Raw genomic sequence first — 55,839 nt, 5'->3', positions numbered from 1 at the left:
TTGGTACACCAATGTATAGTTACCAGCAGGCGTACCCGGAGCCACAATCACATCAGTACCAGAAAGTGTTATTCCAGCATTCGAAGCCGAAACGGTTGTTAAGGCTACTTGCGAAGCCAAAACAGCGACTCCATTTAAGGTATCATTTATTAAAACATTGGAGAAAGCTGTTCCTCCGTTGGCGCCATTTATAGCAGTTCCGGCATTATCATTAGCGACAATAGCAGGCGCAGTAACGGTAACGCTAACGGTGGCAGTATCACAATTGTTTGGATTTATAATTTCACAGATTTGGTATACCAAAGTGTAACTTCCCGCAGGCGTACCCGGAGCCACAATCACATCAGTACCAGAAAGTGTTATTCCAGCATTCGAAGCCGACACAAAAGTCGTATTCACTTGCGAAGCCAAAACAGCGACTCCATTTAAGGTATCATTTATTAAAACATTGGAGAAAGCTGTTCCTCCGTTGGCACCATTTACAGCAGTTCCAGTATCATCATTAGCGACAATAGCAGGCGCAGTAACGGTAACGCTAACGGTAGCAGTATCACAATTGTTTGGATTTATAATTTCACAGATTTGGTATACCAAAGTGTAACTTCCCGCAGGCGTACCCGGAGCCACAATCACATTAGTACCAGAAAGCGTTATTCCAGCATTCGAAGCCGACACAAAAGTCGTATTCACTTGCGAAGCCAAAACAGCGACTCCATTTAAGGTATCATTTATTAAAACATTGGAGAAAGCTGTTCCTCCGTTGGCACCATTTACAGCAGTTCCGGCATTATCATTAGCGACAATAGCAGGCGCAGTAACGGTAACGCTAACGGTGGCAGTATCACAATTGTTTGGATTTATAATTTCACAGATTTGGTATACCAAAGTGTAACTTCCCGCAGGCGTACCCGGAGCCACAATCACATCAGTACCAGAAAGTGTTATTCCAGCATTCGAAGCCGAAACGGTTGTTAAGGCTACTTGCGAAGCCAAAACAGCGACTCCATTTAAGGTATCATTTATTAAAACATTGGAGAAAGCTGTTCCTCCGTTGGCACCATTTACAGCAGTTCCAGCATCATCATTAGCGACAATAGCAGCGCATTGCAAAGTTCCGCCACTAGTACTTGCTGTGTTGATAAATGCTCCGTATACATTAATATCATTTATTACACTCGCAAGTGACCCTACACTAATTCTGATTTCGTCAAAAGATTGAGTACTCTGAAAACCCACATTATAGATTCCAGGACCAGAGTCATACGGAGGTATCGTCAAAGATAGATTTAACAATAGTGATGCACTTTTAGACTCTCTAAATACACCGTCTAAATAAGTAGAAATAGTTAACGAATTGAACAAATCTAACTGGATCAAACTATTCAAATCTTTTATTGTAAATCCTGCATAACTACCCGCAGGATAAGTAGACAACTGATCTAAAACAGCTATAGAAGCTGGAGCAATTACTCCTGCGGTAACTAAAACCGAAGCAAAATCAGTAGTGTTTGCTGTTAATACATTATTTGTATTGTTAACTGCGCAGGCCACACAAGCCAATCCATCAACACCGGTTTTTCCACTATCAATGATTACAGGAAAAATTGGATTCGTCAATGCGTATGTTTTATTGCATTCTAAGATTACCGGACACAATTTTTGGAAAATAGCACTGTAAACATTCACAACTCCCAGACTCACTGTTGCTGTATTAGTAATAGTAATACGAGCTTCATCAAAAGATTTAGTTGTAACAAAACCAATTGTCTGTAAACTACTTCCCACCAAAAGATTGGTTCCTACCGTAACTAAAGCAGCATTTCCAACTTTAGTTTCCTGAAGAACTCCATTAAGATACGTTCTTATAGTGACTGCGTCGAGTGCATTTACATTCAACAATGAAGGATTCTCTATTGTAAAACCTACAAAAGAACCTATAGGATAATCTTTTACCTGATCTTTTACAGAAATACTACCGCTGTTTCCAACACTTATCGTTAAATTTATTTGAGCAAAATTTGAAGTATTCTGATCTATCAAATTGTCTGCATTGTTTATTGAACAAAGTGCACAAACTAAACCATCAATACCTGTATTTATACCATTAATATAAACTGGATAAGTAGGAGCTAACATCGCTGTTTGTGTATTACAAACCAAATCAGGCCCAGCACAGAAATTTTCAAAAACAGCACTATAAACTCTTGTTGAACCTAAATTCAGAGACAAAGTCTGGTTAATGGAAAGCTGAACTTCATCAAATGATTTTGTTGAAACAAAACCCACTTTATACCGACCAGGATTGTTTAATAAAGAGCCATTGACTACCAAATTATTACCCAAAAAAGATTCTTGCTGAACTCCATTAAGGTATGTAATTATTGAAATATTCCCTAAGGCAGAAACATTCAGCAAATTAGAGTTTTCTATTTCAAAGCCAGCATAAGTACCCGCGGAATAATCCGTTAGTTGATCTTTTACAGCAATACTTCCCGAAGCAGCGACACCAGCTGTTAAAGTTATTGTAGCATAATCATTTGTATTAGCGCTAATGACATTCGAAGCATCGTAAATAGTACCTAAACTTATGCCTGAAATGCCAGTATGTGACGGTTCTAAACTTACTGGATAAGCTGGAAGATTCATTGCCGATGCGGTATTACAACTTAAAGCCGGACCTGTACAATAGTTTTGGATTACCGGGTAATAAACATCAATAGTATTTAACAAACTAGCCAAACCTTCTACAGAAATTTCAATCGCATCAAAATCTTGAGTTGTATTAAAACCTACTACATAATTATTTCCTGAACCGTTAAGCAATCCTACACCCAAAAGAGAAGAACCCGAAGCTATTTCTTTTAATGTACCGTTCAGATATGTTCTAATTGTAATTGAGCCCAGTAAATTTAAGCTCAATAAATTACCAGTATCAATCCTGTACCCTACATAAGTACCAGCAGAATAATCCGTATCTGTGTCTGTCACTCTATAATTTGCTGAACCTGCTGCACCAATAGTTACAAATGCAGTTGCAAAATTATTCAAGTCTGTATCTATTAACCTAGAAGCATTAGGAACCGCACAAAGCACACACACACCGTTGATACTTGCTGTTGCTAATAGGTTACCGTAAGTGCTATCAATAAAAGGAAGTGGAGTATCTGAATTACATTGAGCTGAGACAATATTTGTTGTTATAGTCTGGCTTACTGAATCACTGCGATTCCCACAGTTGTCGGATGCATCCCAAGTTCTGGTTGTACTGTATAATCCAGGTCGACTGCCAGGTGTTTGAGTGGTAGAAAGTATATTAACTGTGGTTATTCCACAAGTATCAGTTGCAGTTGGCGGACTAAAAACAGGTGTTGTCGGAGAATTAATTGTAATATTTTGACCGGCAGCACTTATTATTGGGGCTACTAAATCTTTTATTGTATATGTATAAGACCAGTTGCGGGTATATGGAGTTTCACTTGGATTACATGTTGTATAATCTACATAAGACCACGTGTAAGTTTTTGTAGTATTACAAATTGAAGATGAATTAGGCTCTTTAATAGTTAGACCTGTAAATATGATATCATTACCGCAATTGTTTTTAAAAGTAGGAGTTGAAGGTAGAATAGCTTCTGCTGCACAACTTACTATTGAACCACCATTCATAAAAGCGGAAACAAAATTAGATCTACCACAGGCATCTGTAACTTTTAGTTGGAGTGCTACGTTCCCAATTACAGAAGGAGCGATGTAGGTTGTTGGGTTTGTTGAAGTGCTTGAAAAAGTCCCACCTCCAATAGCGGACCATTCATAGGTAACCGCCCCCTTATTTCCAGTCACAGTTGCTATTAATGGATACGTTTGACTAGGAGTTAATGCAGTTGGAAAAGAGCTGTTAAGGTTTACATTAATTTGTTGTTTAATTCCAGCCAATAGTACAAAGTTAAAAAATGATCTTTGAGCCGCAATCATAGATTCAGTAGTTCCACTGTTATATTCATGAGCCGCTTGATACATTACCATACCCTTGGTAGCATCACCATAAGTTGGTCCATAAGCTAGAAGAGCAGCCGGATTTTCAGGGAAAGTGTAATTTCTACCAGAGTCCGTATAATTGTTTTGATAAATGGCTACTTTAGTAGTACTTCTCCATAAAGATTCTGCTTTTGGAAGATAGATTCGTTCTGATCCATTTTGTAGTGAAGCATCCATTTTCCCAATAAACTGCATCACCGGATCAGCATTAGCGGATGGATTATAAGTTCCAACAACGATTGGCTTATTGTGATTTCCCCATGGCTCTAGACCTTTTTCCGTAAGAAAATTAAATGGAGTTGTATTCCCCGCACTCACTATGTCTAATGCGCTTACTGCATGACAGCCTACCCAAAGATAGCCGCCATTATGCATATAATTTCTTAGTGCGATAACATACGCCGAAGACCAATTCTGTGGATCAGCATGTGGCAGTACGTAAATATCACCACAACTTGTAAGTTGAGTTGGGTTACTTTGTGTTACATAAGAACTTGATGGAATTCCGGCATTAAGATAATATGGAGTTATTAGGCTACCATTTTCGGTGTCTAGTAGTGCCCTTGGCCAGCTAGTAAGTTTATTAAATATGGGTGCAGTGAAGGGTGCTGCAATCGGGCCATCAATAACAACCCCATTTGATCTCCAAGTGGCAATAAGGGTTCCTAAAATAGCGGCATCCTCAGCAGCAATTATAAAAGTTCCCCCTTTATAGGCTTTAGATCCAATTGAAAAATCAGCACCATCTTTAACTTTTGAGGAGTTTATTGACCAGTATACTGGTACATTTTTATCGCGAATCAAAGTGTAAACTAAGCCATAAGGCTTTAAACCTTTGGCAACTGTAGTGTTTTGCCCCATATCAATAATATAAGAGCCTGCATCGAATGTTTTGTTGGGATTAGTTTGAGAATGTATAGGACTTTCAGACATAAAGAAAGCCAATAAAAAAAGAGTAATTTTAGTTTTCATACAATCAAATTTTAATTAATTGAGGAGTATTATTTTGAATTTTAAAAATCAAATTCAAGTCTTAAAGCATAATAATGTTGAAAAACAAAATGATATTAGTAGCCGGCTTGGTCTTCAAAAACAATGTTTTCAAATTTCCAGGAAGCAATTCCACTATCTTTAGACTCTAAACAATTCCAACAAACTATTTGTGCTGTTTTGTCATCTAGAGGTATCATAATGTTAGCCGTAAAAAGATCCCCATTTTTGAAAGTAATAACATAAGTAAGTTTTACATCTTTTTCATTTTCATTCTTAATTTCAAAATATCCAGAATCGCCATTTTCATTTTCACAAGTTCTAAGAAATAGTAAGGATTCCGTTTTGCTTTGACCAAAAGAAATCCAATCTGAACATTTGTTCGAGCTTAAATTTGATGAAATGAACACGATAGTAATTGTATAAAGTAAAATTATTTTCATTTTTTGTTTTTTAAATTCCTAATTTTTGTTTTATCCTTCAGAACTTTTAAATAACATACATTCTGTTTTTGAATGATGTTTTGCTGGCAATTATTTGTATTGTATTTAAATGAAATTTTTCTAGTCCTTTGTTCTGTTAATACACTGAATAGTATTTACAAAGTCAATCTGACTATTCATTAATGAAGATGAATGATATATTTAGAGTGAAGGACTTTTCAAAAAAATTTGATAAATCTGAGAAGATATTTTTTGTGGTAAAGTATTTTTTTTCATGTAGGTATGAGTGATTATATTCAGGTTTTTTTAAACAGGGCAATGTTTAAAAGAGCTAAATTATAGGTAATACAGCAGGTTTGTTTCTTTTTTCTATAAACTACTTAAAAAGTCGATGAAAGGTAAAATTTTTAAAAAAAAAGATAAAAAACGGAAAAGAAAGTTAATTTTTTATAATATAGGGATATAATTATTTGCCATAAAAAGAGGTTTTGTAATTTTTGTTTATAATTTAACCATCTATTTACTAATAGACTGATTTAAGGTGACTTATTTTTTAGACTGTTTACTAAAAACATTTTCACCAACTAAAAAGCACCTTGTAATGATTCTTTTTGATACTAATAACATAGTTTTTAATAAAAAAAATTAAATAATAAACTTAGTTTTTGTAAATTGTATCTGATTATTTAATTTCTTATGTTTAGAGACCCCAAAATTATTTTACATTATGAAAAATTTAATTATAGTACGTCATGCAAAATCAAGTTGGGAGGTATCGTTACACGATAAGGATCGTGCTTTAACAAAGAGAGGCATACAAGATGCGCATCTTGTTTCTTCGGATATTAGCCATTTTATACCCAAAACATATCTAATCTGGACGAGTACAGCCAAAAGAGCAACAGACACTGCGTTAATTTTTGCTCAAAATTTAGCATATCCTATTGACTGTATCATTTACAAAGACGACCTTTATACCTTTGATGAAAAAAAGCTTGAGAAAGCTATTAAATCCTGCAGTAACAGTTTTGAAAATATTATTCTTTTTGGACATAACGGGGCAGTTACAAATTTCGTGAATAAATTTGGGGATGTTTTCGTTGAAAACATTCCTACAACCGGATTTGTATCCTTAGAATTTGATACTGAAAATTGGAAAAAAATAAAAAAAGGTAAAATAAAAAAAATTATATTCCCCAAAGATTTAAGATGAATAAAGTAGTAGCACATAAATATATTGATAGAGAAAAAAGTTGGTTGGCATTCAATGCCAGAGTGCTTCAGGAAGCTGGAGATAATTCAGTTCCGTTACTAGACAGATTGCGGTTTTTAGGTATTTTTTCCAATAATTTAGATGAGTTTTTTAGAGTTCGTTTTGCCGCCATCAGACGATTAAGTTTAACAGGGATAACCGGAGAAAAATATCTTGGGGGTATTTCAGCACAACAATTAGTCAAAGATATCACTGAAATTGTTATCCAGCAGCAATCCGAAAGTTTGCGAATTTTGAGTGTAATTGAATCGGAACTCGAGAAAAAAAATATATTTATCATTACGGAAAATGATATCTCCACACAACAAGAAATTTTTTTGAAGGACTTTTTTATCCAAAAATTAAGTCCTGAATTAGTCACTATTATATTAAATGATTTAGCAGAATTTCCATTGCTAAAAGATACATCCGGATACCTGGCAGTGAAGTTGGTGATGAATCACACCTCAGAGATTCGCTATGCCGTTATCGAAATTCCTAAAACAATTAACCGTTTTGTGGTTTTGCCCTCTGATAATGAAAAACAATATGTAATTCTTATTGATGACGTGATTAGACATAATTTAAGCAGCATCTTTAATATTTTTGATTATAAAAGTGTTTCGGCACACATGATCAAAATTACCAGAGATGCACAATTGGATATCGATAGTGACTTAAGTAAAAGCATGATCGAAAAGATATCCTTGAGTGTAAAAGACCGAAGAATTGGAGAACCAGTTCGCTTTATTTACGACCAATTGATTGAAAAAGATACCTTACAGTTTTTTCTTGATGAAATGAAAATTGAATCAACAGATAGTATTATTCCAGGAGGGAGATATCATAACAGAAGGGATTATATGAATTTTCCTAATCTTGGGCGATTTGATTTATTGTACAAAACGAATGATCCTTTACCCATTCCTGGGCTAAGTCTCGAAGGAAGTATCTTAGAAAAAATTAGCCAAAGAGATTATTTATTAAATGCTCCTTATCAGTCTTTCTCCTATCTCACACGATTTTTGCGTGAAGCGGCATTAGACCCAAAAGTGACTTCCATTAAAATCACATTGTATCGTTTAGCTAAAAATTCTCAAATTATTAGCTCTCTGATTAATGCTGCTAAAAATGGAAAAAAAGTAACGGTTCAAATCGAATTACAAGCTCGTTTCGATGAAGCTTCAAATATTTCCTATGCTGAACAAATGCAATTAGAAGGTATTGAACTTATTTTTGGAATAAAAGGGCTAAAAGTCCACAGTAAAATATGTGTCATCGAAAGAAATGAAAATGATAAGATAAAACGATATGGTTTTATTTCAACAGGAAATTTCAACGAATCTACCGCCAAAGTCTATACTGATGTGACTCTTTTTACGAGTCACCAACAAATTTTGAAAGATATCATGAAGATCTTTGAGTTTTTTGACATTAACTACAGGGTGAATCGTTACAAACATCTGATTGTTTCGCCTCACTATACAAGAACTCGATTTGTAAAATTAATAGACCGTGAAATTACACATGCATTAGCCGGAAGGAAAACACATATGAAACTAAAAATGAATAGTTTGTCTGATTTTGCAATGATAGATAAGTTATATGAAGCCAGCAGGGCAGGAGTGAAAATTCAACTTGAAGTGAGAGGAATTTGTTCCTTAATACCCGGTATTGCTGGAATGAGCAATAACATAGAGGCCATAAGCATTGTGGATAATTATTTAGAACATTCTAGAGTTTATATTTTTGGAAATGCTGGTCAAACCGAAGTTTATATTTCATCCGCGGATTTCATGACTAGAAACTTAGATGACCGTGTCGAAGTAACCTGTCCCATTTATGATCAGGAAATAAAAAATGAATTAATCGATAATTTTGATATCGGATGGAAAGGCAATGTAAAAGCTCGTTTTCATTCCTATAAATTAGATAATAAATACAGAGGACGAAATCATAATCCTGTTTTTAGGGCACAACTAGAGACCTATAAATATTACCAAAATAAGTTAGAACTAGCATCCAAAAAGTAAGTAGTATCATCCCGGTAATCATTTGTTTGATACATTAAATTGAATAATGATTTTTTATAAGGAATAACGAATCCAAGCAAAATGATTAAAATAAAAAAATATGCAGCAATCGATATTGGATCTAATGCCATGCGCTTGCTAATTACAAATATAGTAGAACAAGAAGGCAAAGAGCCACAGTTTAACAAAAGTTCCTTGGTTCGTGTTCCTATTCGTCTTGGGCAAGATGCTTTTACCGTTGGTGAAATTTCAGAAGAAAATATTGAAAGAATGTGTGATGCCATGAAAGCTTTTAATCTTTTGATGAAAGTTCACAAAGTAGAATCCTATAAGGCTTTTGCTACTTCAGCCATGCGCGAAGCCTATAACGGTAAAGAAGTTGTGGCAATAATAAAGAAAAAAGCCGATATAAAAATTGAAATTATTGATGGTAAAAAAGAAGCAGCCATAATTGCTTCTACTGATTTACATCATTTATTAAAGACGGATCAAACCTATCTTTTTGTAGATGTTGGTGGCGGAAGTACGGAGTTTACATTGTTTTCGAATGGAAAAATGAAAAATTCAAGATCCTTCAAAGCCGGAACCGTACGTTTATTAAATGACATGGTTTGCGATGTAGTCTGGGATGAAATAGAAAAATGGATTAAAACAAATACGCAGGAATACGATGAAGTTACCTTAATAGGTTCTGGCGGAAATATTAATAAGCTTTTTAAAATGTCCGGAAAAATACAAGAAAAGCCCTTGTCGTACATTTATATGAATTCACAATACGCTTTCCTGAATTCCCTTAGTTACGAGCAAAGAATATCTGAGTTGGGATTAAATCCGGATCGTGCCGATGTAATTATTCCTGCAACCAGAATCTATCTGAATGCTATGAAATGGAGTGGTGCCAGAAATATTTATGTTCCTAAAATTGGACTTTCAGATGGTATTGTAAAAGCCATGTACTACAATAAAATTTAAGTTTCCAATTTAAATTATGTGTATTATGCATCTAAATCTAATCCAAATGTTGTTCGTAACAGATCAATATTTGGATTTATTTCATGAAGTCTGTTGTAACGGTCTTGGTCATTAAAATTTTTTCTGCTTTGAATACTTTCATTTACAATCACTTCAATTGTAATGTCGTGATTGTGTAAATGCCCTTTTAAATATCCCAAAAGTCCATTTAATTCTTTTTCAAAATCAAGTTTTGATCCTTCATTGGGCAACTCAATTGTGATGGCAGTTCCACTTAATACCGGATCATTAATAAGCAGGAGTGATTCCATAATTCGAAACCCTTTCTCTCCTAAGCGTTGTGCATATTTATTCCAATACAGCAACATTTCAGTCTCGCTAAAAGTTTCTGTAGGCAAATTAAGAACTTCTTTTATTATTCCTTTATTGCTTTCTTCTAAAGCTTTTTTTGCCCGAATACTGGATAACGAAAAAGCTGAAATCTTAGGCTCGTTTCCTGATGGGTTATGGGTTATGGGTTTTGGGTTTTGGGTTTCAGGTTGAACAACTTCAAGTTTAAACTCTTCAGCTGAGTTCTGAGAAACAGTTTCGGATTTGGAAACTGGAACTTGATTTTTGACATTGCCATTTTCATTGCTATTGCCATTGTTTTTTTGAATTTCTACTATAGCGTAATCATTCTTCCTGTAATAAGTAGGTGGAATTATAAATTGGTCAACTTTTTTTTTTCTCCATCAAAAGTGATAGAGGCCAGTTGCATAAGGCAAAGCTCAACAAGAAGTCGTTGATTTTGACTCAGTTTGTACTTTAAATCACAATCATTTGCTATTTCGATTCCTTTCAAGAGAAAATCTTGACTGCAATTTTGTGATTGCACGCCATACATTTGTTGTGCTTGTTCTCCAACTTCTAATAAAGATAAAGTTGCAGGTGTTTTAGAAACCAGTAAATCTCTAAAATGAGAGGCTAATCCGGATACAAAATGGTGTGCATCAAATCCTTTGGCAAGAATTTCGTTGAAAGCGATTAATAATTCCGGAATTTTGTTTTCCAAAATCAAATCTGTTACATTAATATAGGTTTCGTAATCCAACACATTCAAGTTTTCCGTAACGGCCTGACGTGTCAACTCTTTTCCACAAAAAGAAACTACTCGGTCAAAAATAGACAACGCATCTCGCATGGCACCATCAGCTTTTTGAGCAATGATATGCAAAGCGTCATCTTCAAAATTTACGCCTTGACTGGCAGCCACTTCAGCAAGATGTTCTTTGGCATCCTTTACGGTAATTCTTTTGAAATCAAATATCTGACAACGAGAAAGTATCGTTGGAATAATTTTATGTTTTTCGGTCGTTGCTAAAATAAAGATGGCGTGTTTTGGCGGTTCTTCCAATGTTTTCAAGAAAGCATTAAAAGCTGCGGAAGACAACATGTGAACCTCATCAATAATATACACTTTGTATTGTCCCGTTTGTGGCGGGATCCGAACTTGGTCAATCAAATTCCTGATGTCATCGACAGAATTATTGGATGCAGCATCCAATTCAAAAACATTAAAAGCGAAATCTTCATTTGGATCATCGTATCCGGGCTGATTTATTTTTCGAGCCAAAATACGAGCGCATGTCGTTTTGCCAACGCCACGAGGCCCTGTGAATAATAGGGCAGAAGCCAAGTGATTGCTTTCTATGGCATTCAATAAAGTATTGGTAATGGCTTTTTGTCCTACAACATCTTTAAATGTTTGAGGACGATATTTACGGGCCGATACTACAAATTGTTCCATAGAATTTTATTCGAAAGCAAATATAGGTTTTAATTTAAAGACGGAAAAATTTAAGTATTGAAAGATTTTATAATTTTTCAAATGGTTTTTATTTCCCAAATTCTCTAGCCCAGATAGAAGAGAAAATCAGATTTTTAAGTGTTTTTTTTTAACGGTATTATGTGTTACCTAAAGTTTGGATTGTCCACCGGTTTCGATGCATAATTTTTCTAAAACAACTGCGGCGTCATTATTTGAATTTGCCGAAAAACCAGCTACAAAAACTCCTTTTTTACCAGAATCAGAGCTGATTCCATATACTACTGATTCTTCGTCAGGATCAGTATCCCCTTCGTAGCGGTAGACGTGATTTACTTCAAATTTATGTGGATTAGATTTAATATCATCTTGATGAATATTAAAATCATAGGTAAAACCTTTTTCTTTTAGATCTTCTAAGGCTTCTATTACGGTGGTATAATGGTACATTGGTTTCATGATTAATGAAAGATTTATTATTATTTATAAAGGTAACTAATTTATTATTAAGTCATTGCGAAAAGGATGTTAAAGTAAATAATCTAAAATGGCGATACATGAAAAAATATTGTAATTTTGCACCGCAGACCGCCTTATCGCTGTTTTGAGCAATCAAAAGAGAGGAAAGTCCGGACACCAAAGGGAAGCATAGCGGGTAACACCCGTCGGTTCAAGTAATTGGATTAGGACAAGTGCAACAGAAAGTATGTACAGGTAATGCTGTAGTGAAACCAGGTAAACTCTATGCGGTGAAATATCAAGTATATCAGCATTTAAGGGCTTCCCGTCCGTTGTTGAAGGGTAGATAGCTTGAGTCCCGCAGTAATGTGGGATCTAGATAAATGATAAGGCTCCGACCCGATAGCTATCGGGATTCGGAGACAGAATCCGGCTTATAGGTCTGCATTTTTTTTGTTAAAAGATTTAATAAAATTTAGGATTGTAAAATCTAAAAGGAAACCATTAAGATATTAGTTTCATTAAGTTCCACGGCTTAATTTTCTAAATTCCTTAATGGTTTACTTTTTTAAATAGTGCTTATGATAACACGAATTGGAATTTTAGGATTAGGTGGAGTAGGCGGTTATTTCGGAGGATTATTAGCCAAAGCTTATTCTGAGTCGGATGCAATCGAAATTGTCTTTATTGCTCGTGGCGAAACCCAAAAAGCAATAGCCCAAAAAGGTTTGAAAATTATTTTAGAGGAGAGTGAAACCATTGTTTTTCCTAGTTTAGTTTCTAACGATCCAGAAGAAATTGGGGAGCTGGATTACCTTATTTGCGCCACTAAAACCTATGATATCGAAAAAAGTTTTGAATCTATAAAAAACTGTATCACTCCAGATACGATAATTCTTCCTTTATATAATGGCGTTGATGCCACGGCACGCATACAAATACTATTTCCTGAAAATAATGTATTACAGGGTTGTGTGTATATTGTTTCGATGATTGTTGCTCCCGGTGCGATCAAAAAAATTGGTGCTTATGAAAAATTATTCTTTGGTTCAAAAAATGCTCCGGTTTCTAAATTAAAGGAATTACAATCTATCTTCGAAAAGGCAAATATCGAAAGTTATCTTGTTGAAAATATAGAAGAAACGATTTGGGAAAAGTTTATTTTTATTTCAGCTCTGGCTTCAGCAACTTCATATTTGAACCAAAACATTGGAGGAATTTTAAATAATCCTGAAAATAAGGCAGTTTATAGCTCATTATTAAACGAGATTTCTGCTGTTGCTTTAGCTAAAGGATTAGCGATGCCAATTGACATTGTTGCTCAAACTATTGCTAAATTAGAGAAGTCCCCACAAGACAATACATCATCAATGCATAGAGATCTATTAGCAGGTAATAAAACGGAAGTGAGTTCCTTGACAGAATATGTAGTTAATGAAGGTTTGAAATTCGGGGTTGATACTCCAATATATAAGCAAATATTGGAGCAATTGTCTTAAAATTGTTTCCGGAATTATTCTTCGTCACTATCGTTTTGGTCTGATTCGTTTTCAGAATCTTCCTCGCCAGAGCCAATTTCGAAGAAACTAAAAATGGAACCACCATAACTTTTTTTAAATGAAAAGTGAATCATGTGGTCCAGTTTGGTATATTTAGAATGTTCAATTACCATCATTCCCTCTTCATTGAGCAGTTCTTTTTCAAAAATCAATGAAACAATTTTTTCAAAAGTATTCTGGTCTAATGCATAAGGTGGATCTGCAAAAATGATATCGTACGAAGTTTTACACCGTTCTAAATAGGTAAAAACATCACTTTTTGTAGCAGCTATATTAAAATCATATTCGGTTGCCACTTGTTTGATGAATTTTACACAACCAAAATCCGCATCGACAGAGGTAATTGGGGTGCTGCCACGAGAGGCAAACTCGAAACTGATATTCCCGGTTCCGGAGAATAAATCTAATATTTTTAGTCCTTCAAAACTGAAATGGTTGTTCAAAACATTGAATAATGCTTCTTTAGACATATCGGTAGTGGGACGAACTGGGAGTCCTTTTGGCGGAAAAATGCGTCTTCCTTTGTATTTTCCTGAAATGATTCTCATGAGTTGAAAAGTATAAAATGATTTCTGTTTTCGGCCTCAGAAAAATAATTGTTCCATCGCAAATCTTCCACATCAATTAGGGAAACATTGCGAATGTATTGGTAAGCTATTTTGAAAAAAGCACTCTCGGTTTCAATTTTCCCTATCATTTCCAGTTGAAAGTTCTCTGGATTTAAATTCAATTGTTCGGCTGTAAATAAGATGTAATACATAAAATCTTCAGGTGTGCTGTATTCAAAAGAATTGAAAAGCAATAATTTTTGGTTTTGAACCACAATGATTTCAAAATGACCTGAATTGAAATGAATAAACATCTTTTTTTGGTCAATGTTTTTGGAGGCAACCAAAAGTTTCGAAACTAAAATACTATTGGCGTGTTTATAATCAAAAGAGCCAAACTGATCAATAAAAAAATTATTGATATTCACGTACGGAATATAGACGGCATTCATTTGATTATTTGGTATTTCATCAAACGCAAAAAAATCAGTTTCAAAAACCTTTGTATTGTATTGTAAGTAACTTCCTAGAAAGTTTTCGTCAAAAAGTGCTGTAGGTACAAACGTAGAAAGATTGTTGTTGTGGATCACCAGAACGGCGTCATAGGTATCCTTTAATTCTGGATAATTCTGAAAGGCATTGGCAAACAAATCTTCAATTTTGGTAGTGGTGTCAAATGGATCAAAATGTATCTCATTGAATGAAATAACAGTGTTGTTCAGCATATCAAATGTACAAAAAGAAAGTCCCTTCAATGAAACTTGAATGGAAAGTTTTTTATAATTTTTTTCGACTATGTTCATAATAAGATTACTTTTTCTAAACAACGCAAACTTACAAATTTTAAAATCAATAACAATATCAATTGCAATGTCAATAGCCAAAATCAATAGTAATAATTGAAAATTGAAATTGCTATTGACATTGAAATTGAAAAAACATTCTCTACCTTGCATGTAAATTATACCAAATGAATTCCTCCTCTTTTTATAGTCTTTTACAAAAAAAATTTCCTTTTCAACCGACACACAAACAGGATATTTTTTTTCAAAAAATAGCTATTTTTTTAACGGACACGCATAACGATACCATTTTTGTTTTAAAAGGATATGCGGGAACCGGAAAAACTACCGTAATATCTACGATTGTAAATAGTTTAGTAGAAATCAATAAAAAGTATGTTTTATTAGCGCCAACAGGGCGTGCGGCGAAAGTGATTGCTAATTATTCCGATAAACCGGCTTTTACAATTCATAAAAAAATCTATTTTCCTAAGAAATCTTCCGGAGGTGGCGTTTCATTTACCTTGCAACAAAACAAACACACCAACACGATTTTTATTGTTGATGAAGCTTCGATGATATCGGACACCAATTCCGATTCTAAGCTTTATGAAAATGGTTCTCTACTGGATGATTTGATTTCCTATGTGTATTCAGGAACTAATTGCAAGATGATTCTTCTGGGAGATTCGGCTCAATTACCGCCGGTAAATTTAGATATCAGTCCCGCATTAGACATTCAAACATTAAGTATTAACTACGATAAAGAAGTCGAATATATTGAGTTGGACGAAGTGATGCGTCAGGAAGAAAATTCGGGAATTTTGCACAATGCGACGGAACTTCGAGAACTATTGAAGGATTCTTTTATAACTGAATTCAAATTTGATGTCAAAAAATTCAAAGATATAGTGCGCCTAACTGATGGCTATGATATTCAGGACGCCATCAATTCTGCCTACAGTAATTATAGCATTGAAGATACTGCTTTTATTGTTCGTTCCAATAAAAGAGCGAATCAATATAATGAACAAATCCGAACCAAAATCCTCGATAAAGAAAGCGAACTTTCTACAGGTGATTTCCTGATGGTGGTGAAAAATAATTATTTCTGGTTAAAAGACTCTGATGAAGCGGGTTTTATTGCTAATGGTGATATTATCGAAGTCTTGGAAATTTTCAATATCAAAGAATTGTATGGTTTTAAGTTTGCCAAAGTAAAAATCAGAATGATTGATTATCCCAATCAGATTCCGTTTGAAACAGTATTGTTATTAGATACCATAAAAAGCGAATCGCCATCATTAACCTATGAAGAGTCCAACCGATTGTATCAGGAAGTGCTGAAGGATTACGAAGGTCAAACAAAATTCAATCAGTTCCAAAAAGTAAAAGCTAACGAATATTTCAACGGCTTACAAGTAAAATTCTCGTATGCCATAACCTGTCATAAATCACAAGGCGGGCAATGGAATACGGTTTTTATAGAACAACCGTATTTGCCGGACGGCATCAATAGAGATTATATTCGGTGGTTGTATACCGCAATGACCCGAGCCAAAAATAAATTATATTTGATCGGATTTAAAGATGAGAATTTTGTGGAGTAAATCTAAAAAAAACCGCAAATTCGCAAATTTTTCTATTTAATTTTTAATATATAATTTGCGAATTTGCGGTAAAAAAATAGCTATGAACTCATTAAACGACTTACATAAAATTTCAGGCTCTTTTTTGAATACAAGTTATTGGGGATTCTTCTCGTATGACGCCGGTAAAGATTATGTAGATCTACTTATTTTGTTTTTTCGAGTACAAATTCCAAAGTATCTACAAAAGCACCATCGATACCATTATCGATTTCAAAATTCTGGTAGGAGGGACTTGCCTTCATCTGTAAATTTTCCAATTGAAGTGAATCCATTTTCGCAACATATTGTCCCGATTTTAAACCCAAATAACTAAAATAACCATCGGGTTCCGAAAGAATACTGGCGATTAATGTATCGTGTAAATCATAGATAGCGACTTTTAAGCCTCCAGTTCCCAGAAGTTGCTCATTTTCTTTTCGATACACCATTCCGGAAACTTCTCCCACAACCACAACCGGAATTTCAATTATTTTTAATTGATTGGGATTTAGTATACAATTTAAAGTTTTGTTATTTATGCGCCAAGCAATAGAATTAACTTTGGCGGTATTAAGTTCCACATAATTATTAATATAAGGTTCTAATCCGGTTATAATGGTGGTTCCATTGGGATTAACGAGCTGACGGTCACCGCCCATTACTATGATCTGGACTCCTTTTACCAGTGGTTCTTTGTCCTCTTTTTTTCCATTTCCATTGATGTCTAAAAACGGAACAAATTTTACACTCGCTCTGCCCACACTTATTTGGTTATTAAAACGTACAAAATTAGCTTGGGGTTCAAAGATTAAGCTTCCGCTGGCAGATTGTGAAAAAGAAGCACTATTTTTATAAAAAACACTTGAAAATCCAGTATTGATATGATCGAAATTATGTGTAAAACTAATTTGAAAACTACTGTTTTGATTCTTAAAATTATAATCTAAAGAGGCTTGAATATAGCCTTTTTTAAAAATTGGCTTTCTCAATTGTGTTTGCAATGTCGTCATGGCATTGGCATCATATCCATAGCGCAATTGGGGAACAAGGACAAATCTTTTAGGAAGTTGGAATGAGGTAGAAATATTGCTGTATACCGATGGTTTTTGGTTTTTGGTAAAAAAGGCATTGGTGGTAAAATTAAAATTAAATCCAAATGAATTTCCCGAGAGTAAAAATTCAGAAGTGGTAAATTTAGTGGTACTAAATAGGTTTTCTTGAATGGTAAATCGGGAAGTTCCCGAAAAAAAAGAACTGCGATGTGGCATGGAAATACTTGCTTTCCGCATTTCGGAATAATTGAATCGAACGGCTTGTTGGTTCTTATCGTATTTACTATAATCAAAGTCAAAACGAAGGTTTTTGGGTGTCGTATAATTCAAATTGAGATCATACAGCACTTTTGAATAATAGCTTGCCGTAAGAAATAATTGAGACGAGAGTCGAAGGGAAGAATTCAAAAACGGAATAATTTTATTAGATTCTAAAGAGGAAATATATTCTATTCCACCTCCCAAAGTGACGTGATTAGAAAGTCCATAATTTACTTTTGCACTGGTAAAAATACTGCCTTTGCTATCCTCAATAATCCCGGAACTGATCGTGTATTCTACCTCCTTTTTTGGAAGGAAAAGAGCAGGAACTACAAATTGATTGCTAAATAACTGCTCTTCGCCCCAAGGTCCATAATATCGGAGTGTAACTTCGGTACGACCGTACATTAAAGGAACGTTGAACGAAAAGAAACCGTTGGCATCTGCCTGAAGATAATCAATTAATACATTGTTGATGTAGAGTTCCACCGTCCAATTGGCCTGGGTATGATCGCTCAAGATATACGTGCCAAAAGATTTTCGGATTTGGGTAGAGGCATTCGTGATCTGAGCTCCGATAATGGGAAACAAAATTGTCGCTTTGGAAGGAGCTGAAATTTTTCCTAAAGTGAACTGCTTAATATATTTGTTTTCATTGTTCACATAGCGCCATCGATAAAACTGGTTTTTGGCCACTATGGGTTGGTTGCTGGTGTAATTTAGCAAAGTGGTCAATTCACCTCCAGCTACAATGCCGCCTAAATTGAGGAGTAATCGTTCTGAATGACTTCCTTCAGATTGTTGTATGGTATTAACAGCCCAATTAGCTGTTCCAAAATGAAGTAGTGGTTTGTCACGTACGATAGTTGTGTCCGCTTTAAATTCCATTTTCATTTTGTTGATGTTATCGCGCATTTCTAGCAATCGGGCTTCTCTAATGGCGGGAAGTTCGAGTTTTGAGACCATTTCAACGGATAAACTCCTAAAGCTAAAATTATTTTCGAGCCCAAATATTTGATTGAAATAAGAAGCGTTTAAAAATAAATTTGTTTTGGTACGAATAAAATCGCTTGGTTTCAGGGTGTAAACTTCCTCTTTGTAGCTAATGGTGTTGGTGTTTTGGTCAATTTTGAAGGTGTTATTTTGATTAATAAAAAAACCTTCAATAGTAGTAAAATTAGAATTGGGTATATTTCGTATTTTAATATAATCCAAAACTTCGGATACCGAAAGATAGACTTTAGATCCGCATATTACCGAGGAAATTTCGGTGGCACCAATGTATTTTACCTGAAGCAGCACTAAAACTTCATCGCAATCTTCCTCTTGTGCAGTAGCAGAAAAGGCTATCATGGAGAAAAGGAATAGAGATATGATGTTGTACAATTTAGTCATAAAGAACGAAGAGTAGCAAGTACTTTTGCTAAAGGGAATTATTTTTTTAGAGAACTGCCTGAGTTGCGTCTATGAATATTAATTAGAATTTGTTTGATCAGTAGTGTTTTGAATTCGGATTTTTTCTAAACTAGCTGTCAAAGTTCTTGTGAAGATGTCAAGTTCAGTAACAGAATCTTTTAAATAGATACTTAAACTTTCTAACTCTTCTTTTGATATAGCTTTAGAATCAATATGATTTGTCAAACCTTGCATTCTAGAAATAGGACTTCGAACTTGATGGGAAACTTGAAAAAGCATTTCAGTAATGGATTTTAGGTATTTCTGTTTTTCTGTATCTTTTTGTAACAAGATTTCTTTGTATCGTAGAATAATAAAGCACGATATCCAGATAGAAAGAATGGATAAGAATTTGTTAGTAAAAACACTATAATACATTTCGATATGGTAGTAATCAATGGTATCAATAAGTGTTAAAATAGTGCATATTATGGCAAGCCTTATTATTTTATCTTTGTCTAAAGTATATGAAATAACTAAAGGAATTATATACAAAACAGCTATTGCTACTCCTAGAGGTACTTTTAAGTCTAATATGAATATAATTAGAACGATACTTGTTATAAGAATTTTTGGCATTATTAATTTTCTGTTCTATTAAATAATATATAAATCAAAAGGTTTATCTGTAATATAATTCTTTTGCGATTGCACTTATCTCATTATCATGCTTTGTTTTAGAAAAAAACGATGTCTTTCACGGCGTAATTTATCTGAAAATATTTTGATGTTTTGGTATGGTATTTTTTATCGTAATGTTTTTCAAAAAACAAACAAAATTAACAAACAGATGATTCTTATTTATTACTATTAATTTCCGTTTCAAGTGAATATTCTTCGTTGTCTGACAAATTAAGGAAGGCTTCAGCATAAGTAGTTTCTTGATTTGGGGTAGAATAGATCACCTGTAATTTTCCCTTGCTGTAATCAATACCTGGAATAGTATTGAGTTTAATTTTGGTTTTGCGCAAATTTCCAGGAGCATATACTGCAAAGCCTTTTATTAGTCCCACATTAGTACTAATTCCCTCAGGATAAATATAATTGACATTCAGTTCCCCATAAGCAGATTGATTGCCTGTGCGGTGAATATCCAAGTATAAATCCTGTGATGGCAGCAATGCCAAATTAGATAAGGTCACCGCGGTAGTTGGCGCTCCTATGGTTATAATATTTGCTATTGAAATTCCGTAAACAGCAGTTATTTTAACGTCTAAACTTTTTGGTAAGAGCGTATCGCTTACGTGTGTTCTATTTTCCAAAATTTTTATTTTAGGAACTCCCCTAAGATAAAGATGAGATCGGTATTCTCCGTCTTTTAATTCGCCAGTCTTGATAAGCTGTATTTTTACTACCTGCGATTCATTGGGCGCCAAAGTTATGGTGCGGGGATAATAACGAAGATATGGAGAGGCGAAATTTTGATTTTCTTCTGGTTCTTCTATCGTATTAAATTTACCGTCTTCATCCATTTGAATCTGATTATAGGACAATCTATAGGTAGCGGTATCCTTGCCTGTATTGGATAGATTAAGAGTTTGAACTCTACTTTGAATTCCGTCAAAAACAATGCGTTTTGGGAATACCATTAAATCGCCTTGGGCCAGTAAAGGAAATGAAAAATTTAATAAAAGGAATATAATAAGAATACTTTTTTTAGTCATAGGAAGTTTTTATTTATTTATTGCTAATGCTTCCATTTTCAGGATTTAGAACAAGCGTTAAATTTAAAAAAAGGTGCTTATTTCTAAGCACCTTTTTTTAAATTTAGTTATAATTCACTATCACGGTAAAAGGAGTAATACTCTGGTATAAACCTACAACTTGATTAGCTCCAACATTTAGCGTAGCTCCAACAGTGAAGTCTTGAGTACCACTAGCCAAAGCACCAATTCCACTAGCAAGTGAGCTTACAAAAGTAGTAACTTCCATAGTTTTAAGTGTTCCAGCTACTGCAGTTGTAAGTGTAAGAGATGTTGGCAATGTAACTGTATAAGCATAAGCTCCTTGACCTGTCACGGTAAATTTAGCAGCAGTTGGATCTCCCTTAGCTGAAGTCAATTTAACTCCACCAGTTGAACTTTGAATACCTGCAACAGATAAAACTAATGTACCAGAAGCATTACTTGCAAAAGAACCAAAAGCCAATGGGATGGAATTAGAAATTGCGATTGGTGCAACAATAGTTGTACTTGACGCAGAAGTTGCAGATGCTGGTTGCGTACCTTGTGCCAAAACGCTTGAACTAAACACAGCAGTCAGTGCCATAATAGATAGAATTGAAGTAATTTTCTTCATAATAAAATAATTTGGGGTTAAAATTAAGAAGCAAGTGCAGGTTTTGCCCTGGTCCTTAATCAGTTTAAATAATTTGTTTTGTATTAGCAAAAGTGCCAATTCCGAAGCAAATGTATTTAGTCCGTTAATATATGTAAAACGAGAAGTAATAAATGATGGCTACTAGGCCATAAGTGAAAAGGAATCGAAGTAAGAATTATTTGATAAAAATTTAATAAAATCTTGGTTTTTATTGAATTTATGCTTTTTAAAGGCTTTAAAAAAACATTAAAAAGTTAAAATTAACTAAAAGGACTTGAATTTTTAATAATTAAAGTTCTTATAAAAATGTATTATTGCTACAGTTATGCGTTCATTTATTGTATTTTCTTAAAAGGTTTAAAAAGATAATTTATAAACGAATGGAACTAGTTTCGAAAATTAAAAAAGAGTGTCTTTGCGGTTTAAAACAAGTTGTTTTTAAACGTTTCAAAATTAGCATCATTTGAGTATAATTCGATCCAGAAATTCTTGTGTAATAGGTTTTTGCTGAAAGGAAACTACATTTGGGTCCCTGCAAACACGAATAATATCATGATTATCAATCGTGTTTGAAACAATAAATACTTTAACCTTATTTTTTAAAGTAAGCGGAAATTTATCATAAGCTTCCAGAAATTCAAAACCCGAAAAATGGGGCATATATAAATCTATAAAAATTATCTCAGGCAGCTGACCATGTCTTTCTTGATTTTCTTCTAAATATGTCAGTGCTTCCCTTGCAAGTGAAAACTCGACAACCTTTTTTCCAAAATTATTATGGAGAATTATTCTAGAATTAATGTAGCGTTCAATTGGATTATCATCAATTAATAGCACTTTTTCGAATTTTGCTTTCAACTCGGTTTTCATGGTTTTAGTATTTAAGTGCAGTCATACAGGAAATATTTATTAGTTTACAACGAAAAAGAACTCCTATCATTTTGTGTAATTGTTATTCTTTAAGTTTAATAAATTTATTAAAATCATCTTGTCGTCTTTTGGCAACAGCCAAAAGTACACCATTAGGAAATTCGCAGAAATACCCCTCTTTTTTAGAAATTTTTACTATGTGACGCAGATTAATAATATACGAGTGATGAATTCTAAAAAAATAGTTGGGATCGAGAATTGTACTGTATTCTCCTAAATTTTTACTCGATACGATTTTTTTACCATTTTGTAGAAAAAAAGTAGTGCACCTTCCTTCGGCCTTACAGTAAATTATTTCCGACATAGGAATGAGTTCAATTTTATCCAAGGAGGAAACCGCAACATAGTCGTTTGGCTGATTTAATGAGTTTAATAGCTCAAGTGCCTTGATTACCTGATTTTGATAGGATCGCTCCATTTTAATTCTTTTAATAGCTTTGTATACAGCTAAAAGAAGAGAATTAAAATCGACAGGTTTTAAAATAAAATCAATCGCATTTTGTTTAAATGCGATTACAGCATTTTGTTTATCGGCAGAAATGAATACCAGTTTAGGAATACTCTGTTCTAATTCATTGAGCATATCAAAAAAAGTATCATCTGTAAAGGAAATATCTAAAAATACGAGATCTGGTTTTTGTAATTGTATACTATTGATTCCTTCAATTATAGAGCTCGTTTCGTTTACTATTTTAAGAATTATAAAGTTTTCTTTTTCAAATTTTTTAATAATTTGTAAAGTGTCTTTTTCTTTCGTAATAATTACGGCATTAATAGGTATCATAGGTGTGGACTTAAGGGGTAATTGATCTTTAAAACCGATGAATACCATTAGATATTAATCTATAGTATTCATTTTTAGAATGTTATAAAAAAAATAAAATAATATTTTTGTGTATCGAAAATAAAACAATAAACAGCAATAGCACTCAGCAGTTCTTTAAATAAAAACAAAAGTAATAATCGTTACGTTTCCTGTATTAAGTGTTGTTAAACAGTGTGTTTTTGCTAAAAAGGGTATCTTTTAGTTAATTTAATTTGGTGTTTCCACTAACACAATGGAATTTCCTATTTTTTATTGTAAAAGGATTGAGAATTTACAATCAAATAGTAGTCTTTTGATACTTTTAATGGTAATTTTAGAATTATATATTTTATTGATTTTAAGAAAGTTAGTGTTTATTTTTGATAAAAAAAAATTTTAAAGTATATATTTTCCTTAGAGTCCTAACAGTAGAGTAAGTTAGTTATGATCTGAGATTATTTTATTTTATCTAACCGTGTAAGAGCGCTACACCATCCTTCTCAAAAAATAAACAATTTGAATGAAAAACGGATTTTGAATTTGGCTTTTTATTGAAGTGTTTTGTTTGGTTCAAAACTAAAAATATAATGATGAATAAGCCGATAAACATATTTTAAAAATATATATGTTTATCTGACACCTAAAGTATCTTTTTCACTAACATATTTTACGCTTTTTCATTTTAAAAAATCTATGTATAACCCGGGAATCCGTGCCAGTTTTCTTTTAATAGGAGTAATTACAGAAAGACATAAAATTAAATATGGTTGTCCGTTACTTGTACCAAACTACATTTTACAAATGAAACTTAGCTCTTTTGTCATTTGACCAAAGGGAGAAATCACATAACGAGAGCAACTGATATGATTTCTCCTCCGTCGAAATGACAAAATAAAACGCAATGGTATTAGTAACGGATAGTCATAAAATTAAAAAAATATTTTTGCATTGTGGTAGCTAAAGATAATTAAACAAGACCGCTCAACTTAATAATGCAATGCAATTTAGCACTAAATTATTTTTCCTTACTTGTAGCAGCTTTATCGGTCAAGAACAATAATTCGCCATCCGATGGTTTAATTAATTGCATAGGATATTTTTCGGGATTATACGCTCCATATAAAACTTCGTTTAAGGCATAGGCTTTATTTTCTCCAAAAGTCACTACTACAATCTGTTTCGCTCTATTAATAAGAGGTGCAGTTAGAGTTATTCGAAACATAGTTTGAGACTCAAGATAATAAGCTGCTACCCACTTATCCTGTTCTTGCAATACGGCTTGCCCTGGAAAAAGAGAAGCAGTATGGCCATCATCGCCCATTCCTAATAAAATAAGGTCAAATTGTCCGTCCTCGCCTGTTATATTTTTAATAGATTTTTCATATTCCAACGCGTAATCCTCAGGAGTAACACCTTCTCTATACATTGAAAATATATTGTTTTTTGGTATATTTACAAGACTTAGTAGCGTATCGTTAGCCATTTTTGCATTGCTAAGTACATCATCAAGCGGTACCCAGCGTTCGTCACCCCAAAAAATAAAAATCTTTTCCCAATCTATTTTTGTCTTGTAGGAAGCTGTTGCCAAAAGGGCATAGATAGCTACAGGTGAGGAACCGCCGGTAAGCGCTACGACAAAGCGACCGCGTTTCTGTATTGCTTTTTCTGCAGCAGCTACAAATATATTGGCAGCCTGGCTTGTTATGTCTTCCTTAGTATTAAAAATTCTTACCATCAGCTGCTACTTCTACTTGTTTTGTTTGTACTGCTTTCTTATCTTTTTCTGCCTTGTCCGCTTTCTCTGCTTTCTTTCGTAGCTTTTCTTCTTCGGCATCTAGTGTATTTGATGCCCAAGAATGCCCCTGACGAGCAAGTAATTCATTTGCCGCTTCAGGACCCCAGCTTCCAGCTTCGTATTTGTGTAGACTTGAAAATTTATCGTTTTCCCAAGCATCCTGAATGGATGTTACCACATCCCAGGCTTCTTCGACCTGATCGGAGCGCATGAATAAAGTTGGATCTCCCTGTAAAGCATCTAATAAAAGGGTTTCATAGGCTTCAGTTGCTTGGGTAGAGCATGAAAAATAATCAAAAACCATTTCAGCTGGTTTTAACGAAAGAGACAAGCCTTGTTTTTTAGTCATAAACTGCAGCCTAATATCCATTGCGGGCTGAATGTTTATGATTAATCGGTTTGGCATCATTCCTTCTTTTCCAAAAGAAAAAGTAGAATGGGGTACCGGTTTGAATTGTATAACGATAGAGGATTGTTTTTCCTTCATTCTTTTACCTGTTCGAACGTAAAAGGGAACACCTTGCCAACGCCAGTTATCCAGATAAAATTTCATTGCTACAAATGTTTCTGTGATGGAATTATCCTTCACCCCTTTTTCTTGCAGGTATCCAGCTATCGGTTTTCCTTTTATCGAAGCTTTTTCGTACTGGCCTCTCACTGTGTAGTGTTCTACTTCATCAGGAGTTATACGGCGTATTGCTTTTAAAACGTCAGCTTTACGGTTTCTGACCTCATCAGCTTGTAACGAAGTGGGGGCTTCCATGGCAACCATCGTTAAAATTTGCATCAGGTGATTTTGTATCATATCCCTTAATGCTCCGGCACCTTCATAAAAACCACCGCGGTCTTCAACACCCACTTCTTCGGCAACCGTAATCTGTACCGAATCAATAAAGTTACGGTTCCAGAGCGGCTCAAACATTGAATTTCCAAAGCGGAAAGCTAGGATGTTCTGTACAGTTTCCTTGCCTAAATAGTGGTCTATGCGGTAGATTTGTTCCTCTTCAAAGGTTTTTGCCAATAGCTTATTTAAGAGCTCGGCAGAACTTTTATCATAACCAAACGGTTTTTCAATAATAATACGATCCTGTTCCGGATTTGCGGCAAGATCTAATTTCTTAATATTATTAGATATGGTTTCAATGAAAGAAGGTGCTATTGAGAGGTAAAAAAGTCGGTTGGCACGTACCCCAAAAGACGCATCTATGGCGTCTAACTTTTGTTTCATCAACACGTATGATTCTTCTTTGTCGATATCATTTTGCAAATAAGAAATATGAGAAGCAAATTGTTCGAACTCTTTTTCGGAGGCTATTTTATTTCTCGAAAACTCATTTAGGTTTTCACTGACATGGTTTCGGTAATGCGCATCACTGTTTTCGGCCCTTCCTAAGGCAATGATCTCAAACTTTTCCGGCATACGACCATCAAGATAAAGATTATAAAAAGCGGGGAAAAGCTTTCTTTTAGCTAAGTCACCGGTAGCTCCAAAAACAAGAATGATGGTTGGGTTTATAGTATTGAGATTATCCATTATGTTCCATTTAAAATTTAGTCATTCCACTCGGTGTGAAATATACCGTTAGTATCAGTACGCTCATAAGTATGAGCCCCGAAGTAGTCGCGTAATGCCTGTATCAGATTAGTAGGAAGGTTTTCTGATCGATAAGCATCAAAATACGCTAAGGAGTTCATTAGACCGGCAATAGGTATCCCTTTTTGAACGGCAAATTGAACGGTATTCCTTATGCTGGATTGATTCTCATTTAAGGTCTTTGCTATGCTATCATCGAGCAGTATGTTTTTCAGTTCACTATTTTTGGCGTAAGCCTTTCGGAAATCTTCCAATACTACCGAACGAATAATACATCCACCACGCCAAATTTTAGCGATTGTCTCCAAGTTCAATTCGTAATTATATTCTTTTGAAGCTTTTGTTAGCAAGGCTAATCCTTGGGCATAAGTAATTAATATGGAAAAATATAAAGCCCCTTTAAGTGTTTCTATGGCTGCAGGCAAGTCAGTATTGGTTTGTTCTGCATTCCAAATTAATTTTGAGGAAGCCTCAATTCTTTCCGGTTTATTTTTAGACATTTCCCTCATTGCAACGGCAGCATCTACGGTTGAAAGGGGAACTTCTAAGTCCATGGCATTTTGAGAAGTCCATTTTCCTGTTCCTTTGGATTTAGCCCAGTCGGAGATTAGATTTATTAATATCTGGCCGTCGGTATCTTTTTTCTTCAGGATGTGTCCTGTTATTTCAATCAGGTAGGATTCGAGTTCGGTGTTATTCCATTCTTCAAATACTTTTTGAATTGTAGTGTCGTCTAGTTCGTATCCGCGTTTCATAAGATCGTATGCCTCTGAAATAAGCTGCATAATCCCATATTCAATTCCGTTATGCGCCATTTTCACGTAGTTTCCTGCAGATCCGTTGCCTAAGTATTCTACGCAAGGTTCTCCATTTACTTTAGCAGCAATGGATTCAAAAATAGGACGTAGCCTTTCATAGGCTTCTTTATTACCTCCGGGCATAAGGCTAGGGCCAAAACGGGCTCCTTTTTCGCCTCCTGAGATTCCCATTCCAAAGAAGTGGATTCCCTTGGCCGATAATTCTGTATATCTACGGTCAGTATCAGTAAAATATGTATTTCCGCCGTCGATAAGAATATCTCCTTTATCTAGGTGGGGCAGTAGGTTTTGAATGACAGCATCAACAGGTTTTCCTGCTGGTACTAATATCAGGATAGCTCTTGGCTGTCTGATAAGTGCAACAAAATCTTCGACGGCTGTTGTGGCTTTAATTCGGTGTTGGGAATTCGCTTCTTCTGTGAGAGAAAGAACTTTATCATCATCTAAGTCTAAGCCAGCTACAGCATGACCTTGGTCGGCCATATTTAAAAGTAGATTACGCCCCATAACTCCTAGGCCCACTATACCAAAATCGAATGTATTCATAATTAGTATGTAAATTTATTATTAGAAAAAAAAAGGCTGGACTTTATTTATAAAGTCCAGCCAAAATTAGTCAATTATTAGGCTACAGTAACACTATTTATAGCTTCTTTTAATGCTTTTGCAGCAGCAGCTGGATCTTCAGCACCATAAATGGCACCACCAGCAACAGCTACATCTGCACCAGCAGCTACAACATCTTTTATTGTATCAATGTTTACACCACCTGCTACAGAGAATGGAACTTTTGCTAGTCTACCTTCACTGATAAGTGTTTGTACAGAATATCCTGCTAATGTTTGTTCGTCAAGACCAGCGTGTAGTTCAACAAACGCAACTCCAAAAGCAGTTACTTCTTTTGCTCTTTGTACTCTATCTTTAACTCCAATAGTATCAACTACTACTTTTTTACCATATTTTGCTGCAGCTTCTACCGCGCCTTTTACAGTTGCATCATCTACAGCACCCATAACGGTTACTAGATCTGCTCCAGCTTTAAATGCAATCTCAGCTTCTAGAAAACCGGTATCTGCAATTTTCATGTCTGCAAAAATTAATTTGTCAGGGAAAGCAGTTTTCATTGCTGTTACCACACTAAGTCCTTCCGATTTAATAAGCGGAGTACCTAATTCTATAATATCTACGTAAGGTGCTACTTTGTGTGCTAGTTCTAATGCTGCTTCTGTAGTAAGTAAATCAATTGCGACTTGTAATTTTGTCATGTCTAAAATGTTTAAAAAAATTAATAATATTAAAAAAATCGTTATTCCAGGTTGGCGTGTTTGGGCCATAGGTCTTCTTTGGTCAACTTTGATTCTTGCCAAAGCGACATAAAAACGCTCTCCAGGATAAATAATATAAACTGTTCAAAAAGGCTGCCTGCATACTGCTCGGAGACCGAAGCCCCAAAGTCAGTTTTTGTTGCCGCTTTTATGAATATGATATGGTCTGCCACTTCTGCTAATTTACTTTCTGCATCGGCAGTCAGCGCAATAACTGTTGCTTTTTGAGCCTTCGCTTTCACCGCTGATGAGAGTACTGAAGAAGTAGTGCCAGATCCTGATGCTAGCAGTAACAAATCACCTTCAAGAATGGCGGGTGTATTCGTTTCTCCTACTATAAATACGGTATAGCCTAAATGCATAAATCTCATGGCTGCCATTTTTAATGCAAGTCCACTTCGCCCAGCTGCCATTACAAAAATTCGTTTGGCTGCTTTAATTTCGTTAACCAAAACCGTTATCTCTTTTGGATTAATCTCATTTGCTAATTTTAGGTTTTCCTCCAAAATAACATGCAGATTTTTGTTTGTCAAAGTGTTACTATTCATTTTGTTTTATTTTTAAATAAGCGATACGCTCCTACTATCATTCAAATTAGTACACCAATGAAATTGGGTAATTTTGATCGATTTTTTTTCGAGTGTGTGAGGTATTGCGTGATTGAAATTACAGGATGCCTTTATAATTTTAATTTTTTCTATTCAGAATTAAATGGAATAATAAAGCTGTAATCGATTTTTTGCAACAGTAATTAATCTCTATTTTGAATAGTATTAATTACTGATGCAAAGATAGATCAGAAGGAAAGGAGGGATGTTATATATACAAGACTATGCGGTATAAATTTGCGCCAGGCCATTCTGAAGGTCCGTTGGCGTTTCCTTTAGCTTAGCTCTTACAAATTTATTAAGAGCTGATGGAGAGCTAAACCCAAGGTCAAATGCGATTTCTTTGTGAGAGCGATCCGTAAACAGTAATTGTCTTTTAATTTCGGTAAGGATCCGGTTGTGGATTGCATTTATTGCGGTTTCGCCAGAATATTTTTTATTTAGTGCATTTAACTTTTTAGTGCTGATAGCCAGTTTTAAGGCATAGTATTGTACAGTGCGCTCCATTTTATATTGATGGTTCAAAAGTTTTTTAAAGGCTATATAGGTATTCTGGTCAGGACCTTGAGTGTCCTGATGTAAAACAGGATGTTGGCCATGGATTGATTCAATGAGTCCCAAAAGGAAGATTTTGATATAAAAACGGGCCTGCTCTTTTTTAACTAGGCTAGGGGCATTATAAATATCCTGTATGTTCTTTATAATAGGTAGGACTTGTTCAAATTCTAGGCTAGAAAGTGCGGTACAATTAAGGTGGGCCGATAAGTTTACATTATAGGCACTGAGCTCATTTTTCAATATATCTGAACAGAACAATACTTCTTCAAATAATATAATTTTGCCGGATAAATCAGTTGACAAATTTGACAAAAAGTGGATTTGATCCGGAAACAGAATAGAAATTTTTCCTGAATTTAATAAATGAATTTTGTCTTCGATATGTACTTTAATACTTCCTGATTCCACAAGTATGATACAAAAATGATCTTTTTTATGTGGTTTCAAATAATCTTCAGCACTTACTGTCCCAAGGTCAAAAACCCGGAAGGACAAATTTTTATCATCCGTTTTTTGAATGTTTTTTTTAATCTCAAACCTCTCTAAGTACATAGGATATTTTTTATATAAGTGCTGAGTGCGCTCTAATAAACGACTTTAATGCATCAAGTTTATTATAGAGTCATTTTAAATGATGCTTGTAAACCTAATTTATTAAATTTAAAACACTTCTTTAGTACAATTTTCATTAGTAGCTTTTCAATAATAGCTTAATAATCAAGGGATTTTAATTATAAAAGGGAGTGTCAGTAATTTTAAACATTAAAGATCAAGGACAAATATACTCTTTTCTTATCTTAAGATATTGATTCAGCTTGAAATTAGGCTCAAAACTAGATTCAGTACGGTTCTTAGAGCACTAATAATGAATTTTAATTTTTATATTGAAGGAACTAACATTACCCGCAAAAAGAGTGAAACATAAATACCGTTAATTTTAACGGATGAAAAAGTACGTAAAATTGATGATCAACTTTCAAAAACTAAATTATTATGAAAACACAAAACGATAAAAAATTAGATAATCCAGTTTGGTTTTCGTTATTAGAAACGCATCAAAATTTTGCTATGAATTCTGGCAATATAAAATTCTATCCTCCGGATTATTGCCCGTTTGGTGGTTTTGAAAAAGGCGATGCTATTGCTAAGTCTATCGATAAATACGCTGCAATGGTTGATAATTTCTTTATTGTTGGAGAAAAACCAGAATTTTCAAATCTATTGACGATTAATAAAGAATTGGTTTGCCTTCAAATGATTGTTTACAATCCAATCGACATTCTAATTAATGATCGAATCATACAACTGACTGACGAACATATTGATGCTTTATATGCGTTGGTAAATTTGGTGCAGCCAGGGTATTTTAAAAAGAAAACCGCTTTATTAGGCAATTATTATGGTATTTTCAAAAACAATAAACTTGTTGCCGTGAGTGGTGAGCGCATGCAAATGAATGATTTTATCGAAGTCAGCGCAGTAGTAACACATCCCAATCACACCGGAAAAGGATACGCCAAACAATTAGTTGCCCATACAGTAAATGAAATTTTTAACCAAAATAAAATACCTTATTTACATGTAATTGAACACAATAGCACAGCCATAACACTCTATCAAAAACTGGGTTTTACAATCAGGCAAAAAATTAGTTTTTGGTATATTACCAGGTAAACTTGTGGATTGAGAACAATTTTGTAAATCCTGAAAATGCACTAGCTGAGTCCAACTCAAAATCTGGGCAACAATAACTTAAAAAAAAATCATCATAAAAGAGTTTTTTTTAAATGATTATAAGTAGCAAGAAAGATATATTGTCGCAATTATTAAAAAGAGTTTTTGCCACAGATTGTAAGGATTAAAAAGATTTTTAAAATTACATAACGAATTAATCTGTGAATCTGTGGCAGTTATTTAGTTACTACCTCTGGGACTTTGCTCCGAGGTAGTTTATTAAAAAAGGACTAAAAACTAAGTACTTAAAATAATATTTTTCAATAAAAAACTAAACTTGAGTTTTTTACGTAACTATTATTATTAGAAACTAATATCAATAATTATGACTAGAAAAGAATTTTTTTCCAGAGTAGGATTTGGAGCAGCAACAGTTTTACTACCTGCTTGTATTGCTGGCATGGCCGTGAGTTGTAGCTCTGATGATACAAATTCAGGTTCATCAGGTACCACCACCCCGACACCTTCAGCAAGTTCAAATTTCACAGTTGATGTAAGCATGGGGACTTTAGCTAAAAACGGAGGTTTTTTAGTAACCCAAGGAATAATTATCGCTAGAACCAACGCAGGTGATTTTCTAGCAGTCTCTGCTGCATGCCCTCATGAGGGAGTTATTGTTAATTATGATGAAGCAGGTAACAAATTTGTTTGTCCAAGACATAATTCTCAATTTACCAGTAAGGGAGTAGTTACAATTGGGCCTGCAGTGTCTAATTTAAAAGAGTACAAGACTTCATTAGCAGGAACAGCACTGACTGTTTTTGTGTAATAAAATTAAAACAAAGAGCTATAAGTAAGTCGAAAGTTTAAAAGTCTTAAAGTCAAAAGAATTAACTTTAAGTAAAACAGCTTTAAATCAGATTTTTACATGATTTTATCCTGATTTTAAAATACGACATTATACCATGGTTATTACTTAAGTCTCTTATTGTTAAATTAATTCTGTCTTAATTTTGTTCTCTGCTAAATTGTTGTTTAGGGAAAACAAATACTTTTATAGAGATAAAAACAACCCTAAAATGAAAAAACACACCCTGATTTTGTTTCTTTTCTTAGGAACATTTGGTTATTCTCAAAATTGGGAATCTGATTTTAATGATGCAAAAATAAAAGCAATCAAAGAAAACAAAAATATCCTTCTTGTGTTTTCAGGATCTGATTGGTGTGCGCCTTGTATTAAACTAGAAAATACAATCTGGAAGTCAGAAGATTTTAAAAATGAGGCAGAGCAAAAATGGGTCATATACAAAGCTGATTTTCCTAAGAAAAAAGCAAATTTACTGGCTGCTAATTTAACAGCTAGCAATAAAAAATTAGCTGAGCAGTACAACAAATCTGGAAATTTCCCTTTAGTGCTGTTACTGGATAAAACAGGGACCGTATTAGGAATTACTGGTTACAAAAATGTGACTCCGCAAGAATACATTCAAATCATTCATTCCTTTGAGAAATAATGAAAAAAATACTCGTACTCAGTTTTATATTCACAACGGCATTAGCGACTTCTCAAATTACGCATAAGAGAAAGTTGTTTATGTTAGGGAGTCCTTTTGAGGTTACCGCTGTTGCAAGTGATACTATTAAGGCCAACGAATATATTGATTTGGCTGTAGCCGAAGTAAAACGAATTGAGTATTTAATCTCCGATTGGATTCCAACAACGCAAATCTCCGAAATCAATCGCAATGCAGGAATACAGCCAGTAAAAGTGGATGCTGAAGTTTTTGAATTGGTCGAAAGAGCCATTAAAATCTCCCAAATTACCAATGGTGCTTTTGATATTTCGTATGCTTCCATGGACAAAATATGGAAATTTGATGGTTCCATGAAAGTAATGCCAACCGATGAAGCCATAAAAAAATCAGTCGCAAAAATTGGGTATAAAAATATTATTCTAAACCAGAAAGAACAGACTATTTTTCTAAAATCAGAAGGAATGAAATTAGGTTTGGGCGGCATTGGACAAGGCTATATTGCTGATAAAGTAAAAGATTTATTGTTTTCTAAAGGCTGTCTTTCCGGAATTATAAACGTCTCGGGAGATATTAATGCCTGGGGGAAACAACCGGACGGAAAACCTTGGACTGTAGGAATAGTAAACCCTTTGAACAAGAATAAAATTTTTGCCACGTTCCCAATAGAAGACAGTGCGGTGGAAACTTCCGGCAGTTATGAAAAATATGTGATTTTTAACGGTATTCGTTATTCGCATATTATTGATCCCAGAACGGGGTATCCGGCAAATGGTGTGGTCAGTGTCTCTGTTTTTTCCAAGCAGACTGAAATCGCTGATGCGTTGGCCACAGGAATTTTTGTACTTGGAGTAGAAGTAGGCTTGGATTTAGTAAATCAAATTAAAGGGATTGAATGTATTATTGTTGACGATAAAGGAAAAATTCACTCTTCAAATGGAATTGATATCAAAAAATATAATTAATAACAAAATGCACTCATGAAACATAAAATAGCCTTTGTATTTTTTACACTTTTGATTTTGCAATCGTGCAGTTCCATAAAAGAATACGAAAAAGAGAAAATAACTGATCCTGATATGAAGCTTTCTGCCCGAACAGCGGAACGGTATGAAACGTCTTTTCAAGTATATCGTGAAGCTGCTGGCGGAGCCAATGGTGGAAAATCAGGTGGCGGCTGTGGTTGCAATTAATTTAAAGCATCAATTCAGATTGTAAATTCCAATCCATTAGAAAATGAAAATAAAAATTTTATCTCTTTTTATCTTAATCACTGTAACTGCTTTTTCTCAAGAAAATAGTAAAGAACCCGTTTTTAAAAAAAGAGTGTTAGAAAGTACAGAAGTGGACTTTCTAGCGAGTTATTACGAGCAAGATGGATCAAGATCAGCTGTTTCTGGGGGTATTGGTTCAGAGAAACTTACAGATGTCGCTTCTAATATTGTGGTGGCAATGCCGTTGAATGAGGATGATGTCTTGACTATTGATTTAGGAATATCAGCCTATTCATCAGCTTCGTCCAGTAATATAAATCCATTTAATTCTACGGGTGCTTCTGGCAGCAGAGGCGCTAATGATCCAACAGCAGGCAGTAAAGCGGCGGCTACGGGACCCAGTGGAACGCCTTGGCAAGCTTCATCTGGTGCTTCAAGAAGTGATGAGTTAGTATCCGTTGTTGCTAATTACAGTCATAGTAGCGATTCCAGGAATTTTATTTGGAATACAGATGTTTCTTTTTCAAATGAATATGATTACACTTCAGTTGGTTTTGGTGGCGGAATCACTGGTCTTTTTAATGAAAAAAACACAGAATTGAGTTTGAAAGTAAATGCATATATAGATCAATGGAGACCTATTTATCCAACAGAGTTGCACGAATATTCATTGTATGGTTCAAATTTTTTAAATCAAGGCTATTTTTTTGGTGTATCAGTTTTGGATCAGAACGGTGTATCCTCAACAGATTACTTGCCGTCTGCATTTAAACCGGTTACTACTGTTAACAGAAATTCATTTTCAGCTTCTGTAGGGTTTTCTCAGGTTTTGACTAAGAAATTACAAGTTTCCGTTTTCTTTGATGTATTGCAACAACAAGGATTATTGTCTTCTCCTTACCACCGAATTTATTTTGCAGACAAAGCCAATTTTTACATTGGACAAGCGCAATACATTAGCAATTACGAAAGTCCAAGCAACACCGGAGTTTACAAATTAGCAGATGATATCGAAAGATTACCGGATTCTCGTTTTAAACTTCCCGTTGGAGCGCGTTTGAATTATTACATCAATGACCGATTTATAGTACGAACCTATTATCGTTTTTATTCAGATAACTGGGACATACAATCGCATACCGCCAGTATTGAACTTCCTGTGAAATTGTCCGATAAGTTTACTGTTTTTCCCATGTACCGCTATTATACACAAGCGGGTTCTAAATATTATGCGCCTTATGAAACGCATTTGTCAACAGAAAAATTTTATACTTCAGATGCTGATTTAGCCACATTTGATGCCAATCAATACGGTTTTGGAGTTAATTATACAGATATTTTTTCTGCAGGGAAAATTTGGAAATTTGGCTTAAAAAATATTGATTTTAGATTCAATCATTACAAACGAAGTGATAATTTGACGGCTAATATTGCTACCATTGCTTTCAAATTTGTAATGCAATAAACCCTAAATTTACAAAAAATAATAAAGATGCATATATTAATTCTTTTCAACTGCACTATTTTTATTCAGAGACCGAAAACGGAATCAAGACCAAAATACATATTACACTCATTTGTAAATGGTTGAAAACAAAATTCTAATTATCGGAACCTTTTTCGGAATTGGAATTTTGATAGCTGGAATGTTTTTAAAGAAAGATTCGTTAAAAAATACGGCGTATATTTTGTTTGTGATAGTGTCAATTTTTGTCAATAAAAGTAGGAAATTCTGGGGATGAAATTCGTCATACAGAAATTAGTGAAGACAGCGCTGTTTCTGCACCCGTGAATGAGAATACAGCTGTGAAAAAAGAATATAATAAAAAAAAAGAATAATATTCATTTAACAAAAATTAGCATTTAAGTTAAAATAAAAATTGCTTTCTAAAGAATTTAACTCGTATATTTGCAAAAGAATTAAAATAAAGCAGACAAAAATGTTTACAAATCAATTGCATCATCATCATTTTCATTATTGCTCTCAAGCGATGTGTTAATGGTATGTGTGTAAATCATCATATTCTAAAAACCCGTTTGAGTACATCAAACGGGTTTTTTATTACCCCATATTTGTACTCAATCAAAATATTTTAAACAAAAAAACAAAAAACAAAATGAGTACATTAAAAATTGCAATTCAAAAATCAGGGCGTTTAAACGAAGACAGCATTCAAATTCTAAAAGATGCAGGCATTTCAATTGATAACGGAATCGACCAATTAAAAGCAGAAGCATCCAATTTTCCTTTAGAAGTTTTGTATTTAAGAAATTCGGATATTCCTCAATATCTGATTGATGGAGTTGTGGATATTGCTATTGTGGGCGATAATTTATTAGTTGAAAAAGGCGGAGATATTGAAGTAATTCAAAAATTAGGTTTTTCAAAATGTAAAGTATCTGTTGCTGTACCAAAAGCATTTGATTACAAATCCGTTCAGGATTTAGATGGTATGCGTATTGCAACTTCTTACCCTAAAACAGTGCTTGATTTTTTTAATTCGAAAGGTGTAAATGTCGATATTCACCAGATCTCAGGTTCGGTTGAAATAGCTCCAAACATTGGTTTAGCTGATGCTATTGTGGATATTGTTTCCAGTGGAAGTACATTATTTAAAAATAATCTAAAAGAGGTTGAAGTTATTTTTAAAAGTGAAGCGGTGTTGGCTGTTTCTCCAAAAGTAAGTCCTGAATCTCAAAAAATAATAGACACTTTAAAATTCAGAATTGAATCTGTTTTAAGAGCAAGAAAATCGAAGTATATCTTGATGAATGTGCCAAATGACAAAATTGATGCTGTTGGAAAAATTCTTCCGGTATTACGAAGTTTAACCGTTTTGCCTTTGGCACAAGAAGGATGGAGCAGCGTACACTCGGTAATCGACAAAGATACTTTCTGGGATGTGATTGATCAATTGAAAGAAGCTGGAGCTGAAGGAATTTTAGTTTGTCCAATTGAGAAAATGGTTTTGTAGAATTATGAATGATATGATTTAAAAGTAAAATCTTTCAATTTTTAAATCATTTAATCTTTGAATAAAATTAAAAATGAATAAAATATTCAATCCAAAACCCGAAAGCTGGGCTTCCATTTTAGAAAGACCTACAAAAACGGTTGATGATATAGAAGCAACAGTAAAAGAAATTTTTAAGGAAGTACAAAAGAAAGGTGATCTTTCTGTTGCAAAATACACTTCGCTTTTTGATGGTGCAATTATCGAAAATTTAGCAGTTTCTAAAGCAGAAATTGACGAGGCTATTGCTTCCATTTCTGCCGACTTAAAAGAAGCAATTTCACTTGCAAAGTCAAACATTAAAAAATTCCATACTGCTCAAAAAACAGAAAGAGTAACTGTAGAAACTATTGAAGGAGTAAATTGTTGGCAGGAAAAAAGACCCATTCAAAAAATTGGATTGTATGTTCCAGGAGGAACTGCACCTTTATTTTCCACAGTCTTAATGCTTGCTGTTCCTGCAGAAATTGCAGGCTGTAACGAAATTGTTTTGTGTTCCCCTCCCGATAAAAATGGAGCTATAAATCCCGCAATATTGTATGCTGCAAATTTATGTGGTGTGACTAAAATATTAAAAGTAGGAGGTATTCAAGCAATTGCCGGAATGACTTTTGGTACGGAAACGATCCCTAAAGTGTATAAAATTTTTGGACCAGGAAATCAATATGTAACGGTAGCCAAGCAACTCGCAACTCAGTTTGGCGTAGCAATTGATATGCCGGCCGGTCCATCAGAATTATTGATTGTGGCTGATGATACAGCAGTTCCAGCTTTTGTAGCATCAGATTTATTATCTCAAGCGGAACACGGAGCGGACAGTCAGGTAATTTTAGTTTCTACTTCCAGAAAGTTAATTGAGGCTGTTGAGGCTGAAATCCAAATCCAAATAAAAGCGTTGCCAAGAAAAGCGATTGCTGAAAAAGCGATTGCTAATTCTAAATTAATTTTTGTCGAAAATGATAAAATTGCTTTGGATTTAATCAATGAATATGGACCAGAACACTTTATCATTTGTTCAGAATTTGATGATTTTTACAGTAATGGCGTTCAAAATGCGGGTTCTGTATTCATAGGAAATTATACACCTGAAAGTGCCGGTGATTATGCTTCAGGAACGAATCACACCTTGCCAACCAACGGTTACGCCAAGAATTATAGCGGTGTAAATCTGGATAGTTTTACTAAAGCAATGACTTTTCAAAAAATATCCCAAAAAGGCATACAAAATATCGGGAAAGCTATTGAAATCATGGCAGAAGCGGAGGGATTGCAAGCGCACAAAAATGCAGTTACATTACGATTAAAAGCGATTGAAAATGAAAAATAATTTCGATATAAATAATTTGGTTAGAGAAAACGTAAAGCAATTGAAACCGTATTCTTCAGCTCGTGATGAATTTGAAGGTTTTGATACTGCAGATATGATTTTTCTTGATGCCAATGAAAATCCGTTTGAAAATGGTGTAAATCGGTATCCAGATCCACAACAAGTTAGTGTAAAAGAGGTTTTGGCTAAACTAAGAAATGTCAAAACAAATCAAATCTTACTTGGTAACGGAAGTGATGAAGTGTTGGATTTGTTATTCAGAGCTTTTTGTGAACCAAAAACAGATAACGTAATCACTTTGCCACCAACATACGGAATGTATGGTGTTTTGGCGAATATCAATGCAGTAGAGAACAAAGAAGTGTTGCTTTCAGAAGATTTTCAGCCGCAAATGGAGAAAATCATGGAAGCTGTTGATGCAACCACTAAAATCATCTTTTTATGTTCACCAAATAATCCAACCGGAAATTCTTTTTCGGATGAAAGTGTGGCGTATATTCTTCAAAATTTTAAGGGGTTGGTAGTAATTGATGAAGCGTATATTGACTTTTCAAAAAAAGAAAGTTGGATTAATGAATTAGACGAATATCCAAATTTGGTAATTACTCAAACACTATCAAAAGCGTACGGTTTGGCAGGAATCAGATTGGGAATTTGTTATGCATCTGCGGAAGTAATTTCGGTTTTGAATAAAATAAAACCACCATATAATGTGAATGAACTGACTCAGAAAAGAGCTTTGGAACGATTAGACAAGCTGGAAAAGATAAAATCTGAAATTGAATCTATTATAGCACAAAGAGAGGAATTACTTAAAGCGTTACTTGATGTTAATTTTGTCGAAAAAATTTATCCTACAGAAGCCAATTTTATTTTGGTAAAAGTGGATGATGCCAATAAAAGATACGATCAATTGATTGCAAAAGGAATTGTAATTCGGAACCGAACCACCCAACCACTTTGTGAAAATACATTGCGTTTAACTGTTGGAACAACACAAGAAAACATGAAATTAATTGAGGTGTTAAAACAACTTTAAACCTTAAACCTTAAACTTTTTTTAATGAAAAAAATACTTTTTATAGATCGTGATGGAACAATGGTTTTAGAACCAAATGATTACCAATTAGACAGTTTTGAAAAATTAGAATTTTATCCAAACGCTTTTCAATATTTGGGAAAAATTGCTGCAGAATTAGATTTTGAACTCGTTATGGTGACCAATCAAGACGGTTTGGGAACTGATTCGCATCCGGAAGCTAACTTTTGGCCCGTGCATAATTTAATTATGAAAGCGTTTGAAAATGAAGGCGTTATTTTCAAAGAGGTATTAATTGATAAAACATTTCCGCACGAAAATGCTCCAACGCGCAAACCTGCATTAGGTTTGTTGACAAAATACATTGATAATCCGGAGTATGATTTAACAAATTCATTTGTAATTGGGGATCGAATTACCGATGTAGAATTAGCTAAAAACTTGGGTTCAAAAGCAATTTTTATTAATACAGACGAGGCTTTAGGAGGCGACGAAATTGCTTCAAAAAGAGAGGAATTAGATTCCGTTATTGCTTTGCAAACTACCGATTGGAAAGTAATTTATGAGTTTTTGAAATTAGAAGAACGCTCCGCTTCAATAAAAAGAAAAACAAATGAAACGGATATTTACATCAACGTAAACCTTGATGGAACTGGAAAAAGTCAAATTGAAACTGGAATTGCTTTTTTTGATCACATGCTCGACCAAATTGCGCGTCACGGACAAATGGATCTAGAAATTCTTGTAAAAGGTGATTTGGAAGTAGACGAACACCACACAATTGAAGATACAGCAATTGCACTTGGAGAAGTTTTTGCGAAAGCATTAGGAAATAAATTAGGAATAGAACGTTACGGTTTTTGTTTGCCAATGGACGACTGTTTAGCGCAAGTAGCTATTGATTTTGGAGGCAGAAATTGGCTGGTTTGGGAAGCCGAATTCAAACGGGAGATGGTGGGGAAAATGCCAACAGAGATGTTTTATCATTTCTTCAAATCTTTCTCCGATGGAGCGAAAGCCAACATCAATATAAAGGCAGAAGGAACGAACGAACATCACAAGATTGAAGCTATTTTTAAAGCTTTTGCCAAAGCAATAAAAGTAGCCGTAAAGCGCGATACGGAAAAGATGATTTTGCCAAGTACGAAGGGGATGCTTTAATTTAGTCGAAAGACAAAAGTCTTAAAGTGCTCCGGCATTGACTTTATGACTTTTGACTTTACAACATTAAGACCAATATAAATGAAAATAGTAATCATAAATTACGGTGCAGGCAATATTCAAAGTATTATGTTTGCCATCGAAAGATTGGGATTCAAAGCTGTTTTGAGCAATAATCCGGACGAAATTAAAGCAGCAGACAAAGTTATTTTTCCAGGCGTTGGAGAAGCAAGTTCAGCAATGAAAATGCTTTTAGAAAGTGGTTTAGACACTTTGATTCCAACCTTGAAACAACCTGTTTTGGGAATATGTTTGGGAATGCAACTGATGTGCAACAAATCGGAGGAAGGGAATACCAAAGGTTTGGGAATTTTTGATATTGATGTGATTAAATTCACGCCAAAAGTAAAAGTACCACAAATGGGGTGGAACCAAATTTACAACTTGAAATCAGATTTATTCAAAGGAATTGCAGAGAACGAATACATGTACTTGGTCCATAGTTTTTATGCTCCTATTTGTACAGAAACCATTGCTACAACTAATTACGAGCTAGAATATTCCTCAGCATTGGAAAATGAAAATTTTTATGGAACTCAATTTCATCCCGAAAAAAGTGGTGATGTTGGAGAACAAATTTTGGGTAATTTCTTAAAATTAAAGGATTGAAAAATTCAAAGATTGAAAAATTAGAGAATCAAATAGTTCTTTAATTAACATTCCCAATCTTTAAATAATTCAATTTTTAAATCTTTAAATTAAAAATAAATGAGAATAATACCCGCAATAGACATCATTGATGGAAAATGTGTTCGCTTGTCAAAAGGCGATTACAATACTAAAATTATATACAATGAAAATCCGCTTGAAGTGGCCAAATCATTTGAAGCTCACGGTATAGAATACCTGCACCTGGTTGATTTAGACGGAGCAAAGTCAAGCCAAATTGTGAATTATAAAATATTAGAGCAAATAGCTTCTAAAACCAAATTGAAAATTGATTTTGGTGGTGGATTAAAATCCGATTCTGATTTGAAAATTGCTTTTGAAAGTGGTGCCAATCAAATTACCGGCGGAAGTATAGCCGTTAAAAATAGAGAACTATTCGAAAAATGGATTGCAGAATACGGTGCTGATAAAATTATTTTGGGAGCAGATGCCAACAATGAAAAAGTAGCCGTTTCGGGTTGGTTAGAAGATTCTAATGAAGAATTGATTCCCTTTATACAAGAGTATCAAAATAAGGGAATTCAGTATGTAATTTGTACCGATATTGCCAAAGACGGTATGCTTGAAGGACCATCCTTTGATTTATATAAAAAAATTATTAATCAATGCACTGTCACTTCGAGCGCGTCATCTCGAGCGCAGTCGAGAGGCGAGAAGTTGGCGGAATCCAATGGCATAAAATTAATTGCTTCGGGAGGAATTTCTACTTTTGACGAATTACCAAAACTAGCCGAATTAGGCTGTGAAGGAACAATAATTGGTAAGGCAATTTATGAAGGACGAATTTCCTTGAAACAATTAGAAAAATATATAATAAAATAGATTGTTTCACAAAGACACACAAAGATGACACTAAGATTCACCAAGAATTTTGTGAATCTTAGTGAAACTTCGTGAATCTCTGTGTAATAAAAACAATAATGCTTACAAAAAGAATTATTCCCTGTCTCGACATTAAAAACGGAAGAACCGTAAAAGGTATTAATTTTGTGGACTTGCGTGACGCAGGAGATCCAGTGGAATTAGCTAAAATATATTCAGATGAAGGTGCGGATGAATTGGTCTTTCTAGATATTTCTGCCACGGAAGAAAGAAGAAAAACCTTAGTTGATTTGGTTCGTAAAGTCGCTTCCACGATTAATATTCCATTTACTGTTGGTGGTGGAATTTCCTCCGTTGAAGATGTTGAAATTTTGTTGCAAAACGGGGCGGATAAAGTTTCTATTAATTCTTCAGCGGTCAAAAACCCGCAGTTGATTAATGATTTGGCACAAAAATTTGGCAGTCAATGTGTAGTGGTTGCAATTGATGCCAAACAAATTGACGGGCAATGGATTGTTCATTTAGTAGGAGGAAAAGTGCCTACCGAATTGAATTTGTTTGATTGGGCCAAAGAAGTGGAAGAACGTGGTGCAGGTGAAATCTTATTCACGTCAATGGACAATGACGGAACTAAAAACGGTTTTGCAAACGAAGCTTTGGCAACACTTTCGGAATTAGTTAATATCCCTATAATTGCTTCTGGTGGTGCGGGAAACATACAGCATTTTGTGGACACTTTTCTGGGAGGAAAAGCAGACGCAGCATTGGCCGCAAGTGTATTTCATTTTAAAGAAATTGAAATCAAAACATTAAAAACAGCCCTTAAAAATAATAATATCGAAGTTAGGATATAGAAACAGATAATAGAATAAAGAGAAAAGAAAATCGGATTAGATAATCTTTCAATCTTTAATTTTTCAATCTTTAAATTAAAAACATGAACATAGATTTCTCAAAAAACACAGACGGATTAATTCCAGCAATCATTCAAGACAGTGAAACCAAAACGGTTTTGATGTTGGGTTATATGAATGCCGAAGCGTATCAAAAAACGATAGACACTAAAAAAGTAACCTTTTACAGTCGAAGTAAGCAAAGGCTTTGGACAAAAGGCGAGGAAAGTGGCAATTTTCTAAATCTGATTGACATCAAAAACGACTGTGATAATGATACGCTATTGATTCAGGTAAAACCAGAAGGGCCAACATGTCATAAAGGTACAGATACATGCTGGGCTGACGAAAACAAAGCAGATTATGGCTTTATTTCGGATTTAGAAGATACAATCCAACTTCGAAGAGAAAATGCAGATTCAGAAAAAAGTTACGTTGCTTCTTTATTCAAATTAGGGATGAACAAAATTGCCCAAAAAGTAGGTGAGGAAGCGATTGAAGTGGTTATTGAAGCCAAAGATGACAATGATGATTTGTTTTTGAGTGAAAGTGCTGATTTACTTTTTCATTATCTTATCTTATTGCAAGCCAAAGGGTTTAAGTTAGATGATGTGGTAACAGTTTTAAAAAGCCGTCAGAAGAAAAATTAGCATACTTACTTTTTATACATAAAACCCAATAGAAAATTCATTTGCTATTGGGTTTTCTTTTTTCTTTTATTTCCAATAGCAATCCACTATATTTACTTTTATTTTAAAATTAAAGCAGCACATGCAAGTAATGAATTCAGACAATACCACCTTTAATCCTGATGCAAACAATTTTATACTAAATACTGGACTACACATAATTCTAACTACTGATGAAGATGACGCTCGGCCGGTTTATATTTCAGGGAATTTTAATAATTGGCGCACACAGGACAACGAATTTCTGATGGAGAAGATAGGGAACCGTTCGTATCATTACAAATTCCCACATGATTTTGATTATCCAGAGATGCTTTTGTATAAATTTACGAAAGGAGATTGGAGCGATGTTGAGATTAACAGTCATGGGAATCGTACCGAAAATCGCTCTACATTAGCACATACTGGCATTCAAAAAGAACACGTTGAGAGATGGAGAAAAAACTGGTTGCCTTTTAAACAATCTTTTTTACCTCAAGTGCAATTGATTTCGGATGAATTTGAAATTCCCCAACTCAATAAAACCAGGAAAATATGGGCGTTATTACCCCATGATTATGACAAATCGAGTGAAAGTTATCCGGTTATGTATTTGCAGGATGCTCAAAATTTATTCAATGAATCAGCTGAATTTGGCAATTGGGAAATTGATAAAAAACTGGCAGTTATGTCAGAATATAAAATCGGAAAAATTATAATTATTGCTATTGAACACGCCGAAGAAGATCGCATCAAAGAATACAATGTAGGGAAAACTGTTCTAGGAAAGGGACAAGGCAAGAAATACATTCGCTTTGTGACTGATACATTAAAACCCTACGTAGATCGCAATTTTAGAACCAAAAAAGAACGGGAATTCACCGGAATTGGAGGAAGCTCAATGGGTGGATTAGTTAGTATTTTTTAGTGGATTAAGAAATCCTGAAGTGTATGGGAAATTAATGATTTTTTCGCCCTCGCTTTGGGTCGTTCCTGAATTAAAAATCAATACTGAAAAAGCTAATTCAGCAGATACAAAAATCTATTTATATGCCGGTGGCGATGAAAGTATAACGATGATTGAACATATCAAAAGTTTTAAAGATAGTTTGATTTCAAGTGAATTTGTAAAAGAAAAATCGAATATTAATTTAAGTATTAACAAGCAGGGAAAACATAGCGAAACCTACTGGAGTGACGAGTTTCCAAAAGCAATTGAATGGTTGTTTTTTAATGAAAAAGAAGTGTAGAGATGCGATTTATCGCGTCTATTACAGAGTATAGATAAAAAAACGACATTAATGTTGAATTTCATCCAATAACAACAGCCATAAAAAAAGAATAAATGAGAACAAGTACAATAACAAATTCAGATGATTTTTCAGGTACAATTTTAATTCCGGTTTTTGAAACCTATTCAAAAAGTATTGTTCCCATTACATTTAATGGATTGGAAATTGCTTCCAAAGTTTTTTTTGGTAAAAAAGACACACACTATTTGGCCGAAAAAAATGATAATACGTATGTTTTTATTGGCTTGGGAAAAACGATAGATTATAAATCGTTAAAAACTATTTTTCGCCGTATTTCATCGAAACAAAAAGAAAATTTAAGTTTGAGTGTAGCTTTAGTTATACCAGAACAATTTACTGAGGATCAGGTTGAAACTATGATTTCAGGATTGTTTTTGGGAACGTATGATTTAGGTCATTTTAAATCGGAGAAAAGCGTACATCCTTTTTTAGAACCAGATTTTAGCTTGAGTTTATTATCTGAAAAAGAGCATTTGGCTACAGCCAAAAAAGGAATTAAAATTGCCAAAGCGCAACTAGCAACCTATGATTTAGTCGATTTGCCTCCGAATACAATTAATCCAAAATACTTGTCGAATTGGGCTAAAGAGACTGGGCAGAAATATGGGTTTGACGTAGAAGTTCTCGGTTATGAAGCTTCTAAAATTGCAGGTCTTGGCGCTTTTTTAGCCGTAGGAAAAGGAAGCGAGAATGAACCTCAATTTATCATTATGAAGTATACTCCTGTTGTTGAAGTAAAACACCTAAAACATGTTGGATTGGTGGGGAAAGGAATCACCTTTGATACTGGTGGATTAAATATAAAAACGGCAGGAATGGTCCACATGAAGTGTGATATGGCTGGTGGTGCGGCAGTATTTGGGGCGATGCAACTTATAGCCGATTTACAATTGCCAGTCAAAGTAACTGCTATTGTTCCTTGTGCCGAAAACTCGGTTGACAGCAAGTCCTTTTTACCTAGTGATGTAATTCACAGTTACAGTGGACATTCAATAGAAATAATTGATACTGATGCAGAAGGCAGACTCATTTTAGCCGATGGATTATCGTATTTGATTAAAAATTTCAAACCGGAATATATTGTGGATATCGCCACACTTACTGGAAGCAGCGTGGGTACTTTTGGGTATGAATGTGGTGCTTTGTTTACCAACAATGCAGAAATGGCTAAGAAATTGCAAGAAAACGGAGATGCAATAGGAGAGCGTTTGTGGCCTTTACCGCTTTGGGATATTTACAAATCAGACATAGAAAGTGATATTGCCGATGTGAAAAATTATAGCGGAAAACCAGTTGCCGGAGCCATAAGTGCCGCCAAATTTTTAGAATATTTCACCCAAGAACACAACGCTTGGGCGCATCTTGATGTAGCTGGAGTGGCATTTGGTGAGGATGAATTTGCTAAAAGTAAGCATGCAACAGCGTATGGTGTTCATTTATTAACTAAATTCATAGAAAATTTATAACCTATGGAAAACGCTAAAACCTTTCTTTGTATTTCAAATTATTTCAAAGGTGCCGATTTTTTAATTAATTTAAAAAAATTAGGCAACAAAGTCTATTTAGTGACAAGCGAAAAACTCAGAGACAAGCCATGGCCACACCAACATATTGATGAGATTTTTTATATGAAAGGCCAAGATGTCGATTGGAATTTAGAACATCTGTTATTAGGTGTTGGTAATTTTATGAAAACTACTAAAGTAGATGCCATTGTTGCGTTAGACGATTATGATGTAGAAAAAGCCACGTATCTAAGGGAAAACCTCCGTATTGATGGGATGGGACAAACTACGGGACGTTATTTTAGAGATAAATTAGCGATGCGAATGAGAGCCAAAAGTTGTGGAATTTCTATTCCTGCTTTTTGTTCTTTGTTTAATGACCATGACATCAATACTTTTGCAGATGCTATTCCTGCTCCATGGGTTTTGAAACCACGTTCCGAAGCTTCTGCAACAGGAATTATAAAAATAGAGGACAAAGAGCGTTTGTGGATCCATATTAATGAAATGGGGAATAACAGATTCAAATATCTATTGGAACAATTCAAACCTGGTGATGTGTATCATTGTGACAGTTTGATTTCGGATAGCAAAGTAATCTTCAGTTTGACTTCTAGATATTTAGCTACACCAATGGAAATATCTCAAGGTGGCGGCGTTTTCCGTTCGGCAAATAGTAAATACAAATCAGAGGATGATATTGCGATAAAAAAATTAAATGAACAAGTGATGAAAGGTTTTGGGTTGAAACATGGAGCCGCTCATACAGAGTTCATCAAAAGTAATGAAGATGGACAGATTTATTTCTTGGAAACTTCTTCACGAGTAGGAGGAGCGCATTTGGCCGAAATGGTTGCTGAAGCTTCGAATATTAATTTATGGAAAGAGTGGGCGGCAATTGAAGACGCTTTGGTCAAAGGAACGAAGTACAGTTTACCAAAAGTAAAAAAAGGATATGCCGGAATCGTTTTGACTTTAACAAAATTCCAGCATCCTAATTTATCTTCGTTTTCAGACCCGGAAGTTTGCTTTAGAATACCCTTAGAATATCATGCAGGACTTATTGTCAAATCAGATAATCAAGAAAGAATTTTAGAATTGCTAGAGGAGTATGGCAAACGTTTAGCCAATGATTTTACTGCTGTAGTAGAACAAAGCAAAGTAACCCACCTGCATTAATTTTTGTGTTTTAATCTAATAAAAAAGCGACTATTTTAATTGGATAGTCGCTTTTTTATTAATCTTTACTTAAAGTTCAATTGAGCATATTAGTATACCTTAGCAACAAATTTTTTTAAATTAAATAGATTTTATAATACCTTCACATGAAAAAAATACTTTTTATTTTTAGCTTTTTTGCCCTTATTAGTTGTAAAATTCAGAATACACAACAGGTACTTGAAACTAATAAACCTACTCAAAACACTTACTTTACGATTGCTTTTGGTTCCTGCGACAATCAAAAGATTAAAAATGAACTTTGGCCAGCGATAGACAAAAATCATCCTTCCGTTTGGATTTGGGGAGGAGATAATGTGTACTCGGATACAGAAGATATGCAGTTTCTTAAAAATAATTATGAAATTCAAAAACAAGACGCGGATTATCTAACTTTTATTAAAGATAAAATAGTTTTAGGAACTTGGGATGATCACGATTATGGAGCAAATGACGCTGGGGAAGAATATCCCTTTAAAAGAAAAAGCCAACAGTTATTATTGGATTTTTTAGGCACTTCAAAGAACGCTTCTGAGCGAAAAAGAGACGGAGTTTATACTGCTAAAACTATTGAGGTAAATGGAAATAAAATAAAAGTCATTGTATTGGACTCTCGCTTTTTTAGAACGGCACTGACTAAAGCCACCGATTTAAAAAAACGTTTTCAACCTAATACAGCAGGTGAAGGAACGGTGTTAGGAAATGCACAATGGAAATGGTTGGAAAATGAACTTCAAACTTCTGAGGCACAATTTAATGTTATTGTCAGCAGCATTCAATTTTTATCAAATAAACATGGTTTTGAAGCTTGGGGAAATTTTCCCCATGAAATTGAAAAACTAGAGCAATTGATTGTTTCAACGAAAGCAAAAGGTACCTTTATAATTTCTGGTGACCGCCATATTGCTACTTTTTCTTCCAAAAAAGTTCGCGGATTGTCGTATCCTTTAGTCGATTTTACTTCGAGTGGACTAACCCATACCTATGCTTCTTTTTCTGGCGAAGAAAATCCTTATGTAAAAGGAGAAGTGATCAAAGATATTAATTTTGGGTTGCTGAAGTTTGATTTTGAAAACAATAAGGTGATCATGGAAATTCGTGGAAAAGAAAATACGCTGTTGCAAGAATATGTCCAAATCTATCCTGGAAAATAAATTCCAGGAAGTTTAATTATAGAGTTTTAAAGTTTATTTTTGTCTAAAGTAAATTCACCATGAAAAAACAATTCAGTCTTATTTTGATCTCTTTCCTTATTTTTAATGGTGTAAATGCGCAAGGACTTTTGGAAAAAAAAGAGGAAATATTTACCAGACAAGATACTTTGCGCGGCAGCATCACCAAAGAAAGAGCGTGGTGGGATGTAAAACAGTACCATCTTGATATTAAAGTAAATCCTGCTGACAGTACTATTTCAGGTTCCAATACAATAAAATATCAAGTCGTTCAGGAATACAATAGTATGCAAATTGATTTGCAAAATCCTATGGAAATTTATAAAGTCATTCAGGATGGAGTAGCTTTAAAATATAGAAGAGAAGGAAATGCATTTTTTATTGAATTGATTGCATCTCAAACAAAAGGAGCCATAAAAAAGTTGACTGTTTTTTACGGAGGCAAACCTAAAGTTGCTGTAAATCCGCCATGGGATGGAGGAATTACTTGGAAAAAAGATGCTAATGGGAATTCTTTTATTGCTTCTTCTTGTCAGGGATTGGGTGCGAGTGTTTGGTGGCCAAACAAAGATCACATGTATGACGAAGTGGAAAATATGCTGATCAGTGTAAATGTTCCTGAAAATTTGACAAATGTATCTAACGGTCGTCTGATCAGTGTTAAGCAATTAAAGGACGGAACCAAAACCTATAATTGGTATGTCTCAAATCCTATCAATAATTATGGTGTAAACATAAATATAGGAGATTATGTTTCGTTTTCAGAAAAATATAAAGGAGAAAAAGGCGATTTAGACTGTACCTATTATGTTTTGAGAGACAATTTAGCGAAAGCCAAAAAACAATTTCAGGATGTTCCAAAGATGTTGAAAGCTTTTGAGCACTGGTTTGGACCATATCCTTTTTATGAAGACAGTTACAAGTTAGTTGAAGCTCCGTATTTAGGAATGGAACATCAAAGTTCAGTGACCTACGGAAATAAATTTCAAAATGGTTATTTAGGAAGGGATTTAAGCGGAACGGGTTGGGGATTAAAATTTGATTTTATCATTATCCATGAATCCGGACATGAATGGTTCGCCAATAATATTACGTACAAAGATATTGCTGATATGTGGATTCATGAGAGTTTTACAAACTATTCTGAAAGCCTTTTTGTAGAATATTATTATGGGAAAGAAGCTGGATTTGAATATATCCGAGGGACCAGAAAGGGAATAAACAATGATAAGCCGATTATAGGAAACTACGGTGTAAACAAAGAAGGATCTGGTGATATGTATCCAAAAGGAGGGAATATGCTACATACTTTACGCCAAATTGTAAATGATGATGAAAAATGGAGAAAAATATTAAGAGGTTTGAACAGTACTTTTTACCATCAAACGGTATCGACTAAACAAATTGAAGATTATTTAAGTCAGCAAGTTGGAATCGATTTAGCTACCTTTTTTAATCAGTATTTAAGAGATACCAGAATTCCTACAGTAGAATATTTTTTCAAGGATAATCAATTAGGATATCGCTGGACAAATTGTGTGTCAGGTTTTAACATGCCTGTTAAAGTTACGCTGAATGGCAATGAAGAATTGCTACAACCAGAGACAGAATGGCAACGTGTTTCTGTAAATACTGAAAATTCAAAATTGGAAATAGATAAAAACTTTTATGTAGCCAGTTTTAATATTACGGAATAAATTACAAAAGGTATGTTTCTGAAATTTAGGAAACATACCTTTTTTTATCTTTTCTTAAACTGTATCGGATTTTCACCCACTACTTTTTTGAAAATTCTATTAAAATATGACAGACTTTCAAAACCACACTCAAAGCACGTTTCTGTTACATTTTTATCAGTTTTTAAAAGTATTTTAGCTTGTTCTATTCGATACTGATTTAAAAATTCAGTAAAAGTCAATCGTGTCATTTTTTTAAAATAACGACAAAAAGCGGCTTTGGATAAGTGAGTCAAAAGGGAGATTTCTTCAATAGAAACGGTCCTTTGATAGTTTTCTTCGATAAATTTATGTACTACTTTTAATCGCACTTGTTCTTTGTTATTGTACAGATTTTCAAATGGTTTATCATGTAGCAGTGTTCTTTCATTTGCTGTTGCTAAAATCTGAAATATGGATAGCACTTCTATAAATTGTTCAAAATGTGATAAAAGATGAATTTTTTGAAGCCTTTTGCCAACTTCATCTTTTAGAGCCCCATGAAAACAAACCACCTTTTTAGAGTTCTCAAATAATTGATTAATGCTGGCTAGTTCAGGAGTGGTGATAAAGTCATTTTTGAAAAAATCTTCTTTTATCTGTAAAACTACTTTTTCATATTCGGTTTTAATTCCATAATCAAAATTCAAATGCGGAATATTAGAACCTATAAAAACCAAATCACTTCCTTCAAAATCCCCAATATGGTCACCTACGCGTCGTGTTCCATTTGGTGCTACAATGAAAGTCAATTCAAATTCAGGATGAAAATGCCAATAATAAAAATTATTCAATTTTGGATTGACCAATATTCTAAAGGAACTACCGGCTAATCTTTTTATATCCTCAAAAACTATTTTCATACCTCGTTACTGCTATAATTGTTCAATATAATACATATACTTGTCTAAAGTTACTAAAATAAATCAATATTGTACAAATAGCAGTACATTTTGTGAAAGTAATTAAGGTTCACTTTTTCTAATTTTGGGATAGTAATAACACGAAATAGATAACTATGGAAAAAAATAAGCAATCAAAGGTACCAACAATGGTTCCCACAATGGCACATAACAATGCCCACAAAGATATTCCGGGGAATCCATCGACAGCAAAATCCAGCACAACAAAATTAAATGATCGCTCTAATGGTAAACCGCTGCGTTTGCTTACTGAAGCCGATTGGAAGTTTTGGATTGAAAACGGATATATTGTAATAAAAAATGCTGTTCCGAAAGAAAACGCTAAAAAAATGGCCGATTTCCTGTGGGAATTTGAAGAGAAAAATCAAAACGATCCAGAAACTTGGTATGCGCCACCAAGAGCCGAAATGCAAATGAAAGAACTTACCAATAGCGGTATGGTTGAAGTGTACAATCATCAATACCAATGGGATAATCGACAAATGAAAAAAGTATACGATGCATTTGTAGATATTTGGGGAACGGAAAAATTATGGGTAACCATTGACCGAGCAAATCTAAATTTACCAGTCCGTCCGGATTTTGATTTCAAAGGATTCATACATTGGGATTATGATCCTGAAACAAAACCTCAAAACGTACAAGGAGTTCTCGCTTTGGCAGACCAAATGGATGAAAATATGGGAGGATTTCAATGTATTCCTGATTTATATCGAAATTATGATACTTGGAAACTGACACAACCGGAAGATAGAAATCGATTTCAACCGGATACCTCTGAATTTGAAGGCAAATTTGTTAAAGTAAAAATGGAAGCAGGAGATTTATTGATTTTTAACAGTTCACAACCGCATGGCATTCGCCCCAATATTACAAAAGATAAAGTGAGAATGGCACAATATATTTCTATGATGCCAGCGGAAGAAGAAAATGAAGAACTACGTCAATGGAGAGTGAATTCCTGGAAAGACAGAATTGCACCTGAAGGATATGCCTTTCCTGGAGATCCCCGTAAATGGGAACAAACCAAATATAAAACGGCAGCGCTTAGTGAATTGGGAAAAAAATTATTGGGAGCAGAGAAGTGGTAACAATAAAGTAGACTATGTTTTTATCGTAATTTAAAAAGTCTCTTGCTATAAATAATTTTATTATTGGCTGACATAATTTCTAATTTCAGAAGACCGAATTCTGATTCACGATGATGTTTTGGCCACCGAAGGAACGGCAAAAGTAGTTTGTGAATTGGTCAAAAGATTGGATAGAGAAATTGTACAATGCAATTTCCTAATGGAATTAGCTTTCTTGAATGGAAGGGCAAAAATCAAAGGAAATGAAATTTTTGCCGCAATTACGTATTAATCCAACGCACGTGTGGTTACGTAATATCTAAAACCAATAATCGCCATTTGCCATTTTTTGGCTTTAGCCAAATCCAATCGCTGTTTGGTGAAACTAGGTAAAATAACTTTGTTAATTTGGGCTAGGATTTTATACATATCATTTTGTTTAATGTAAAGATATAAAAAAAGACGGTCTTGATCTGGACCGTCTTTCTGGGTTTTTAAATGTTTAATTCTATTTTGATTTTTTATTGGAGGATTTTAATAAATCTACATTTCCTTTAGTGATAATTTCAATTGCACCATTTTCCCCACCATTACCATATTTCTCTTCAGCATTTATCTTTTTTAAAACAGTCATACTTTCAATTAAATTTTGATCTGTTTTGTTTAAATCATCCAGAGTGGTATTTGTTCTTTTACCATTGATGAATATAATTGGGTTTTTCAATTCTCTTTTCAAGTTTTTGGTTGTTATCTCAATAGCTCCATTTTTTCCTTCATCTCCATATTTTTCTTCGGCAGCTGATCCTTTTAAAACAGTCATAGTTTCAATTGAATTTTGATCCATTTTGTTTATAACTTCCATTACGAGGTTTGTTTTTTTGCCATTGATAAAAATAATTGGTTTTTCAGGACTATCATTTTTCAATATTTCTTCTGTTTTTATAGTCAGTATAGACGCTCTTCTTTTAGCTGTGTCAGTAACTATATCTATTTTTTTAGCTTTTTTCTTTAGATCAGCATTGAAAAAACCAATATTGACATTATTCAATTTATCTTTCTTATAAAAAAATACAAATCGATTAATAGGAGTGTTTCCTTCCCGTGTATATTCTTCTTTATTCCCTTTGTGATCATCATAAGAAGCACTAATATTTACAATTTCTCCTAACGAATTCCTTTTGATATTTGAGAATATTAAAGTAACATTATGTGTTTTTTGAACAATTTCACAATTTTCTCTAATTTCAATATCTGTAGTTGATTTGTCAGTATTAAATTTTGACATTTCGATAATTTCATCTATCTTAATTTTTTTCTCCTGAGCTATCACATTTACTTGGAAAAGCATCACAAATGCAACTAAAGCAGGAATAACGACTGCGTACTTCCAGGAATTCGATTTTTTTGATTGATTTTTGTTTAACATAACGATTCGTTTTTTGATTAATGATTGATAAAAATGATTGGTAATGGCAACACAATTCTCATGTGTTGTTATTTTTAAAAGCGTCAACTGATACGCTTTTTTGTCGGATATCTTTTTCGTGGCTTCGCTGTCAGCAATGAATTCCAAGTTTTGGATAATTGCTTTTTTATAAAACCAAATGAATGGATTAAACCAAAACACAATACAAAACAATCTTGAAATTAATACATCAACAGTATGATTTTGCTCACTATGAACTTTTTCGTGTTCTAAAATGTTTTCTAGTTCAGAGCTGCTGTACAAGGACGAATTGTAAACGATAGTATTAAAAAAAGAGAAAGGAGCGAGGTTGTCTTTTAAGTCTATAAATTTAAAATTCGCTTGACGTTTTATGGTTTTTCCTTTTACTATTTTTTGTAAACTGTAAAATTCAAAACCAAATTTAGTGAAAAGGCATAATGTGCCAATGCAGTACAGCACTGCTAATGCCAGAAAAATATATTCTTGCGTGTGGTCTTCATCAATAATTGTACTTATGGGCAATGATGACCAATCATAATTTATAGGAGTAGGTTCTACCCATATTGTTTTAGTAAAAACAACTAACGGCAAAAGAATGGAAGTGAATAATCCCAATAACAAAAACCAACGATTGCTTGTGAAAAAGGTTTCTTTTCGCAACATAAAATGATACGCCAAATAAAACAAGGCAATTAATCCGCTGGATTTGATGAGATAAATATAAAATACTTCCATAATTAATATTGTTAATCTAAAGTTTATATTTCCTCTTTATGACTTTCAATCATAGCCAAAATTTCCCGTAATTCAGCTGCAGATATTTTCTCTTCTTTGGCAAAATGCGATACCATATTTTTATATGAGCTGTTGAAATAATTATCAATAGCAGTATTCATGAATCGTTTTCTATAATCTTCTAAACTTATAATAGGAAAGTATTGGTGTGTGTTTCCAAAGGCATTGTGTGACACAAATCCTTTTTCTTCCAGATTGCGCACAATGGTTGAAAGTGTGTTATAATGGGGTTGATCTTCTGTGATTTCTGCAAGGACTTCTTTTACGAATGCTTTTTTGAGCTTCCATAAAATGTGCATGATTTCCTCTTCTTTGTTGGTTAACTTTTGCATAATTTTTTATTTAAACCAAACATACAACTATTTTTTTAGTTATCAAACTATAAATGTAGTTTTTTAACTATTTTTTTAGTTTTAACGTGTTTTTGCAGTTTTTTGGAAATTAATTATCCTTTTAATCAAAAATGTTATCATCACAAGGAGACTGCGTGAGGGGTAGAATGGATATGCAAATAAAAACTGCACATTAAGTTAAGCTACATTTTTGTAATTAATTTGATTGTTAAATTCTTCAATAG

The 55,839-nt window shown here is 34.0% G+C and carries 49 protein-coding genes, 1 other RNA gene and 1 pseudogene; 28 read left to right on the top strand and 23 right to left on the bottom strand.

Annotated elements, in window-relative coordinates; translation table 11 throughout:
* Together EKL97_RS13530 and EKL97_RS13525 are read right to left on the bottom strand one after the other, a co-directional pair.
* Positions 1-5,007, bottom strand: a 5,007-nt coding sequence (locus EKL97_RS13530; RefSeq protein WP_410503681.1) for a beta strand repeat-containing protein, incomplete at its 3' end; no start/stop codon positions are given.
* A 95-nt stretch (positions 5,008-5,102) separates the two neighbouring features.
* Positions 5,103-5,468: a hypothetical protein gene (locus EKL97_RS13525; protein ID WP_126459218.1), complete on the bottom strand. Its 366-nt coding sequence runs from the start codon at positions 5,466-5,468 to the stop codon at positions 5,103-5,105.
* Between the two features lie 727 nt (positions 5,469-6,195).
* Between EKL97_RS13525 and EKL97_RS13520 the strand changes: the two genes are divergently transcribed.
* The 3 genes from EKL97_RS13520 to EKL97_RS13510 all read left to right on the top strand — a co-directional run bounded on the left by EKL97_RS13520 (position 6,196) and on the right by EKL97_RS13510 (position 9,725).
* Entirely contained in the window at positions 6,196-6,681 is a 486-nt protein-coding gene (locus EKL97_RS13520; RefSeq protein WP_126459221.1) for a SixA phosphatase family protein, read from the top strand.
* Positions 6,678-8,753, top strand: a complete 2,076-nt coding sequence (gene ppk1, locus EKL97_RS13515; protein ID WP_126459224.1) for a polyphosphate kinase 1 — start codon at positions 6,678-6,680, stop codon at positions 8,751-8,753. The genes EKL97_RS13520 and ppk1 overlap by 4 nt, the downstream gene beginning before the upstream one ends.
* An 81-nt stretch (positions 8,754-8,834) precedes the next feature.
* Positions 8,835-9,725 carry a Ppx/GppA phosphatase family protein gene (locus EKL97_RS13510; protein WP_126553444.1) on the top strand — a complete coding sequence of 297 codons (891 nt, stop codon included), beginning with the start codon at positions 8,835-8,837 and terminating at the stop codon, positions 9,723-9,725.
* Between the two features lie 23 nt (positions 9,726-9,748).
* Here the strand turns inward: EKL97_RS13510 and EKL97_RS13505 are convergent, their stop codons facing one another.
* The 3 genes from EKL97_RS13505 to EKL97_RS13495 form a co-directional block, all read right to left on the bottom strand.
* Positions 9,749-10,123 carry a DNA polymerase III gene (locus tag EKL97_RS13505; RefSeq protein WP_231507343.1) on the bottom strand — a complete coding sequence of 125 codons (375 nt, stop codon included), beginning with the start codon at positions 10,121-10,123 and terminating at the stop codon, positions 9,749-9,751.
* Positions 10,124-10,428: 305 nt separating this feature from the next.
* Positions 10,429-11,514: a DNA polymerase III subunit gamma/tau gene (gene dnaX, locus EKL97_RS13500; protein ID WP_126451676.1), complete on the bottom strand. Its 1,086-nt coding sequence runs from the start codon at positions 11,512-11,514 to the stop codon at positions 10,429-10,431.
* A gap of 168 nt (positions 11,515-11,682) precedes the next feature.
* Positions 11,683-11,991, bottom strand: coding sequence for a hypothetical protein (locus EKL97_RS13495; RefSeq protein ID WP_126459229.1), 309 nt, complete (start codon positions 11,989-11,991; stop codon positions 11,683-11,685).
* A 121-nt stretch (positions 11,992-12,112) separates the two neighbouring features.
* Here EKL97_RS13495 and rnpB point away from each other — a divergent pair.
* Positions 12,113-12,444, top strand: an RNA gene (gene rnpB / locus EKL97_RS13490) — RNase P RNA component class A.
* 128 nt (positions 12,445-12,572) lie between these two features.
* Positions 12,573-13,490: a ketopantoate reductase family protein gene (locus EKL97_RS13485; RefSeq protein WP_126569055.1), complete on the top strand. Its 918-nt coding sequence runs from the start codon at positions 12,573-12,575 to the stop codon at positions 13,488-13,490.
* A 14-nt stretch (positions 13,491-13,504) separates the two neighbouring features.
* Here the strand turns inward: EKL97_RS13485 and EKL97_RS13480 are convergent, their stop codons facing one another.
* Together EKL97_RS13480 and EKL97_RS13475 are read right to left on the bottom strand one after the other, a co-directional pair.
* Positions 13,505-14,098: an RsmD family RNA methyltransferase gene (locus tag EKL97_RS13480; RefSeq protein ID WP_126451673.1), complete on the bottom strand. Its 594-nt coding sequence runs from the start codon at positions 14,096-14,098 to the stop codon at positions 13,505-13,507.
* Positions 14,095-14,901: a DUF3822 family protein gene (locus EKL97_RS13475; protein ID WP_126459235.1), complete on the bottom strand. Its 807-nt coding sequence runs from the start codon at positions 14,899-14,901 to the stop codon at positions 14,095-14,097. The genes EKL97_RS13480 and EKL97_RS13475 overlap by 4 nt, the downstream gene beginning before the upstream one ends.
* 167 nt (positions 14,902-15,068) lie before the next feature.
* Here EKL97_RS13475 and EKL97_RS13470 point away from each other — a divergent pair, with 167 nt between their 5' ends.
* Positions 15,069-16,490: an ATP-dependent RecD-like DNA helicase gene (locus EKL97_RS13470; protein WP_126569054.1), complete on the top strand. Its 1,422-nt coding sequence runs from the start codon at positions 15,069-15,071 to the stop codon at positions 16,488-16,490.
* Positions 16,491-16,675: 185 nt separating this feature from the next.
* On the opposite strand, the gene EKL97_RS13465 is transcribed toward EKL97_RS13470, so the two are convergent.
* From EKL97_RS13465 to EKL97_RS13410, 12 genes are all read right to left on the bottom strand, one after another.
* Positions 16,676-19,177, bottom strand: a complete 2,502-nt coding sequence (locus EKL97_RS13465) for a hypothetical protein (protein WP_126569053.1) — start codon at positions 19,175-19,177, stop codon at positions 16,676-16,678.
* A 120-nt stretch (positions 19,178-19,297) separates the two neighbouring features.
* A complete protein-coding gene (locus tag EKL97_RS13460) occupies positions 19,298-19,858 on the bottom strand; it encodes a hypothetical protein (protein WP_126459244.1) in 561 nt (186 codons plus the stop codon).
* A 218-nt stretch (positions 19,859-20,076) separates the two neighbouring features.
* Entirely contained in the window at positions 20,077-20,943 is an 867-nt protein-coding gene (locus EKL97_RS13455) for a molecular chaperone (RefSeq protein ID WP_126569052.1), read from the bottom strand.
* Between the two features lie 103 nt (positions 20,944-21,046).
* Entirely contained in the window at positions 21,047-21,547 is a 501-nt protein-coding gene (locus tag EKL97_RS13450; RefSeq protein WP_158614934.1) for a DUF4402 domain-containing protein, read from the bottom strand.
* A 510-nt stretch (positions 21,548-22,057) separates the two neighbouring features.
* Positions 22,058-22,468 (bottom strand): response regulator, encoded by a 411-nt coding sequence (locus EKL97_RS13445; RefSeq protein WP_126569050.1) that lies wholly within the window; start codon positions 22,466-22,468, stop codon positions 22,058-22,060.
* An 82-nt stretch (positions 22,469-22,550) separates the two neighbouring features.
* The gene (locus tag EKL97_RS13440) at positions 22,551-23,312 is read right to left on the bottom strand and encodes a LytR/AlgR family response regulator transcription factor (RefSeq protein WP_126553428.1); all 762 of its coding nucleotides are present in this window, start codon (positions 23,310-23,312) and stop codon (positions 22,551-22,553) included.
* Between the two features lie 1,036 nt (positions 23,313-24,348).
* The gene (pgl, locus tag EKL97_RS13435) at positions 24,349-25,068 is read right to left on the bottom strand and encodes a 6-phosphogluconolactonase (protein WP_126561509.1); all 720 of its coding nucleotides are present in this window, start codon (positions 25,066-25,068) and stop codon (positions 24,349-24,351) included.
* On the bottom strand, positions 25,052-26,662 hold the full coding sequence (zwf, locus tag EKL97_RS13430) for a glucose-6-phosphate dehydrogenase (protein ID WP_126459263.1): 1,611 nt from the start codon (positions 26,660-26,662) through the stop codon (positions 25,052-25,054). Before zwf ends, pgl begins: the two co-directional genes overlap by 17 nt.
* Before the next feature lie 17 nt (positions 26,663-26,679).
* Positions 26,680-28,086 carry an NADP-dependent phosphogluconate dehydrogenase gene (gndA, locus tag EKL97_RS13425; RefSeq protein ID WP_126563687.1) on the bottom strand — a complete coding sequence of 469 codons (1,407 nt, stop codon included), beginning with the start codon at positions 28,084-28,086 and terminating at the stop codon, positions 26,680-26,682.
* A gap of 77 nt (positions 28,087-28,163) precedes the next feature.
* Entirely contained in the window at positions 28,164-28,805 is a 642-nt protein-coding gene (gene hxlA, locus EKL97_RS13420) for a 3-hexulose-6-phosphate synthase (RefSeq protein ID WP_126451662.1), read from the bottom strand.
* 41 nt (positions 28,806-28,846) lie between these two features.
* Positions 28,847-29,413, bottom strand: a complete 567-nt coding sequence (hxlB, locus tag EKL97_RS13415) for a 6-phospho-3-hexuloisomerase (RefSeq protein ID WP_126569049.1) — start codon at positions 29,411-29,413, stop codon at positions 28,847-28,849.
* Positions 29,414-29,695: 282 nt separating this feature from the next.
* Positions 29,696-30,583 carry an AraC family transcriptional regulator gene (locus tag EKL97_RS13410; protein WP_126569048.1) on the bottom strand — a complete coding sequence of 296 codons (888 nt, stop codon included), beginning with the start codon at positions 30,581-30,583 and terminating at the stop codon, positions 29,696-29,698.
* A gap of 441 nt (positions 30,584-31,024) precedes the next feature.
* Here EKL97_RS13410 and EKL97_RS13405 point away from each other — a divergent pair, with 441 nt between their 5' ends.
* The 20 genes from EKL97_RS13405 (at position 31,025) to EKL97_RS13315 (ending at position 51,009) form a co-directional block, all read left to right on the top strand.
* Complete coding sequence (locus EKL97_RS13405; protein ID WP_126569047.1) at positions 31,025-31,705, top strand: GNAT family N-acetyltransferase; 681 nt, start codon at positions 31,025-31,027, stop codon at positions 31,703-31,705.
* A gap of 385 nt (positions 31,706-32,090) precedes the next feature.
* Complete coding sequence (locus tag EKL97_RS13400) at positions 32,091-32,534, top strand: ubiquinol-cytochrome c reductase iron-sulfur subunit (RefSeq protein WP_126561512.1); 444 nt, start codon at positions 32,091-32,093, stop codon at positions 32,532-32,534.
* 250 nt (positions 32,535-32,784) lie between these two features.
* On the top strand, positions 32,785-33,219 hold the full coding sequence (locus EKL97_RS13395; RefSeq protein ID WP_126569046.1) for a thioredoxin family protein: 435 nt from the start codon (positions 32,785-32,787) through the stop codon (positions 33,217-33,219).
* Positions 33,219-34,202 carry an FAD:protein FMN transferase gene (locus EKL97_RS13390; RefSeq protein WP_126459289.1) on the top strand — a complete coding sequence of 328 codons (984 nt, stop codon included), beginning with the start codon at positions 33,219-33,221 and terminating at the stop codon, positions 34,200-34,202. Before EKL97_RS13395 ends, EKL97_RS13390 begins: the two co-directional genes overlap by 1 nt.
* Before the next feature lie 15 nt (positions 34,203-34,217).
* The gene (locus EKL97_RS13385; RefSeq protein WP_126451655.1) at positions 34,218-34,430 is read left to right on the top strand and encodes a DUF4266 domain-containing protein; all 213 of its coding nucleotides are present in this window, start codon (positions 34,218-34,220) and stop codon (positions 34,428-34,430) included.
* A 43-nt stretch (positions 34,431-34,473) separates the two neighbouring features.
* Positions 34,474-35,916 (top strand): DUF3570 domain-containing protein, encoded by a 1,443-nt coding sequence (locus EKL97_RS13380; protein ID WP_126569045.1) that lies wholly within the window; start codon positions 34,474-34,476, stop codon positions 35,914-35,916.
* Between the two features lie 652 nt (positions 35,917-36,568).
* Positions 36,569-37,426: an ATP phosphoribosyltransferase gene (hisG, locus tag EKL97_RS13375; RefSeq protein ID WP_126569044.1), complete on the top strand. Its 858-nt coding sequence runs from the start codon at positions 36,569-36,571 to the stop codon at positions 37,424-37,426.
* 73 nt (positions 37,427-37,499) lie between these two features.
* Positions 37,500-38,792 (top strand): histidinol dehydrogenase, encoded by a 1,293-nt coding sequence (gene hisD, locus EKL97_RS13370; RefSeq protein ID WP_126569043.1) that lies wholly within the window; start codon positions 37,500-37,502, stop codon positions 38,790-38,792.
* On the top strand, positions 38,782-39,831 hold the full coding sequence (gene hisC, locus EKL97_RS13365; protein ID WP_126563694.1) for a histidinol-phosphate transaminase: 1,050 nt from the start codon (positions 38,782-38,784) through the stop codon (positions 39,829-39,831). The genes hisD and hisC overlap by 11 nt, the downstream gene beginning before the upstream one ends.
* 24 nt (positions 39,832-39,855) lie before the next feature.
* On the top strand, positions 39,856-40,992 hold the full coding sequence (hisB, locus tag EKL97_RS13360; protein ID WP_126569042.1) for a bifunctional histidinol-phosphatase/imidazoleglycerol-phosphate dehydratase HisB: 1,137 nt from the start codon (positions 39,856-39,858) through the stop codon (positions 40,990-40,992).
* An 81-nt stretch (positions 40,993-41,073) separates the two neighbouring features.
* On the top strand, positions 41,074-41,661 hold the full coding sequence (gene hisH, locus EKL97_RS13355) for an imidazole glycerol phosphate synthase subunit HisH (RefSeq protein ID WP_126563696.1): 588 nt from the start codon (positions 41,074-41,076) through the stop codon (positions 41,659-41,661).
* Between the two features lie 99 nt (positions 41,662-41,760).
* A complete protein-coding gene (locus EKL97_RS13350; RefSeq protein WP_126553405.1) occupies positions 41,761-42,543 on the top strand; it encodes a HisA/HisF-related TIM barrel protein in 783 nt (260 codons plus the stop codon).
* 98 nt (positions 42,544-42,641) lie between these two features.
* Complete coding sequence (gene hisF, locus EKL97_RS13345) at positions 42,642-43,397, top strand: imidazole glycerol phosphate synthase subunit HisF (protein ID WP_126553403.1); 756 nt, start codon at positions 42,642-42,644, stop codon at positions 43,395-43,397.
* Between the two features lie 83 nt (positions 43,398-43,480).
* Positions 43,481-44,086, top strand: a complete 606-nt coding sequence (gene hisIE / locus EKL97_RS13340) for a bifunctional phosphoribosyl-AMP cyclohydrolase/phosphoribosyl-ATP diphosphatase HisIE (RefSeq protein ID WP_126451645.1) — start codon at positions 43,481-43,483, stop codon at positions 44,084-44,086.
* Positions 44,087-44,207: 121 nt separating this feature from the next.
* Complete coding sequence (locus tag EKL97_RS13335; RefSeq protein ID WP_233588592.1) at positions 44,208-45,032, top strand: alpha/beta hydrolase; 825 nt, start codon at positions 44,208-44,210, stop codon at positions 45,030-45,032.
* A 34-nt stretch (positions 45,033-45,066) separates the two neighbouring features.
* The gene (locus EKL97_RS15910) at positions 45,067-45,354 is read left to right on the top strand and encodes a hypothetical protein (protein WP_233588591.1); all 288 of its coding nucleotides are present in this window, start codon (positions 45,067-45,069) and stop codon (positions 45,352-45,354) included.
* A gap of 95 nt (positions 45,355-45,449) precedes the next feature.
* Positions 45,450-46,883 (top strand): leucyl aminopeptidase family protein, encoded by a 1,434-nt coding sequence (locus EKL97_RS13330; protein WP_126569041.1) that lies wholly within the window; start codon positions 45,450-45,452, stop codon positions 46,881-46,883.
* A 3-nt stretch (positions 46,884-46,886) separates the two neighbouring features.
* Complete coding sequence (locus EKL97_RS13325; protein WP_126569040.1) at positions 46,887-48,101, top strand: acetyl-CoA carboxylase biotin carboxylase subunit family protein; 1,215 nt, start codon at positions 46,887-46,889, stop codon at positions 48,099-48,101.
* A gap of 146 nt (positions 48,102-48,247) precedes the next feature.
* A complete protein-coding gene (locus tag EKL97_RS13320; RefSeq protein WP_126569039.1) occupies positions 48,248-49,294 on the top strand; it encodes an alkaline phosphatase D family protein in 1,047 nt (348 codons plus the stop codon).
* A 59-nt stretch (positions 49,295-49,353) separates the two neighbouring features.
* Positions 49,354-51,009 (top strand): M1 family metallopeptidase, encoded by a 1,656-nt coding sequence (locus EKL97_RS13315; RefSeq protein ID WP_126569038.1) that lies wholly within the window; start codon positions 49,354-49,356, stop codon positions 51,007-51,009.
* A gap of 44 nt (positions 51,010-51,053) precedes the next feature.
* On the opposite strand, the gene EKL97_RS13310 is transcribed toward EKL97_RS13315, so the two are convergent.
* Entirely contained in the window at positions 51,054-51,890 is an 837-nt protein-coding gene (locus tag EKL97_RS13310; protein ID WP_126451640.1) for an AraC family transcriptional regulator, read from the bottom strand.
* A gap of 155 nt (positions 51,891-52,045) precedes the next feature.
* Between EKL97_RS13310 and EKL97_RS13305 the strand changes: the two genes are divergently transcribed.
* Complete coding sequence (locus EKL97_RS13305; RefSeq protein WP_126569037.1) at positions 52,046-53,041, top strand: phytanoyl-CoA dioxygenase family protein; 996 nt, start codon at positions 52,046-52,048, stop codon at positions 53,039-53,041.
* Between the two features lie 91 nt (positions 53,042-53,132).
* Positions 53,133-53,312, top strand: a pseudogene (locus tag EKL97_RS13300) (adenine phosphoribosyltransferase); the annotation flags it as partial.
* Here EKL97_RS13300 and EKL97_RS13295 read toward each other — a convergent pair.
* From EKL97_RS13295 to EKL97_RS13285, 3 genes are all read right to left on the bottom strand, one after another.
* Entirely contained in the window at positions 53,309-53,449 is a 141-nt protein-coding gene (locus tag EKL97_RS13295) for an SsrA-binding protein (RefSeq protein WP_091170625.1), read from the bottom strand. The pseudogene EKL97_RS13300 and the gene EKL97_RS13295 sit on opposite strands and share 4 nt — an antisense overlap.
* A gap of 79 nt (positions 53,450-53,528) precedes the next feature.
* Positions 53,529-55,202 (bottom strand): M56 family metallopeptidase, encoded by a 1,674-nt coding sequence (locus EKL97_RS13290; protein ID WP_126569036.1) that lies wholly within the window; start codon positions 55,200-55,202, stop codon positions 53,529-53,531.
* A 23-nt stretch (positions 55,203-55,225) separates the two neighbouring features.
* Entirely contained in the window at positions 55,226-55,594 is a 369-nt protein-coding gene (locus EKL97_RS13285; protein ID WP_126459340.1) for a BlaI/MecI/CopY family transcriptional regulator, read from the bottom strand.
* Positions 55,595-55,839: the final 245 nt, after the last annotated feature.

The sequence above is a fragment of the Flavobacterium sp. LS1P28 genome (assembly GCF_003970335.1).
Classification (GTDB): domain Bacteria; phylum Bacteroidota; class Bacteroidia; order Flavobacteriales; family Flavobacteriaceae; genus Flavobacterium.
Note: the sequence above shows the minus strand (reverse complement) of the source record. Positions and strands in the feature narration are given on the sequence as shown.

Excerpts from the sequence above, each read along its gene's own strand:
- EKL97_RS13525 (WP_126459218.1), bottom strand. The coding sequence starts at position 5,468 with ATGAAAATAATTTTACTTTATACAATTACTATCGTGTTCATTTCATCA.
- EKL97_RS13520 (WP_126459221.1), top strand. The coding sequence starts at position 6,196 with ATGAAAAATTTAATTATAGTACGTCATGCAAAATCAAGTTGGGAGGTA.
- ppk1 (WP_126459224.1), top strand. The coding sequence starts at position 6,678 with ATGAATAAAGTAGTAGCACATAAATATATTGATAGAGAAAAAAGTTGG.
- EKL97_RS13510 (WP_126553444.1), top strand. The coding sequence starts at position 8,835 with ATGATTAAAATAAAAAAATATGCAGCAATCGATATTGGATCTAATGCC.
- dnaX (WP_126451676.1), bottom strand. The coding sequence starts at position 11,514 with ATGGAACAATTTGTAGTATCGGCCCGTAAATATCGTCCTCAAACATTT.
- EKL97_RS13495 (WP_126459229.1), bottom strand. The coding sequence starts at position 11,991 with ATGAAACCAATGTACCATTATACCACCGTAATAGAAGCCTTAGAAGAT.
- EKL97_RS13485 (WP_126569055.1), top strand. The coding sequence starts at position 12,573 with ATGATAACACGAATTGGAATTTTAGGATTAGGTGGAGTAGGCGGTTAT.
- EKL97_RS13480 (WP_126451673.1), bottom strand. The coding sequence starts at position 14,098 with ATGAGAATCATTTCAGGAAAATACAAAGGAAGACGCATTTTTCCGCCA.
- EKL97_RS13475 (WP_126459235.1), bottom strand. The coding sequence starts at position 14,901 with ATGAACATAGTCGAAAAAAATTATAAAAAACTTTCCATTCAAGTTTCA.
- EKL97_RS13470 (WP_126569054.1), top strand. The coding sequence starts at position 15,069 with ATGAATTCCTCCTCTTTTTATAGTCTTTTACAAAAAAAATTTCCTTTT.
- EKL97_RS13465 (WP_126569053.1), bottom strand. The coding sequence starts at position 19,177 with ATGATAGCCTTTTCTGCTACTGCACAAGAGGAAGATTGCGATGAAGTT.
- EKL97_RS13460 (WP_126459244.1), bottom strand. The coding sequence starts at position 19,858 with ATGCCAAAAATTCTTATAACAAGTATCGTTCTAATTATATTCATATTA.
- EKL97_RS13455 (WP_126569052.1), bottom strand. The coding sequence starts at position 20,943 with ATGACTAAAAAAAGTATTCTTATTATATTCCTTTTATTAAATTTTTCA.
- EKL97_RS13450 (WP_158614934.1), bottom strand. The coding sequence starts at position 21,547 with ATGGCACTGACTGCTGTGTTTAGTTCAAGCGTTTTGGCACAAGGTACG.
- EKL97_RS13445 (WP_126569050.1), bottom strand. The coding sequence starts at position 22,468 with ATGAAAACCGAGTTGAAAGCAAAATTCGAAAAAGTGCTATTAATTGAT.
- EKL97_RS13440 (WP_126553428.1), bottom strand. The coding sequence starts at position 23,312 with ATGATACCTATTAATGCCGTAATTATTACGAAAGAAAAAGACACTTTA.
- pgl (WP_126561509.1), bottom strand. The coding sequence starts at position 25,068 with ATGGTAAGAATTTTTAATACTAAGGAAGACATAACAAGCCAGGCTGCC.
- zwf (WP_126459263.1), bottom strand. The coding sequence starts at position 26,662 with ATGGATAATCTCAATACTATAAACCCAACCATCATTCTTGTTTTTGGA.
- gndA (WP_126563687.1), bottom strand. The coding sequence starts at position 28,086 with ATGAATACATTCGATTTTGGTATAGTGGGCCTAGGAGTTATGGGGCGT.
- hxlA (WP_126451662.1), bottom strand. The coding sequence starts at position 28,805 with ATGACAAAATTACAAGTCGCAATTGATTTACTTACTACAGAAGCAGCA.
- hxlB (WP_126569049.1), bottom strand. The coding sequence starts at position 29,413 with ATGAATAGTAACACTTTGACAAACAAAAATCTGCATGTTATTTTGGAG.
- EKL97_RS13410 (WP_126569048.1), bottom strand. The coding sequence starts at position 30,583 with ATGTACTTAGAGAGGTTTGAGATTAAAAAAAACATTCAAAAAACGGAT.
- EKL97_RS13405 (WP_126569047.1), top strand. The coding sequence starts at position 31,025 with ATGAAAACACAAAACGATAAAAAATTAGATAATCCAGTTTGGTTTTCG.
- EKL97_RS13400 (WP_126561512.1), top strand. The coding sequence starts at position 32,091 with ATGACTAGAAAAGAATTTTTTTCCAGAGTAGGATTTGGAGCAGCAACA.
- EKL97_RS13395 (WP_126569046.1), top strand. The coding sequence starts at position 32,785 with ATGAAAAAACACACCCTGATTTTGTTTCTTTTCTTAGGAACATTTGGT.
- EKL97_RS13390 (WP_126459289.1), top strand. The coding sequence starts at position 33,219 with ATGAAAAAAATACTCGTACTCAGTTTTATATTCACAACGGCATTAGCG.
- EKL97_RS13385 (WP_126451655.1), top strand. The coding sequence starts at position 34,218 with ATGAAACATAAAATAGCCTTTGTATTTTTTACACTTTTGATTTTGCAA.
- EKL97_RS13380 (WP_126569045.1), top strand. The coding sequence starts at position 34,474 with ATGAAAATAAAAATTTTATCTCTTTTTATCTTAATCACTGTAACTGCT.
- hisG (WP_126569044.1), top strand. The coding sequence starts at position 36,569 with ATGAGTACATTAAAAATTGCAATTCAAAAATCAGGGCGTTTAAACGAA.
- hisD (WP_126569043.1), top strand. The coding sequence starts at position 37,500 with ATGAATAAAATATTCAATCCAAAACCCGAAAGCTGGGCTTCCATTTTA.
- hisC (WP_126563694.1), top strand. The coding sequence starts at position 38,782 with ATGAAAAATAATTTCGATATAAATAATTTGGTTAGAGAAAACGTAAAG.
- hisB (WP_126569042.1), top strand. The coding sequence starts at position 39,856 with ATGAAAAAAATACTTTTTATAGATCGTGATGGAACAATGGTTTTAGAA.
- hisH (WP_126563696.1), top strand. The coding sequence starts at position 41,074 with ATGAAAATAGTAATCATAAATTACGGTGCAGGCAATATTCAAAGTATT.
- EKL97_RS13350 (WP_126553405.1), top strand. The coding sequence starts at position 41,761 with ATGAGAATAATACCCGCAATAGACATCATTGATGGAAAATGTGTTCGC.
- hisF (WP_126553403.1), top strand. The coding sequence starts at position 42,642 with ATGCTTACAAAAAGAATTATTCCCTGTCTCGACATTAAAAACGGAAGA.
- hisIE (WP_126451645.1), top strand. The coding sequence starts at position 43,481 with ATGAACATAGATTTCTCAAAAAACACAGACGGATTAATTCCAGCAATC.
- EKL97_RS13335 (WP_233588592.1), top strand. The coding sequence starts at position 44,208 with ATGCAAGTAATGAATTCAGACAATACCACCTTTAATCCTGATGCAAAC.
- EKL97_RS15910 (WP_233588591.1), top strand. The coding sequence starts at position 45,067 with ATGATTTTTTCGCCCTCGCTTTGGGTCGTTCCTGAATTAAAAATCAAT.
- EKL97_RS13330 (WP_126569041.1), top strand. The coding sequence starts at position 45,450 with ATGAGAACAAGTACAATAACAAATTCAGATGATTTTTCAGGTACAATT.
- EKL97_RS13325 (WP_126569040.1), top strand. The coding sequence starts at position 46,887 with ATGGAAAACGCTAAAACCTTTCTTTGTATTTCAAATTATTTCAAAGGT.
- EKL97_RS13320 (WP_126569039.1), top strand. The coding sequence starts at position 48,248 with ATGAAAAAAATACTTTTTATTTTTAGCTTTTTTGCCCTTATTAGTTGT.
- EKL97_RS13315 (WP_126569038.1), top strand. The coding sequence starts at position 49,354 with ATGAAAAAACAATTCAGTCTTATTTTGATCTCTTTCCTTATTTTTAAT.
- EKL97_RS13310 (WP_126451640.1), bottom strand. The coding sequence starts at position 51,890 with ATGAAAATAGTTTTTGAGGATATAAAAAGATTAGCCGGTAGTTCCTTT.
- EKL97_RS13305 (WP_126569037.1), top strand. The coding sequence starts at position 52,046 with ATGGAAAAAAATAAGCAATCAAAGGTACCAACAATGGTTCCCACAATG.
- EKL97_RS13295 (WP_091170625.1), bottom strand. The coding sequence starts at position 53,449 with ATGTATAAAATCCTAGCCCAAATTAACAAAGTTATTTTACCTAGTTTC.
- EKL97_RS13290 (WP_126569036.1), bottom strand. The coding sequence starts at position 55,202 with ATGGAAGTATTTTATATTTATCTCATCAAATCCAGCGGATTAATTGCC.
- EKL97_RS13285 (WP_126459340.1), bottom strand. The coding sequence starts at position 55,594 with ATGCAAAAGTTAACCAACAAAGAAGAGGAAATCATGCACATTTTATGG.